This is a genomic window from Streptomyces sp. NPDC006384, assembly GCF_042870695.1.
Classification (GTDB): domain Bacteria; phylum Actinomycetota; class Actinomycetes; order Streptomycetales; family Streptomycetaceae; genus Streptomyces.
In genome coordinates this window covers 305,972-360,169 of the sequence record NZ_JBIAHR010000003.1, presented here as the reverse complement: position 1 = coordinate 360,169, position 54,198 = coordinate 305,972, and the positions used below count along the sequence as shown (strand labels likewise).

General features: G+C 73.2%; 56 protein-coding genes, 1 pseudogene and 1 riboswitch (2 of these 58 only partly in view). Of the genes and pseudogenes, 28 read left to right on the top strand and 29 right to left on the bottom strand.

Annotation, left to right across the window (positions count from 1 at the left end; all coding sequences use genetic code 11):
• Both nagA and ACFYOJ_RS05810 read right to left on the bottom strand, forming a co-directional pair.
• Nucleotides 1-923, bottom strand: partial view of an N-acetylglucosamine-6-phosphate deacetylase gene (nagA, locus tag ACFYOJ_RS05815; protein ID WP_356553322.1) — the 5' portion only. 223 nt of this gene lie to the left of the window's left edge; only the first 923 of its 1,146 coding nucleotides appear in the window; its start codon is at nt 921-923; its stop codon lies beyond the left edge, outside the window.
• Nucleotides 923-1,873, bottom strand: a complete 951-nt coding sequence (locus ACFYOJ_RS05810; protein WP_356553324.1) for an ROK family protein — start codon at nt 1,871-1,873, stop codon at nt 923-925. Before ACFYOJ_RS05810 ends, nagA begins: the two co-directional genes overlap by 1 nt.
• 134 nt (nt 1,874-2,007) lie before the next feature.
• Between ACFYOJ_RS05810 and ACFYOJ_RS05805 the strand changes: the two genes are divergently transcribed.
• The 4 genes from ACFYOJ_RS05805 to ACFYOJ_RS05790 all read left to right on the top strand — a co-directional run bounded on the left by ACFYOJ_RS05805 (nt 2,008) and on the right by ACFYOJ_RS05790 (nt 5,246).
• Nucleotides 2,008-3,273, top strand: a complete 1,266-nt coding sequence (locus tag ACFYOJ_RS05805; protein WP_356553326.1) for an extracellular solute-binding protein — start codon at nt 2,008-2,010, stop codon at nt 3,271-3,273.
• Between the two features lie 52 nt (nt 3,274-3,325).
• Complete coding sequence (locus ACFYOJ_RS05800) at nt 3,326-3,586, top strand: DUF3263 domain-containing protein (protein WP_356553328.1); 261 nt, start codon at nt 3,326-3,328, stop codon at nt 3,584-3,586.
• A 35-nt stretch (nt 3,587-3,621) separates the two neighbouring features.
• Nucleotides 3,622-4,500 (top strand): trehalose-phosphatase, encoded by an 879-nt coding sequence (otsB, locus tag ACFYOJ_RS05795; RefSeq protein WP_356553330.1) that lies wholly within the window; start codon nt 3,622-3,624, stop codon nt 4,498-4,500.
• A 137-nt stretch (nt 4,501-4,637) separates the two neighbouring features.
• Nucleotides 4,638-5,246: a hypothetical protein gene (locus tag ACFYOJ_RS05790; protein WP_356553331.1), complete on the top strand. Its 609-nt coding sequence runs from the start codon at nt 4,638-4,640 to the stop codon at nt 5,244-5,246.
• A gap of 14 nt (nt 5,247-5,260) precedes the next feature.
• Here the strand turns inward: ACFYOJ_RS05790 and ACFYOJ_RS05785 are convergent, their stop codons facing one another.
• Nucleotides 5,261-6,664: a trehalose-6-phosphate synthase gene (locus ACFYOJ_RS05785; protein ID WP_356553333.1), complete on the bottom strand. Its 1,404-nt coding sequence runs from the start codon at nt 6,662-6,664 to the stop codon at nt 5,261-5,263.
• A 112-nt stretch (nt 6,665-6,776) separates the two neighbouring features.
• Nucleotides 6,777-7,721 (bottom strand): glucosyl-3-phosphoglycerate synthase, encoded by a 945-nt coding sequence (locus ACFYOJ_RS05780; RefSeq protein WP_356553335.1) that lies wholly within the window; start codon nt 7,719-7,721, stop codon nt 6,777-6,779.
• A 140-nt stretch (nt 7,722-7,861) separates the two neighbouring features.
• Nucleotides 7,862-8,023: riboswitch (SAM riboswitch) on the top strand.
• Nucleotides 8,024-8,041: 18 nt separating this feature from the next.
• Between ACFYOJ_RS05780 and thrC the strand changes: the two genes are divergently transcribed.
• The 5 genes from thrC (at nt 8,042) to ACFYOJ_RS05755 (ending at nt 13,089) form a co-directional block, all read left to right on the top strand.
• A complete protein-coding gene (gene thrC, locus ACFYOJ_RS05775) occupies nt 8,042-9,343 on the top strand; it encodes a threonine synthase (RefSeq protein WP_356553337.1) in 1,302 nt (433 codons plus the stop codon).
• Nucleotides 9,340-9,615 (top strand): MoaD/ThiS family protein, encoded by a 276-nt coding sequence (locus tag ACFYOJ_RS05770; RefSeq protein WP_217236958.1) that lies wholly within the window; start codon nt 9,340-9,342, stop codon nt 9,613-9,615. Before thrC ends, ACFYOJ_RS05770 begins: the two co-directional genes overlap by 4 nt.
• 456 nt (nt 9,616-10,071) lie before the next feature.
• Complete coding sequence (locus ACFYOJ_RS05765; protein ID WP_004929928.1) at nt 10,072-10,275, top strand: cold-shock protein; 204 nt, start codon at nt 10,072-10,074, stop codon at nt 10,273-10,275.
• A 418-nt stretch (nt 10,276-10,693) separates the two neighbouring features.
• On the top strand, nt 10,694-12,316 hold the full coding sequence (groL, locus tag ACFYOJ_RS05760) for a chaperonin GroEL (RefSeq protein WP_356553340.1): 1,623 nt from the start codon (nt 10,694-10,696) through the stop codon (nt 12,314-12,316).
• A 200-nt stretch (nt 12,317-12,516) separates the two neighbouring features.
• A complete protein-coding gene (locus ACFYOJ_RS05755) occupies nt 12,517-13,089 on the top strand; it encodes a dihydrofolate reductase family protein (protein WP_356553341.1) in 573 nt (190 codons plus the stop codon).
• Between the two features lie 72 nt (nt 13,090-13,161).
• Here the strand turns inward: ACFYOJ_RS05755 and ACFYOJ_RS05750 are convergent, their stop codons facing one another.
• The 3 genes from ACFYOJ_RS05750 to ACFYOJ_RS05740 all read right to left on the bottom strand — a co-directional run bounded on the left by ACFYOJ_RS05750 (nt 13,162) and on the right by ACFYOJ_RS05740 (nt 15,668).
• A complete protein-coding gene (locus ACFYOJ_RS05750) occupies nt 13,162-13,752 on the bottom strand; it encodes a hypothetical protein (protein ID WP_356553343.1) in 591 nt (196 codons plus the stop codon).
• Between the two features lie 70 nt (nt 13,753-13,822).
• Nucleotides 13,823-14,758, bottom strand: coding sequence for an N-acetylmuramic acid 6-phosphate etherase (gene murQ, locus ACFYOJ_RS05745; RefSeq protein ID WP_356553345.1), 936 nt, complete (start codon nt 14,756-14,758; stop codon nt 13,823-13,825).
• 67 nt (nt 14,759-14,825) lie between these two features.
• Nucleotides 14,826-15,668, bottom strand: coding sequence for a MurR/RpiR family transcriptional regulator (locus ACFYOJ_RS05740; RefSeq protein WP_388596215.1), 843 nt, complete (start codon nt 15,666-15,668; stop codon nt 14,826-14,828).
• Between the two features lie 265 nt (nt 15,669-15,933).
• On the opposite strand from ACFYOJ_RS05740, the gene ACFYOJ_RS05735 reads away from it, so the two are divergent.
• Nucleotides 15,934-16,317, top strand: a complete 384-nt coding sequence (locus tag ACFYOJ_RS05735) for a hypothetical protein (RefSeq protein WP_356553348.1) — start codon at nt 15,934-15,936, stop codon at nt 16,315-16,317.
• A 9-nt stretch (nt 16,318-16,326) separates the two neighbouring features.
• Entirely contained in the window at nt 16,327-16,608 is a 282-nt protein-coding gene (locus tag ACFYOJ_RS05730; RefSeq protein ID WP_356553350.1) for a DUF4031 domain-containing protein, read from the top strand.
• A gap of 11 nt (nt 16,609-16,619) precedes the next feature.
• Here ACFYOJ_RS05730 and ACFYOJ_RS05725 read toward each other — a convergent pair.
• Nucleotides 16,620-16,820: pseudogene (locus tag ACFYOJ_RS05725) on the bottom strand (GNAT family N-acetyltransferase); the annotation flags it as partial.
• A gap of 10 nt (nt 16,821-16,830) precedes the next feature.
• Entirely contained in the window at nt 16,831-17,493 is a 663-nt protein-coding gene (locus ACFYOJ_RS05720; RefSeq protein ID WP_356553352.1) for a hypothetical protein, read from the bottom strand.
• A 92-nt stretch (nt 17,494-17,585) separates the two neighbouring features.
• Between ACFYOJ_RS05720 and ACFYOJ_RS05715 the strand changes: the two genes are divergently transcribed.
• From ACFYOJ_RS05715 to ACFYOJ_RS05705, 3 genes are all read left to right on the top strand, one after another.
• Nucleotides 17,586-18,074, top strand: a complete 489-nt coding sequence (locus tag ACFYOJ_RS05715; RefSeq protein WP_356553354.1) for a hypothetical protein — start codon at nt 17,586-17,588, stop codon at nt 18,072-18,074.
• Nucleotides 18,075-18,272: 198 nt separating this feature from the next.
• Nucleotides 18,273-18,956 carry a maleylpyruvate isomerase family mycothiol-dependent enzyme gene (locus ACFYOJ_RS05710; protein ID WP_356553356.1) on the top strand — a complete coding sequence of 228 codons (684 nt, stop codon included), beginning with the start codon at nt 18,273-18,275 and terminating at the stop codon, nt 18,954-18,956.
• A gap of 113 nt (nt 18,957-19,069) precedes the next feature.
• Nucleotides 19,070-19,759, top strand: coding sequence for a copper homeostasis protein CutC (locus ACFYOJ_RS05705; RefSeq protein ID WP_356553357.1), 690 nt, complete (start codon nt 19,070-19,072; stop codon nt 19,757-19,759).
• A gap of 6 nt (nt 19,760-19,765) precedes the next feature.
• On the opposite strand, the gene ACFYOJ_RS05700 is transcribed toward ACFYOJ_RS05705, so the two are convergent.
• Complete coding sequence (locus tag ACFYOJ_RS05700) at nt 19,766-21,847, bottom strand: AAA family ATPase (RefSeq protein WP_356553358.1); 2,082 nt, start codon at nt 21,845-21,847, stop codon at nt 19,766-19,768.
• Nucleotides 21,848-22,303: 456 nt separating this feature from the next.
• Between ACFYOJ_RS05700 and ACFYOJ_RS05695 the strand changes: the two genes are divergently transcribed.
• On the top strand, nt 22,304-22,687 hold the full coding sequence (locus ACFYOJ_RS05695; RefSeq protein WP_356553360.1) for a hypothetical protein: 384 nt from the start codon (nt 22,304-22,306) through the stop codon (nt 22,685-22,687).
• A gap of 39 nt (nt 22,688-22,726) precedes the next feature.
• Here the strand turns inward: ACFYOJ_RS05695 and ACFYOJ_RS05690 are convergent, their stop codons facing one another.
• From ACFYOJ_RS05690 to ACFYOJ_RS05680, 3 genes are all read right to left on the bottom strand, one after another.
• A complete protein-coding gene (locus ACFYOJ_RS05690; protein WP_356553362.1) occupies nt 22,727-24,370 on the bottom strand; it encodes a DNA repair helicase XPB in 1,644 nt (547 codons plus the stop codon).
• Nucleotides 24,371-24,446: 76 nt separating this feature from the next.
• Nucleotides 24,447-24,674, bottom strand: a complete 228-nt coding sequence (locus ACFYOJ_RS05685; protein WP_356553363.1) for a hypothetical protein — start codon at nt 24,672-24,674, stop codon at nt 24,447-24,449.
• A 384-nt stretch (nt 24,675-25,058) separates the two neighbouring features.
• Nucleotides 25,059-27,689: a helicase-associated domain-containing protein gene (locus tag ACFYOJ_RS05680; RefSeq protein ID WP_356553365.1), complete on the bottom strand. Its 2,631-nt coding sequence runs from the start codon at nt 27,687-27,689 to the stop codon at nt 25,059-25,061.
• 137 nt (nt 27,690-27,826) lie between these two features.
• Here ACFYOJ_RS05680 and ACFYOJ_RS05675 point away from each other — a divergent pair, with 137 nt between their 5' ends.
• Together ACFYOJ_RS05675 and ACFYOJ_RS05670 are read left to right on the top strand one after the other, a co-directional pair.
• Nucleotides 27,827-28,882, top strand: a complete 1,056-nt coding sequence (locus ACFYOJ_RS05675) for a hypothetical protein (protein ID WP_356553367.1) — start codon at nt 27,827-27,829, stop codon at nt 28,880-28,882.
• A 61-nt stretch (nt 28,883-28,943) separates the two neighbouring features.
• Nucleotides 28,944-29,606 carry an HAD family hydrolase gene (locus ACFYOJ_RS05670; RefSeq protein ID WP_356553369.1) on the top strand — a complete coding sequence of 221 codons (663 nt, stop codon included), beginning with the start codon at nt 28,944-28,946 and terminating at the stop codon, nt 29,604-29,606.
• Here the strand turns inward: ACFYOJ_RS05670 and ACFYOJ_RS05665 are convergent.
• Nucleotides 29,555-29,833, bottom strand: coding sequence for a hypothetical protein (locus ACFYOJ_RS05665; RefSeq protein WP_356553371.1), 279 nt, complete (start codon nt 29,831-29,833; stop codon nt 29,555-29,557). The genes ACFYOJ_RS05670 and ACFYOJ_RS05665 overlap by 52 nt on opposite strands.
• 151 nt (nt 29,834-29,984) lie before the next feature.
• Here ACFYOJ_RS05665 and ACFYOJ_RS05660 point away from each other — a divergent pair, with 151 nt between their 5' ends.
• Nucleotides 29,985-30,368 carry a cold-shock protein gene (locus ACFYOJ_RS05660; RefSeq protein WP_356553372.1) on the top strand — a complete coding sequence of 128 codons (384 nt, stop codon included), beginning with the start codon at nt 29,985-29,987 and terminating at the stop codon, nt 30,366-30,368.
• Between the two features lie 29 nt (nt 30,369-30,397).
• Here ACFYOJ_RS05660 and ACFYOJ_RS05655 read toward each other — a convergent pair whose 3' ends face one another.
• Genes ACFYOJ_RS05655 through ACFYOJ_RS05640 form a run of 4 tightly spaced genes read right to left on the bottom strand, consistent with a single transcriptional unit; the run spans nt 30,398 to nt 33,918 of the window.
• Complete coding sequence (locus ACFYOJ_RS05655) at nt 30,398-31,246, bottom strand: 1,4-dihydroxy-6-naphthoate synthase (protein ID WP_356553374.1); 849 nt, start codon at nt 31,244-31,246, stop codon at nt 30,398-30,400.
• Nucleotides 31,236-31,934, bottom strand: a complete 699-nt coding sequence (locus ACFYOJ_RS05650) for a futalosine hydrolase (RefSeq protein ID WP_356553542.1) — start codon at nt 31,932-31,934, stop codon at nt 31,236-31,238. Before ACFYOJ_RS05650 ends, ACFYOJ_RS05655 begins: the two co-directional genes overlap by 11 nt.
• Before the next feature lie 23 nt (nt 31,935-31,957).
• Nucleotides 31,958-32,470 carry a DUF2771 domain-containing protein gene (locus ACFYOJ_RS05645; protein ID WP_356553375.1) on the bottom strand — a complete coding sequence of 171 codons (513 nt, stop codon included), beginning with the start codon at nt 32,468-32,470 and terminating at the stop codon, nt 31,958-31,960.
• A 59-nt stretch (nt 32,471-32,529) separates the two neighbouring features.
• Entirely contained in the window at nt 32,530-33,918 is a 1,389-nt protein-coding gene (locus ACFYOJ_RS05640) for an MFS transporter (RefSeq protein WP_356553377.1), read from the bottom strand.
• A gap of 358 nt (nt 33,919-34,276) precedes the next feature.
• Between ACFYOJ_RS05640 and ACFYOJ_RS05635 the strand changes: the two genes are divergently transcribed.
• Nucleotides 34,277-35,203 carry a DUF3027 domain-containing protein gene (locus ACFYOJ_RS05635; RefSeq protein ID WP_356553379.1) on the top strand — a complete coding sequence of 309 codons (927 nt, stop codon included), beginning with the start codon at nt 34,277-34,279 and terminating at the stop codon, nt 35,201-35,203.
• A 49-nt stretch (nt 35,204-35,252) separates the two neighbouring features.
• On the opposite strand, the gene ACFYOJ_RS05630 is transcribed toward ACFYOJ_RS05635, so the two are convergent.
• From ACFYOJ_RS05630 to ACFYOJ_RS05620, 3 genes are all read right to left on the bottom strand, one after another.
• Nucleotides 35,253-36,125, bottom strand: a complete 873-nt coding sequence (locus ACFYOJ_RS05630; RefSeq protein WP_356553381.1) for a hypothetical protein — start codon at nt 36,123-36,125, stop codon at nt 35,253-35,255.
• A gap of 4 nt (nt 36,126-36,129) precedes the next feature.
• A complete protein-coding gene (locus ACFYOJ_RS05625; protein ID WP_356553383.1) occupies nt 36,130-36,711 on the bottom strand; it encodes a hypothetical protein in 582 nt (193 codons plus the stop codon).
• A 252-nt stretch (nt 36,712-36,963) separates the two neighbouring features.
• The gene (locus tag ACFYOJ_RS05620) at nt 36,964-37,395 is read right to left on the bottom strand and encodes an ATP-binding protein (protein ID WP_356553384.1); all 432 of its coding nucleotides are present in this window, start codon (nt 37,393-37,395) and stop codon (nt 36,964-36,966) included.
• 158 nt (nt 37,396-37,553) lie between these two features.
• Here ACFYOJ_RS05620 and ACFYOJ_RS05615 point away from each other — a divergent pair, with 158 nt between their 5' ends.
• The 4 genes from ACFYOJ_RS05615 (at nt 37,554) to ACFYOJ_RS05600 (ending at nt 42,209) form a co-directional block, all read left to right on the top strand.
• Nucleotides 37,554-38,432 carry a helix-turn-helix transcriptional regulator gene (locus ACFYOJ_RS05615; RefSeq protein ID WP_356553386.1) on the top strand — a complete coding sequence of 293 codons (879 nt, stop codon included), beginning with the start codon at nt 37,554-37,556 and terminating at the stop codon, nt 38,430-38,432.
• Complete coding sequence (locus ACFYOJ_RS05610) at nt 38,429-38,638, top strand: DUF397 domain-containing protein (protein ID WP_356553388.1); 210 nt, start codon at nt 38,429-38,431, stop codon at nt 38,636-38,638. Before ACFYOJ_RS05615 ends, ACFYOJ_RS05610 begins: the two co-directional genes overlap by 4 nt.
• A 74-nt stretch (nt 38,639-38,712) precedes the next feature.
• The gene (locus ACFYOJ_RS05605; protein ID WP_356553389.1) at nt 38,713-38,922 is read left to right on the top strand and encodes a DUF397 domain-containing protein; all 210 of its coding nucleotides are present in this window, start codon (nt 38,713-38,715) and stop codon (nt 38,920-38,922) included.
• Nucleotides 38,923-39,011: 89 nt separating this feature from the next.
• The gene (locus ACFYOJ_RS05600; RefSeq protein ID WP_356553391.1) at nt 39,012-42,209 is read left to right on the top strand and encodes a sacsin N-terminal ATP-binding-like domain-containing protein; all 3,198 of its coding nucleotides are present in this window, start codon (nt 39,012-39,014) and stop codon (nt 42,207-42,209) included.
• A gap of 165 nt (nt 42,210-42,374) precedes the next feature.
• Here ACFYOJ_RS05600 and ACFYOJ_RS05595 read toward each other — a convergent pair whose 3' ends face one another.
• The 3 genes from ACFYOJ_RS05595 to ACFYOJ_RS05585 are packed head-to-tail and all read right to left on the bottom strand — an operon-like array spanning nt 42,375 to nt 45,649.
• On the bottom strand, nt 42,375-44,777 hold the full coding sequence (locus ACFYOJ_RS05595; protein WP_356553392.1) for an HAD-IC family P-type ATPase: 2,403 nt from the start codon (nt 44,775-44,777) through the stop codon (nt 42,375-42,377).
• A gap of 30 nt (nt 44,778-44,807) precedes the next feature.
• Entirely contained in the window at nt 44,808-45,377 is a 570-nt protein-coding gene (locus tag ACFYOJ_RS05590; RefSeq protein ID WP_356553393.1) for a GNAT family protein, read from the bottom strand.
• 11 nt (nt 45,378-45,388) lie between these two features.
• Nucleotides 45,389-45,649, bottom strand: coding sequence for a DUF2530 domain-containing protein (locus ACFYOJ_RS05585; RefSeq protein ID WP_356553395.1), 261 nt, complete (start codon nt 45,647-45,649; stop codon nt 45,389-45,391).
• 246 nt (nt 45,650-45,895) lie between these two features.
• Here ACFYOJ_RS05585 and ACFYOJ_RS05580 point away from each other — a divergent pair, with 246 nt between their 5' ends.
• Nucleotides 45,896-47,353, top strand: coding sequence for an NCS2 family permease (locus tag ACFYOJ_RS05580; RefSeq protein ID WP_356553544.1), 1,458 nt, complete (start codon nt 45,896-45,898; stop codon nt 47,351-47,353).
• A 58-nt stretch (nt 47,354-47,411) separates the two neighbouring features.
• Here the strand turns inward: ACFYOJ_RS05580 and ACFYOJ_RS05575 are convergent, their stop codons facing one another.
• Nucleotides 47,412-47,594 carry a ribbon-helix-helix protein, CopG family gene (locus ACFYOJ_RS05575; RefSeq protein ID WP_356553397.1) on the bottom strand — a complete coding sequence of 61 codons (183 nt, stop codon included), beginning with the start codon at nt 47,592-47,594 and terminating at the stop codon, nt 47,412-47,414.
• A gap of 155 nt (nt 47,595-47,749) precedes the next feature.
• Here ACFYOJ_RS05575 and ACFYOJ_RS05570 point away from each other — a divergent pair, with 155 nt between their 5' ends.
• Together ACFYOJ_RS05570 and ACFYOJ_RS05565 are read left to right on the top strand one after the other, a co-directional pair.
• Nucleotides 47,750-48,187 (top strand): MarR family transcriptional regulator, encoded by a 438-nt coding sequence (locus ACFYOJ_RS05570; RefSeq protein WP_356553398.1) that lies wholly within the window; start codon nt 47,750-47,752, stop codon nt 48,185-48,187.
• A gap of 38 nt (nt 48,188-48,225) precedes the next feature.
• A complete protein-coding gene (locus tag ACFYOJ_RS05565; protein ID WP_356553400.1) occupies nt 48,226-49,599 on the top strand; it encodes an MFS transporter in 1,374 nt (457 codons plus the stop codon).
• Nucleotides 49,600-49,611: 12 nt separating this feature from the next.
• On the opposite strand, the gene ACFYOJ_RS05560 is transcribed toward ACFYOJ_RS05565, so the two are convergent.
• Nucleotides 49,612-50,199, bottom strand: coding sequence for a Uma2 family endonuclease (locus ACFYOJ_RS05560; protein ID WP_356553401.1), 588 nt, complete (start codon nt 50,197-50,199; stop codon nt 49,612-49,614).
• A 115-nt stretch (nt 50,200-50,314) separates the two neighbouring features.
• Here ACFYOJ_RS05560 and thpR point away from each other — a divergent pair, with 115 nt between their 5' ends.
• The gene (thpR, locus tag ACFYOJ_RS05555; protein ID WP_356553403.1) at nt 50,315-50,887 is read left to right on the top strand and encodes an RNA 2',3'-cyclic phosphodiesterase; all 573 of its coding nucleotides are present in this window, start codon (nt 50,315-50,317) and stop codon (nt 50,885-50,887) included.
• A gap of 133 nt (nt 50,888-51,020) precedes the next feature.
• On the opposite strand, the gene ACFYOJ_RS05550 is transcribed toward thpR, so the two are convergent.
• From ACFYOJ_RS05550 to ACFYOJ_RS05540, 3 genes are all read right to left on the bottom strand, one after another.
• Nucleotides 51,021-52,013: an aldo/keto reductase gene (locus ACFYOJ_RS05550; RefSeq protein WP_356553405.1), complete on the bottom strand. Its 993-nt coding sequence runs from the start codon at nt 52,011-52,013 to the stop codon at nt 51,021-51,023.
• Nucleotides 52,014-52,065: 52 nt separating this feature from the next.
• The gene (locus tag ACFYOJ_RS05545; RefSeq protein ID WP_356553406.1) at nt 52,066-52,653 is read right to left on the bottom strand and encodes a Uma2 family endonuclease; all 588 of its coding nucleotides are present in this window, start codon (nt 52,651-52,653) and stop codon (nt 52,066-52,068) included.
• A gap of 106 nt (nt 52,654-52,759) precedes the next feature.
• A complete protein-coding gene (locus ACFYOJ_RS05540) occupies nt 52,760-53,443 on the bottom strand; it encodes an SGNH/GDSL hydrolase family protein (protein WP_356553408.1) in 684 nt (227 codons plus the stop codon).
• 100 nt (nt 53,444-53,543) lie between these two features.
• Here ACFYOJ_RS05540 and ACFYOJ_RS05535 point away from each other — a divergent pair, with 100 nt between their 5' ends.
• On the top strand, nt 53,544-54,198 hold the 5' portion of the coding sequence (locus ACFYOJ_RS05535) for a WD40 repeat domain-containing protein (RefSeq protein ID WP_356553409.1). 326 nt of this gene lie beyond the right edge of the window; only the first 655 of its 981 coding nucleotides appear in the window; the start codon lies at nt 53,544-53,546; its stop codon lies beyond the right edge, outside the window.

The window sequence follows — 54,198 nt, the reverse complement described above, 5'->3', positions numbered from 1 at the left end:
GTGAGCGTGGAGCCGGCGATCGAGCCGCCCTCCGTCAGCCGGGCCACGCCGTCCGCGACCTCGACCTCCATCGGGCCGAGCATGTAGCGGCCGTCGCCGAAGCCGGCCGCGTCCATCGCGTCGGTGATGAAGGCGACCCGGGCGGCGCCCGCGTGGTGGAAGGCCAGCCGGAGGGCGGCCGGGTGCAGATGGGTGCCGTCGTTGATCAGCTCGACGGTGACCCGCTCGTCCTCCAGCAGGGCGGCGATGGGGCCGGGGGAGCGGTGGCCGAGCGGCGGCATGGCGTTGAACAGGTGCGTGGCGACGCTCGCGCCCGCGTCGACGGCCTGCAGCGTCTGCTCGTAGGTCGCGTCGGTGTGCCCGACGGCGGCGATCACGCCGTGCTCGACGAGCAGCCGTACGGAGTCCAGGCCGCCCGGCAGCTCGGTGGCGAGCGTCATCATCCTCGCGTGCCCGTGCGCGGCGTCGATCAGCTTGCGGACCTCGGCCGGGTCGGGGTCGCGCAGCAGCTGTTCGTCGTGCGCGCCCTTGCGGCACGGGGAGATGAACGGGCCCTCGAAGTGGATGCCGGCGATGTCGCCCTGCTGGGCCAGCTCGGCGAGCATCCCGGCGTGCCGGGCGAGGAAGTCCAGGTCGCCGGTGACGGCGGAGGCGACCAGCGTGGTGGTGCCGTGCAGGCGGTGGGTGCGGACGCCCCGGAGGATGTCCTCGGCGGTGCCGCCGGCGAAGGAGGCGCCGCCGCCGCCGTGGTTGTGGAGGTCGACGAAGCCGGGGACCACCCAGTGGCCCGACACGTCCAGGACCTCGGCCCCGGGCGGCGCGGTGTCCGCGATCCGCGTGCCGTCGACGACCACCCGGCCGCCGTCCACGGTGCCGGTGGGAAGCACCACCCGGGCTCCGGCGAGAACCTTGCTTGGGGCCATCAGGTGGTTACCTCCGGGGGAGTCGTGGGTGTGGTGTCGAGCAGGTTCCAGGCCAGGAGCCCGGCACCGAGACAGCCGGCGGTGTCCCCCAGGGCCGCGGGGACGATCTCGGGCGGCCGCTGGAAGGTGACGCGCCGCCGGACGGCGTCCCGCAGCGGTGTGAACAAGGTTTCCCCCGCCTCGGCGAGGCCGCCACCGATGACGAGGACGCGGGGGTCCAGCAGGGTGAGCGCGGTGACCAGCCCGTCGGCGAGGGCGTCCACGGCGTCCTGCCACACGGCGCGCGCCCGCGCGTCGCCCGACGCGACGGCCCCGGCACAGCCGGCGGCGTCCGCCTCCGGATCGCCCGTGGCCTCGGCCCAGGCCCGGCCGACGGCCGACGCGGACGCGTACCGCTCCAGGCAGCCGCGCTGCCCGCAGGGGCACGGCGTGCCGCCGGGGCGGACGACGACGTGGCCGATCTCGCCCGCGAAGCCGTGGGCGCCCGCCTCCACCCGGCCGTCGATGCCGATGGCGCCCGCGATGCCGGTGCCCAGCGCCACGAACAGGAACCGGTCGGCGCCCCGTCCGGCCCCGAGGAGTCCCTCGGCGAGCCCGCCGGTGCGCACGTCGTGGCCGAGGGCGACCGGGACGCCGCCGAGCCGCTCGGAGAGCAGCGCGCGCAGGGGTACGTCGCGCCAGCCGAGGTTGGCGGCGTACACGGCGGTGCCCCGCTCCTCGTCGATGATGCCGGGGACGGCGACCCCGGCGGCGACGGCGTCCTCGCCGAACCGGCCGGCGCCCAGGGCGCGCAGTTCGGCGGCGAAGCCGAGGATGCCCGCGACGACGGCCTCGGGGCCGCGCTCGCGTCCGGTGGCGCGGCGGGCCCGGTGCAGCAGCTCGCCCCCCGGCCCCGTCAGGGCGGCCTTCATCCCGGTTCCGCCCACGTCGAGGGCGATGACATGTCTCACGGGGACAGTGTGGCGCGTACACCCGGGAGAGGTCTAGTCCACTCGCGTGGTGTAGACCTTAGTCCGGTAAGCGGACACACGGGCCGGTGATCGGCGACGACCGACCGGCACACGGGCAGGGCGGGGCAGGAACGATGCAGCGGCACAGGACAGGAACGGTCGCGGTGATGTGCGCCCTGGGCATGACGGCGGTCCTCGGCGGCTGCGGGATCACCGGCGGATCCGACGAGGTCACCCTGCGGCTGGTCGCCGCCGACTACGGCGACAGCAAGGCCAACAGCTCCCAGCACTACTGGAACGACCTCGCCAGGGCCTACGAGGCCGACCACCCCGACGTGCACGTCGAGGTCACCGTCCACTCCTGGAACGACGTCGACCGCGAGGTCCGCGAGATGGTCGACGCCGGCGAGGCCCCCGACATGGCGCAGATCGGCGCCTACTCCGATTACGCCGCCGAGGGCCTGCTCTACCGGGCCGACGACGTCCTCTCCATCCCGGTCCAGGCCGACTTCGTCTCCCAGCTGGCGACGGCCGGCCAGGTCGACGGCGTGCAGTACGGCATGCCGTTCGCGGCCTCCACCCGCGTGCTCTTCTACAACAAGACCCTCTTCGCGAAGGCCGGCGTCACCCCGCCCAAGACCTGGGACGACCTCGCCGAGGCCGCCGAAGCGCTCAAGTCGAAGGGCGTGAAGTACCCGTACGCGCTGCCGCTCGGCGCCGAGGAGGCACAGGCCGAGACGATGCAGTGGATGCTCAGCGGCGGTGGCGGCTACACCGACGACGTCGGCATCTACTCCATCGACTCGCCGCAGAACGTCACCACCTTCACCTGGCTCAAGGACGAACTGGTCGGCAAGGGCCTCACCGGCCCCGTCGCCCCCGGCAAGCTCGACCGCGCCGACGCCTTCGCCGCCTTCGCCAACGGCGACGTCGGCATGCTCAACGGCCACCCCTCGCTGATGAAGGCGGCATCGGCCAAGGGCGTGGAGTACGGCATGGTCACCACCCCCGGCATCGACGGCGCGAGCAGGAGCACGCTCGGCGTCACCGACTGGATGACGGCCTTCAAGAAGAACGGCCACCAGGAGGAGATCGGCGACTTCCTCGACTTCGTCTACAGCGAGGAGAACGTCCTCGGCTTCTCCCGCGAGTACGACCTGCTGCCGGTCACCAGCTCCGCGTCCGAGGTGATGAGCACGGCGGCCGAGGACAAGGACCTCAAGCCCTTCCTGGACGAGCTGCTGCTCTCCGAGCTCTACCCCGTCGGCAAGACCTCCTGGGCCTCGGTCAGCGCGGAGGTGAAGAAGAGCATCGGCCGGGCGGTCGCCCCCGGCGCCAGTACCTCGGAGGTGCTGAGCCGGGTCCAGGCGACCGCGATGCGGGCCGACAACGGCGAGTAGCGGCCCCCGCCGGCGGCTGCCGCTGTCGGTGGCGGGCGTTACGGTGCCCTGCATGGAACCGAGGGAACCGGAAGAAGTGGGAGAACCGGGAGAGCTGGGGGAGAGGGAGCGCGCCGTCCTCGCGCTGGAACGCCGCGGCTTTCCGGGCCCCGGCGCGAAGGAACGCGCGATCCGGGAGGAGCTGGGCCTGGCCCCCGTGCGCTACTACCAGCTCCTCAACGCCCTCCTGGACGACCCCCGCGCCCTGGCCCTCGACCCGGTGACGGTCAACCGGCTGCGCCGGGTGCGCCGGTCGCGGCGCGCCGAGCGCTGAGGTTCCCTTCCGCGGCCACGGGATAGGTTCGCCGTATGGGCAGCCACAAGGAATCCACCGACCCCCGGGTCCCCGCGGACCACCTGCCGACGCCCGCGACCGAGGCCGGCCGCGAAGGGCTCGACGCCCTCCTCGCCCGCCCCGGCCGCGCGGTGATCGCACTCGACTTCGACGGCACGCTCGCCCCGATCGTGCCCGACCCCGACCAGGCGCGCGCCCACCCGGACGCTGTCCCGGCCCTCGCCGCGCTCGCCCCGAAGGTCGCCTCCGTCGCGGTGATCACCGGCCGGCCGGCCGAGGTCGCCGTCCACCACGGAGGCTTCGCGGGCGTCCCCGGCCTCGACCACCTCGTCGTCCTCGGCCACTACGGCGCCGAGCGCTGGGACGCCGCCACCGGCCGCGTCACCGCCCCGCCGCCCCACCCGGGGGTGGCCGCCGTCCGCGCCGAACTGCCGGGACTGCTGGACGCCGCCGGTGCCGGCGCCGGGCAGGGCGTCCGGATCGAGGAGAAGGGGCGGGCGGTCGCCGTGCACACCCGCCGCGCGGCCGATCCGCAGGGCGCCTTCGACACCCTGCGCGGCCCCCTGGCCGACCTGGCCGCCCGCCACGGCCTCGTCGTCGAACCGGGCCGCCTGGTACTGGAGCTGCGCCCGCCCGGCATGGACAAGGGCGTCGCGCTGCGCGAGTACGCCCGCGAGAGGGGCGCCGCGTCCGTCCTCTTCGCCGGCGACGACCTCGGCGACCTCCCCGCCTTCGCGGCCGTCGGCACCCTGCGCGCCGAGGGCATCCCGGGACTCCTGGTGTGCAGCGGCAGCGACGAGGTGACGGAACTGCGGGAACGCGCGGACCTGGAGGTGGACGGCCCGGCCGGGGTGGTGGCCCTCCTGAGGACCCTCGCGGAACGCCTGGCCTGACGCCGATGTCACGAGGATGTCTGCGAGTGTCACAGACCTGTCCGGACGCCACGGGCGAGGCAACCGGGTCGTGTGCCGGGCGCTCCTCCGAACCGTAAGGCCGGTCGATACGGCCCCCAACCGTGGAGGACAACGTCATGCCCGCTCGCAAGTTCTCGGTGCTCGCCCTCGCCGTCCTGGCCGCCGGTCTGACGCTCACCGCCTGCGACGGCGGCGGCACCGCCGACGGCGCCGCGTCCTCCCCCTCGGCGACGACCGCCGCGCAGTCCCCCACCGCCGCGCAGTCCCCCACCACCACGACGGGCGCTTCCGCCGGCGGCTCGGCGTCCGCCGGTGGCGCGGCGTCCGCCGCCCCCGGCAAGGAGGGGGCGAAGTGCACGGACCAGAAGGACTACGCGGGTGACCCCCGGTCGAACGCGGAGATCAACTCGATCGGCGCGGACACCGGCACCTGCCCGCAGCCGCAGAAGGGCGCCGGCGCCCCCTCGAAGGCTCTCGCGCTGGACCTGAAGTGCACCAACCAGCTGGACTACGCGAACGACCCGCGGTCGAACGCGGAGATCAACTCGATCGGCGCGGAAACCGGCACCTGCCCCGCGCCGAAGGGAGACAAAGCCTCGTCGGGCGACCTCGCGCTGGACCTGAAGTGCACCAACCAGCTCGACTACGCGAACGACCCGCGGTCGAACGCCGAGATCAACTCCATCGGCGCGGACACCGGCACCTGCCCCGTGCCGCAGCAGTAGGCGGCCGACGCGGCTCAGCCCCGCAGCGCCTCCAGCTGGTCCAGGAACCACCGCGCCGGAGGCAACGCCGTCCCCGCCGCCGCCAGCCGCTTCGACCGTTCCGCCCGCTCCCCGGGCGGAACGGACAGCGCCTCGTGCAGCGCCTTTGCCGTCCCGGCGACGTCGTACGGGTTCACCACCACCGCGTCGTCGCCCAGCTCCTCGTACGCCCCCGCCTCCCGCGACAGCACCAGCACGCACCCCTCGTCGGAGACGACCGGCACCTCCTTCGCCACCAGGTTCATCCCGTCCCGGATCGGGTTGACCAGCGCCACGTCCGCCAGCCGGTACGCCGCCAGGGACCGCGCGAAGTCGTCCTTCACGTGCAGCACGACCGGCTTCCACCCGGCCGTCCCGAACTCCGCGTTGATCTGCTCCGCGACCCGCTGCACCTCGGCCGTGTACTCCCGGTACACGGCGAGGTCCTGCCGTGACGGGTAGGCGAACGCGACGTGCACGACCCGCTCCCGCCACTCGGGCCGGTCGACGAGCAGCTGCCGGTAGGCCAGCAGCCCCCGCACGATGTTCTTGGACAGCTCGGTCCGGTCCACCCGCACGACCGTCCGGCGCGCACCGCCGTCCGGCGCCCGGCCGATCTCCTCCCGCAGCGCGGCCATCCGCTCGTCCACATCGGCCTCGTGCGACCGCTTCCGCAGGAACTCCCCGTCCGCGCCCAGCCCGTGCACGCCGATCTCCGTGCCGCCGAGCCCGCCCACCAGCGCGTCGCAGCAGGCGGTGAACGCGTCGGCCCACCGCCGGGTGAGGAACCCGAGCCGGTCGGCGCCGAGCATGCCGCGCAGCACCTGCCCGGCGATGTCGTCCGGCAGCATCCGGAAGTACTCCACCGGCGCCCACGGCGTGTGCGAGAAGTGGCCGATCCTGAGGTCGGGCCGCAGTTCGCGCAGCATCCCCGGCACCAGCGTCAGGTGGTAGTCCTGCACCATCGCGACCGCGCCCTCGGCGGCCTCCTCGGCCAGCGCCTCGGCGAAGGCCCGGTTGAAGGCCTCGTAGGAGGCCCACTGCCGCCGGAACTCCGCGTCGAAGACGGGCTCCAGCGGCGTCTGGTACAGCATGTGGTGCACGAACCACAGCACCGAGTTGGCGATCCCGTTGTACGCGTCCGCGTGCACGTCGGCCGGCACGTCCAGCATCCGCACGCCGTCCTCGCCCACCCCGCGCCGCACCGCCTCGCGGTCGCCGTCGCCCAGCGCGGAGCACACCCACAGCGCGCCCGCGTCCGGGCCGATGGCCGACAGACCGGAGACGAGACCGCCGCCGCCGCGTCTGGCACGCAGCGAACCGTCCTCCCCCACCTCGTACGAGACAGGCCCCCTGTTGGAGGCGACGAGCACCTGAGCTGCACCGAAGCTTGAAGCCATAAGCCTCAACGTAGCCCGGCCCCGAGAACCTCAAACGTTCCCCCCGTCACCCCGGTGAAGGGGCACCGGGGATCCGGCGCCCACGGACGGCGCGCCCCGCACTCCGGCCGGCTCACGCCACCCGGCGGGCCGCGTACTCCGCGATCTGGGTCATCGGGGGCCGTTCCTCCGTGTCCACCGGGTAGGTGCGCGGCTCGAAACCGGCCTCGCCCCGCTCGAACTGGGTCAGGGCCGGCCGGACCAGGTGGCCGCGGGCCAGCCGGAGCTGGGCGGTGCGGTAGATCGCGGCGGACATGCGGCCCAGGGCCTGCCCGTCCTGGTGCCGGTGCCGGCGGACGCCGACGTCGACCTGCGCGAGGGCGTCCAGGCCCACCAGGTGCAGGGCGTCGACCAGCATGCCCAGCTCCACCCCGTAGCCGACGGGGAAGGGGAGACGCTCCAGGAGGGAGCGGCGGGCCGCGTACTCGCCGCCGAGCGGCTGGACGAAGCCGGCCAGCAGCGGCCAGTGCAGGTTGAGCAGCGGGCGGGCCATCAGCTCGGTGACCCGGCCGCCCTGCCCGGCCGCGGTGCCGAGCGGGCGGTCGTACATCGCCTTGACGAGGTGCACCTCCGGGTCGGTGAGCAGCGGGCCCACGATGCCGGAGACGAAGTCCGCCGAGAAGTCGCGCAGGTCCGCGTCGACGAAGCAGACGATGTCGCCGCCGGTGACCAGCAGCGACCGCCACAGCACCTCGCCCTTGCCGGGAACGGCCGGTATGCGGGGGAGTATCCCGTCGCGGTGGACGACGCGCGCCCCCGCAGCCGCGGCCACCGCCGCCGTGCGGTCCGTCGAGCCGGAGTCCACGACCACGAGCTCGTCGACGAGGGGGACGCGCTCCATCAGCTCGCGGCGGATCACCGCGACGATGTCGCCGACGGTCGCCTCCTCGTCGAGCGCGGGCAGCACCACGCTGACCGTCTGACCCGTGGCGCGCTTGGCGGCCATGATCCGGCCGAGCGGGCGGTCCGCCACGGACCAGGAGCGTGCGTCCAGCCAGCGCTCGACTTCTTCCAGCACGGTCGGTGGGCTCCTCTGTGATCCATCTCGCGGTTCGGACGACTATCTCAACTGTCGTGGCCTTCGGTTACAGTCTTGAACAACGCGGGCGGCCGGTGCATGCCGGGGCCCCACGTGACATGCGAAAAACAACCACATACCGCTCATCCAGAGGGGCAGAGGGACACGGCCCGATGAAGCCCCGGCAACCCTCCAGCCGGTTCTCGCAGACCTGAGTCACGGTCGATCGCAGCGCGAGGCTCCCGGCTAGGGAAGGTGCCAAATCCGTCTCACGGCGAGATGCGTCGTGAGGAAGATGAGGAGAAAGGGCCTCGCCTCACATGGCTGTGCAGACTGTCGCAAGCAACGCCGACGACACCGCTTCCCCCGCCCCCTCCGTGGACCTGGGTCCCGCCGTGGCGCTCTCCTGCCGCGAATGCGGTCACCGCGTGCCGCTCGGCCCGGTCTTCGCCTGCGAGGAGTGTTTCGGCCCGCTGGAGATCGCCTACGACTTCTCGGCCTACGACACCGAGGAGTTGCGGAGGCGCATCGAAGCGGGCCCCGCGAACATCTGGCGCTACGCCCCCCTGCTGCCCGTCCCCGCCGACGTGGCCGACAAGCCGAACATCAACCCCGGCTGGACCAAGCTGGTCAAGGCCGACAACCTCGCCCGCGAACTCGGCGTCACCGGCGGCCTGTTCGTCAAGGACGACTCCGGCAACCCGACGCACTCCTTCAAGGACCGCGTCGTCGCCCAGGCCCTGGAGGCCGCCCGCGCCTTCGGCTTCACCACCCTGTCCTGCTCCTCCACCGGCAACCTCGCCGGCGCCGTCGGCGCCGCCGCCGCCCGCGCCGGCCTGCGCTCCTGCGTGTTCATCCCGCACGACCTGGAACAGGGCAAGGTCGTCATGGCCGCCGTCTACGGCGGTGAACTCGTCGGCATCGAGGGCAACTACGACGACGTCAACCGCTTCTGCTCCGAGCTGATCGGCGACCCGGCCGGCGAGGGCTGGGGCTTCGTCAACGTCAACCTGCGCCCGTACTACGCCGAGGGGTCCAAGACCCTCGCGTACGAGATCTGCGAGCAGCTCGGCTGGCGGCTGCCCGACCAGATCGTCGTCCCGATCGCCTCCGGCTCCCAGCTCACGAAGATCGACAAGGGCCTGCGGGAGCTGATCGCGCTCGGTCTGGTCGAGGACCGGCCGTACAAGATCTTCGGTGCCCAGGCCGAGGGCTGCTCGCCGGTGTCCACCGCGTACAAGGCCGGGCACGACGTCGTACGCCCGCAGAAGCCGAACACCATCGCCAAGTCGCTGGCGATCGGCAACCCGGCCGACGGCCCCTACGTCCTGGACATCGCCCGCCGCACCGGCGGCGCGGTGGAGGACGTGACCGACGAGCAGGTCGTCGACGCCATCAAGCTGCTCGCCCGCACGGAGGGCATCTTCGCGGAGACCGCGGGCGGTGTGACGGTCGGCGTCACGAAGAAGCTGATCGAGGACGGCGTCCTGGACCCGTCGCTCACCACGGTCGTCCTCAACACCGGCGACGGCCTCAAGACCCTCGACGCGGTGGCCGGCACCGGCCTGACCGCGACGATCCGCCCCGACCTGGACTCCTTCCGAGAGGCTGGCCTCGCATGAGCGTGACCGTTCGCATCCCCACCATCCTGCGCACCTACACCGGCGGGAAGGCCGAGGTCGCCGCCGAGGGCGCCACCCTCGCCGAGGTCATCTCCGACCTGGAGAAGAACCACACCGGCATCGCCGCCCGCGTCCTGGACGACCAGGGCAAGCTGCGCCGCTTCGTCAACGTCTACGTCAACGACGACGACGTCCGCTTCGAGCAGGGGCTGGAGACCGCGACGCCGGACGGCGCGGGCGTCTCCATCATCCCGGCGGTCGCCGGCGGCTGACCGCCGCCCGGCCCCCCGGCCGGCCCGCCGTCACCTTCGGTGAACGGCGTCACGCAGAGTTCCCCGGATTACCCCCTCCGCAAGAGAAGCGGAGGGGGTAATTCCATGTGATTGGGCGCGGTAGAGTTGGGGAACGCGCCCCCGGTCACCGGGCCGGCGCCTTCGCTTTCTCTCCGCGCGCCCGACAAGATGCAGCCAAAATGTGGCGCATTTCGCGGCCTTTGTTCACTTTGCGCGGCCCGACTTGACCCGTCATCAGGTGAAACTTCGCCATTTTCCGGACCGGGTGCGTCCAGATTTCTCGTCCGAGTGACCTGTTGCAGACGGCAGTTGGGCAGATACATTCAGCCGCGGTCGACGCGTTCCGGCGCACGCCCCCGCCCATTGGGGGGTGAGGTCTGACCCGGATCCGCGAAGTGTGGATCTGCGCAAGGGCCAGTAATAGGGGAGTTAGGCATGGCTCAGGGCACCGTCAAGTGGTTCAACGCGGAGAAGGGGTACGGCTTCATCGCGGTCGACGGTGGTGCGGATGTTTTCGTCCACTACAGCGCGATCCAGATGGACGGCTACCGCACCCTCGAAGAAGGCCAGCGGGTCGAGTTCGAGATCTCGCAGGGTCAGAAGGGCCCGCAGGCCGACATGGTCCGCCTCAGCGCCTGAGACGCGCGGCCACCGCAAGTCAACGGTCTTCCCCGAAGGGCCCGCACCCGTACCTGGGTGCGGGCCCTTCGGCCTGCCCGGACCCGGAGGACCCTGCCCCGGCTCCGGTCCCGGGCCCGTGTCCGGCCGGTGTTCGCGGGCGGCGGACCCGCCCCCCGATCCCCATAGGCGCTTGCGCCCGCCCGTCACCCGACCACCACCCCTCGACGAGCCCGCTACGCGGGCGCACCTTGCACTCGGGCGGGTCGAGTGCTAATCATTGGCGTTAGCACTCTGAAGGTGAGAGTGACAACGAAGGACCGGGTCGGTGAGGCCCGCGGGCCGACGTGGGAAGGAACCACGGGGCCGGCGAGCCGTCCGTCGCGGGCGCGGGCGCGGTCCGAAGGAATCACCCCCAGTCCTGGAGGGACCACTTCACATGGCCAAGATCATCGCGTTCGACGAGGAGGCGCGGCGCGGCCTCGAGCGCGGCATGAACCAGCTCGCGGACGCCGTCAAGGTGACGCTCGGCCCCAAGGGCCGCAACGTCGTCCTCGAGAAGAAGTGGGGCGCGCCCACGATCACCAACGACGGTGTCTCCATCGCCAAGGAGATCGAGCTCGAGGACCCGTACGAGAAGATCGGCGCCGAGCTGGTCAAGGAAGTCGCCAAGAAGACGGACGACGTCGCCGGTGACGGTACGACCACCGCGACCGTTCTGGCCCAGGCCCTGGTGCGCGAGGGTCTGCGCAACGTGGCCGCCGGCGCCAACCCGATGGCCCTGAAGCGCGGCATCGAGAAGGCCGTCGAGGCCGTCTCCGCCGCCCTGCTGGAGCAGGCGAAGGACGTCGAGACCAAGGAGCAGATCGCCTCCACGGCCTCCATCTCCGCCGCCGACACCCAGATCGGCGAGCTGATCGCCGAGGCCATGGACAAGGTCGGCAAGGAAGGCGTCATCACCGTCGAGGAGTCCCAGACCTTCGGTCTGGAGCTGGAGCTCACCGAGGGTATGCGCTTCGACAAGGGCTACATCTCGGCGTACTTCGCCACCGACATGGAGCGTATGGAGGCCGTCCTCGACGACCCGTACATCCTGATCGCCAACTCCAAGATCTCCAACGTCAAGGACCTGCTCCCGCTCCTGGAGAAGGTCATGCAGTCGGGCAAGCCGCTGCTGATCATCGCCGAGGACGTCGAGGGCGAGGCCCTGTCGACCCTGGTCGTCAACAAGATCCGCGGCACCTTCAAGTCCGTCGCCGTCAAGGCCCCGGGCTTCGGCGACCGCCGCAAGGCCATGCTCGGCGACATCGCCATCCTCACGGGCGGCGAGGTCATCTCCGAGGAGGTCGGCCTCAAGCTGGAGAACGCCACGCTCGACCTGCTGGGCAAGGCGCGCAAGGTCGTCATCACCAAGGACGAGACCACGATCGTGGACGGCGCCGGCTCCGCCGAGCAGGTCCAGGGCCGGGTCAACCAGATCCGCGCCGAGATCGAGAACAGCGACTCGGACTACGACCGCGAGAAGCTCCAGGAGCGCCTGGCGAAGCTGGCCGGCGGCGTGGCCGTCATCAAGGCCGGTGCCGCCACCGAGGTCGAGCTCAAGGAGCGCAAGCACCGCATCGAGGACGCCGTGCGCAACGCGAAGGCGGCCGTCGAGGAGGGCATCGTCGCCGGTGGTGGCGTGGCCCTGCTGCAGGCCTCCCAGGTCTTCGAGAAGCTGGAGCTCGACGGTGACGAGGCGACCGGCGCCAACGCCGTGAAGCTCGCGCTGGAGGCCCCGCTGAAGCAGATCGCCGTCAACGGTGGTCTCGAGGGCGGCGTCGTCGTGGAGAAGGTCCGCAACCTCCAGGTCGGCCACGGCCTGAACGCCGCGACCGGTGAGTACGTCGACATGATCGCCGAGGGCATCATCGACCCGGCGAAGGTGACCCGTTCCGCGCTGCAGAACGCCGCCTCCATCGCCGCGCTGTTCCTCACCACCGAGGCCGTCATCGCCGACAAGCCGGAGAAGGCCGCCGCGCCCGCCGGCGGCGGCATGCCGGGCGGTGACATGGACTTCTGATCGACCGGTTCCGGTTGATCGACCGTCCTTCGGTACCGAGGGCGGCACTCCTGGCCACAGGCCGGGGGTGCCGCCCTCGGGCGCGTTCCCGGGAAGATCCGCCGCGGCCGATGAGTTTTCGCGGTCGCCACGGTCGTAGTCGTACAAGATGAACGCACCGCGGGATGCCCCGTGCCACCGCACACCCAGGAGACGACCAGATGCGCACCCTGATCAGCACCGCCTTCGTCTCGCTCGACGGAGTCATGGAGGCTCCCGGCGGCGAGCCCGGCTACCGGAACTCGGGCTGGACCTTCAAGGACGTGGAGTTCCTCCCCGAGGCGTTCGAGATCAAGGGCCGGGAACAGAAGGAGGCCGGTGCCCTGCTGCTCGGCCGGGTCAGCTACCAGGCGTTCAGCACGGTCTGGCCGGACATGGAGGAGTTCGCCGACTACAGGACGATGCCGAAGTACGTCGTCTCCACCACCCTCACCGACGGCGATCTGGTGGACGACTGGGGCGAGACCACGATCCTGCGCTCGCTCGACGACGTCGCCGCGCTGAAGGAGACGGAGGGCGCCCCGCTCATCGTCCACGGCAGCGCCGCCCTCAACCGGGCCCTGTCGGACGCCGGTCTGATCGACCGCTACCACCTGCTGGTCTTCCCGCTGCTCCTCGGAGCGGGGAAGCGGCTGTTCAGCGACACGGACAAGGACACCCAGCGGCTGAGGCTCGTCGAGCACGAGACCTACGCCAACGGCATCCAGAAGAACGTCTTCGACGTCGTCCGCTGACCCCTCCCGCGGCCCCGTCCACCGGCGCGGTGCCCGGCCGAAGGGCTCAGCCGAAAGCCTCGGCCGAAGGGCTCAGCCGAAGGCGCCGCCGCCCATCGGCTCGATGTCCACCCGCACCGGCGTCCCCCACACGCGCAGCACCTCGTAGTCCGTGAACTCGTGCACCAGCCGGTACGCCATGGCCGCGCGCGGGGCGCGCAGCTGGGCGGCGATGTACAGCTCGGCCTCGCGGCGGTCGCGGCGCGGGGTGCCGCACAGCTGCCACGCCTGCCCGTTCCACAGCTCGGGCAGCCAGCGCTGCTGGGGCTGCGGGCGGTCGCCGCGCACCCCGTACCGGGACTGCACCGGCTCGGTGTGCCGGGCCGGGAGGGGGCCGCCGCCGTACTCGGCGTCGTACTCGGCGCGGCGGGCGGTGCGGCGGCGGGTCTCGCACAGCAGGCACAGGTCGGGGGCGGCCTCGTCGACCGGCCCGTTCGGGTGCTCGGGGCAGCGGGTGCTCGGGGCGGCCGCCGTGACGCCCTCCTCCAGCCGGTCCAGCGCGCGCTTCAGGTCGGCGCGGATCTCGTGCAGCTTGGCGTCGGGGGTGTCGGCGGTCAGGGCCTCGCCGTGCTCACCGAGGAGACGCAGGGCGCGGCCCAGGGCGGTCAGCTGGGCGTGGTTCATGTTCCTCAGGGTCGCACACGGGGCCGGTGGGGCGGACCGCCCGTGCGCACGCCGCCCGCGTGCCCGGGGCTCAGGTGGCCGCCGCGGCCAGCGCGGCGCGCAGCCGGCCGCCGGAGTCCTCCAGGAGGCGGGCGGCCGTGGGGCCGTCCACGTCGGCCAGCAGCGCCAGGATGGCGTGCTTGACCTCGCCGCCGGTGGCGGTCAGGGCGCGCTCGACCTCGTCGTCGGCGGCACCGGTGGCGAGCGCGACGATACGGCGGGAGCGGGCGCGCAGCTTCTCGTTGGAGGCGCGGACGTCGACCATCAGGTTCCCGTACGTCTTGCCGAGCCGGATCATGGTGATCGTCGACAGCATGTTGAGGACCAGCTTCTGCGCCGTGCCGGCCTTCAGCCGGGTGGAGCCGGTGAGCAGCTCGGGGCCGGTGACGACCTCGATGCCGTGCTCGGCGGCGGCGGCCAGCGCGCTGCCCGCGTTGCAGGCCAGGCCGACGGTCAGCGCGCCGAGCGCCCGCGCGTGCTCGACGGCGCCGACGGCGTACGGGGTGCGGCCGGAGGCGGAGACGCCGACCACCGTGTCGTCGGGGGTGAGGGCGAGCGCGTCGAGGTCGGCGCGGGCGAGCCCGGCGGAGTCCTCGGCGCCCTCGACGGAGGTCGTCATGGCCTCGGCGCCACCCGCGATCAGGCCGACGACCTGCCCGGGGGCCGTGTTGAAGGTGGGCGGGCACTCCGAGGCGTCCAGCACGCCGAGCCGGCCGGCCGTACCGGCGCCCGCGTAGACCAGCCGTCCGCCCCGGGCCATCCGGGCGGCGACGGCGTCGACGGCGGCGGCGATCTCGGGCAGCCGCGCGGCGACGGCGGCGGGCACGGTGGCGTCCTCGCCGTTCATCAGCCGCGCGATGTCGAGCGTGGACATCCGGTCGATCCCGGCCAGCTCGGGCCGGAACGCCTCGGTGGTCAGCGTCTCCAACTGGGAACGGAGATCGGGGTGTCGGGGGGTCTCAGTCATGAACCAGCCGCTCTTTTCGCCTTCGGTGCCAGTCTTGGCCAGTCTTGTCCCGGGGCGCGGGAAGGTCCTACGGTCTCCCGCGGTGCCCGTGCCGGTGCGCCAGCGCCTCGTACGAAGCGGCCAGCGCCGGCGCGGCCGACTCGTACGTCCGCTGCGCCACCCCCACGAACAGGCAGTCCACCACCAGCAGCTGACTGGTCCGCGAGGACATCGCCGCCGGCCGCAGCTCGCTCTCCCGCGCCGTGGACGTGGTCAGCACGTGGTCGGCGTACTGCGTGACGGGGCTGTCGGGGCGGCCGGTGATCGCGACGGTCGTCGCGCCGCGTTCGAAGGCGGCCCGCAGCGGCTCGATGACGTCCCCCGTCGACCCGGAGTGCGTGATGGCGACGGCGACGTCCCCGGCGCGCAGCTGCACCGCGTTGGTGACGGCGAGGTGGGGGTCGTTCGGCGCGTGGGCTATGAGCCCTATGCGCAGCAGTTTCTGCGTGAGGTCCTGGGCGACCAGGCCCGAGGCGCCGATGCCGTACACGTCGGTGCGCCGGGCGGCGGCGAGCGCGGCGACGGCCGCGCCGAGCTGCACGGTGTCCAGGCCGGCGGCGGTGTCGGCGAGGGTCTGCCGCTCGTCGTGGGCCAGCTTGGCGACGACGTCCGCGATCGGGTCGTCGACCGCGATGTCGGTCGTGATGGCGGGCGTCCGTCCCGACTGCTGCTGCGCGGCGAGCCCGGCCAGCGCGAGGCGCAGGTCGCGGTAGCCGGGGTAGCCGAGCAGACGGGCGGTGCGTACGACGGTCGCCTCGCTGGTGCCGGTGAGCTCGGCGAGTCCGGTCACCGTGAGCGCCGCGCAGCCGGCCGGGTCGTCCGCGACGGCCTCGGCGACCCGCTGCATGGAACGCGTCATCGACGGCCCCAGCGTGCGGACCTTGGCCGCGAGGGCGGCGGGCGCGGGCGGCGCGCTCCCGCCCGCGCCGGCACGGCGGCCACGGGAGGCGCTCGCGGCGCTCGCGGCGTTCGCGGCGTTCGCGGCGTTCGCGGTGCCGGGGGCACTCACCGCACTCGGCGCGCTCGCCGTACTCTCCGTACTCTCCGCACTCGCGAAAGTTTCCTTCACTTCATCGGGCACTCGTGAAAGATATTTTCGTTTCGGTCCGCGGGTCAAGAGTGCGCACAATGGGTGCATGGACCCCATCAGCCCCCTGGAACAGGCCCTGCACGCGGCGCGCGCCCTGGTGCTCGCCGACCTCGTGACGGGCCAGGTGGCCGAGGCGGACGTCGTCTCGCTCGTCGAGGAGTCGGTCGTGCAGCGGCGCTGGTGGGTCGAGCAGTGGCCCGAGGGCGTGGAGTTCGTGGCCGGGCTGGTCGCGCAGGACGTGCAGGACGCCCTGCTGGAGCGGTACGGCCGCTGGCCGCTGTGCCCGGTGTGCGGCTCCGGCGACCCGCACGCCCTGGACGTCGAGCCGGAACTCGGCCCGGACCCGCACTGGGTGTGCGGCAAGGCCGGCGTGAAGGTCGCGCCGGTCGGTTCGCTGGGCGCCGTCACCGGCGGCACGCAGACCTCGTAGGGAGCCCCGGTGGCCGTCTACATCGACCCGCCCGCCTGGCCGGGACACGGCCGGATGTGGTCGCACCTCGTCAGCGACGACTCCTACGCCGAACTGCACGCGTTCGCCGAGCGGCTGGGCGTGCCGCGCCGCGCCTTCGAGCGCGACCACTACGACATCCCCGCCCACCGGTACGCGGACGTCGTCGCCGCCGGCGCGCGGGAGGTCAGCAGCCGCGAGGTGGTGCGGCTGCTGCACGCGGCGGGACTGCGCCGCCGCAAGGGCGGCGGCCGTCAGCGGCGCAGCCCGTAGGCGAACCGCGTCTCCTCCCCGCGACCCGGGTGAAAGGTGAGGCGGCCGGCGTAGGCGATCAGATCATCGGCGACATGCTCCGCCGTGTACCGGCAGCTCCACTCCAGCCGCCCGGCCCGCACCGCCTCCCAGTCCCGGTCCGTCGCCGTCCGCAGCAGTGCCACGGCGCTCGCGACGGCCTCCTCCACCTGATCCCCGCCCATGCTCAGCATGCCGGGCAGGCTACGGGGCCGGGCTGTCCCCGGACGAGAGCATTTCCAGCTCCCCGGCGATGTTGTAGCGCGCCGTCGCCTCCCACTCCCGCTGCCCGTACGGGGTGCGGAACAGCCGCGGCAGGCCGAGCAGCCGGCGGAGCACCGCGGACCGTCCCTCGCGGAAGGCGTCGTTCGGCACGAAGTGGTACTCCTCGCGGACAGCGGCCGTGTACACGGCGTACGCGCTCGGCGGCGAGGCGAGGACCGCCAGATCGGCGTCGCACAGCACCTGTCCGTTGCGGTCGTCGTCGGCGGGGTCGTGGGAGACGGTGAGCCGCACCAGCCGGGCCACCTCGGCGGTCCTCCCCGCCGGGACCCCGGCCTCGGGCAGCGCCCGCTCTGCGAGGCGGGCGGAGCGCTCTTCGTTCTCGGACCGCTCGGGCAGATACACGGCGTCGTGGAACCACGCGGCCAGCCGGACCGCGTCCGGATCGTCGGCGTACTCCTCCAGCACGTCGACGCGGTCCAGGACGGCGGTCAGGTGGGCGACCGTGTGATAGCGCCGCTGCGGCTCCTGCCAGCGGTCGAGCAGATTGTCGGCGTACGGCGCCGGGTCCGGGCCGGAGCCGGGGCGCCGGGCTCCCTCCAGAGCACGGGCGAAACGGGCACGGAGGACGTCGAGATCGGCCATGCGCCCATTGTCGCCCGGGGCCCGCCCCCCCGACTGCCGACGATTGCTGTGCGGGTTGGCGACGACCGCACTTCTGAAGTGACTTTGAAGTCATGACCATCACGCCTGTCGAAGCGAACTTCTCGGAGCTGCTCCAGAAGCCCGAGGACACGGTGGCCCGTATGCAGGACAGTGCCGGCCACGGCATCCGCCTGCACCGGCGTGACGCCGAAGACCTGTACCTGACCACGGCGGCCCGCGCCGAAGAGGCCGTTCAGGTGGTCGACTCCACGACCCGGATCTTCGTCGCGATGATGAGGAGCGACCCGCAGGCCGTGAAGATCCTCACGCACGTCTTCCCCGAGGCGTTCCCGTGGGTGCGCTTCCTGCCCGACGCCGCGGTCCGCGAGTTCCTGGTCGAGTTCATCGAGACCGCCCGCGCCGCCGTCGACCTGGACAACGTGAACCTGCTCGCCCCCGTGATCGCGGCCTGGAAGTCGACGGCTCTCGTCCACGCGGACAGCAAGCTGCACGGTGAGCTCACCAGTCCCGCGGGGGAAGATCTCGGCCCGGTCGAGTTGCCGGAGGGCCTTGGCGAGTGAGTCCGAAGCAGGGGGACCCGGTGGCGCCGCCGCCGGGCCGAGACGACTATGACGTCCGTTGTGGGAAGACGGCGGCCGTCGCCGGCCGGCGAGAGGCCGGCGAGCCTTTGCGAGCGGGGCGGTCTCACGCGGGACGCACACGGACGTGCCCGTGCTTCGTACGGACACCGGGGCCGGGCCGGACCTACCGTGGTGGCCATGACGACTCCTGCCGATGTGCACGACGTACGTGATCCCGAGCTGCCCGGGCGGTTGCTGGCCGGTGAGCGGGACGAGCTGGTGCCGCTGTTGCGGGCGCGGGCGGACGGGGACTTCGCGCTGCCGGTGGCGGCGTGTCCGGGGTGGACCGTGCGGGACGTGCTGGCGCACTGTTCGTCCGCGCTGATGCGGGTGGTGGAGGGACGGTTCGAGAAGGGCGTCTTCTCGCCCGCGTCCAACGAGCGCGACATCGCCGAGCGGGCGGACTGGCCGAACGCCCGGATCGTCGACGAGCTGGAACGCGGCATGACCGAGGCGGGGCCGGTGATCGGCCGCGCGGGCGGTGCGCTGGACCGGGTCGCGCTGGGGGAGTGGGTGCACGCCGGTGACGTACGGGTGGCCTTCGGCGAGCCGGGGGCGTACGCGGGGCGCGGGCTGCCGGACGCGCTGGCGCTGCTGGCCGCGGTCACCCGGGACCTCGGGCACGTGCCGCTCCACGCCGACCTGGACGACGTGGACGAGCCGCTGAAACTGGGCGAGGCGAGCGGGGAGCGGCCGCCGGGGCGGTTCATCGGCGACGCGGCGACGCTGGTGCGGCTGTACGCGGGGCGGCCGCCGGCCGACGGGGCCGGGTACGAGCTGGCCGGGGTCGAGGCGGCGGAGCTGAACATCTTCGGGGACTGAGCACGGGGCGAGGGGGGTCTCGCGGTGGCGTCGGGCGTAGGCTTGGATTGGACTAGACCTGTAGCGGTCCGGACAGCAGAGCAAGCCCGACCAAGCCCGACGAATGGGGTCCCATGAGCAAGCGTGCAGTCCTGGAGGTGATCGCCCTCGACGTCGAGGACGCGGTCGCCGCCCAGGCCGGAGGCGCGGATCGCCTCGAACTGGTCACCGACATGGCGGCCGACGGACTCACCCCGCCGGCCTCGGCCGTCGCCGCGATCCGCGCCGCCGTCGACATCGACGTACGGGTGATGCTGCGGCTCGCGGACGGCTTCGCCGCCGGGGACGTCGAACGGCTGGTGGGGGTCGCCGGGGAGATGCGGGAAGCCGGGGCGGAGCAGTTCGTGCTCGGGTTCCTCGACGCGGACGGGGATGTGGACCTGCGCGCGGTGGAGCGGGTCGCCGGGGCGCTGGAGGGCTGCCGGTGGACGTTCCACCGGGCCATCGACCGGGCCGCGGACCGGGACGCGGTGCGCAAGCGGCTGGCCGGCTTCCCCGGGCTGGACACGTATCTGACGGCCGGGTCGGCCGGGGGAGTCGACGAGGGACTGCCCACGCTGCTCGCGGAGGCGCGGCGGCGGGGGGAGCCGGGGTACGAGCAGCAGCTCCTGGTGGGGGGCGGACTGCGGCTGGACCATGTGCCGACGCTGCTGGACGCGGGGATCGACGGTTTCCACATCGGCGGCGCGGCGCGGCCCGCCGGGTGGGGCGGGCCGGTGTCGGCGGAGGCCGTCGCGGAGTGGCGGCGGGTGCTGGGGGCGTAGCCGCGGTCAGGACAGCTGTGGGGGCAGTCCCGTCGCGTGGGTCACCAACAGGCCCGAGACCGCGCGGGTCAGGCAGACGTACAGGCGGCGCAGGCCCGTCCGTTCGTCGGGTTCGCCGTCGACCACGGCCTGCGGCTCGTCCAGGACCACGTAGTCGTACTCCAGACCCTTGGCCAGGGAGGCCGGGACGAGGGTGAGGCGGGTGTCCCGGGTCGTCTCCTCGCCGGGGGCGAGGTGGGGGATGCCGTCGGCGGTGAGCGCCTCCGCCAGCTCCGGTACGCGCGCGTCGGCGGCGATCAGACCGACCGAGCCCTCCCGGGTCAGCAGCTCCCGGCACGCCGCCACCACGTCGGCCGTGCCGTCCGTGGCCGCGCGGACCTCGCGGATCTCGAAGAAGCCCGGGTTCTCACGGATCGACGCCACCGGTGTCAGCCCGGGCGCGATGTGCGGCAGCAGCCGGGAGGCGTACGCGATGACGTCCGTCGGCACGCGGAAACCGGCCGTCAGCTCCTCGATCACCGCGTCGCCCTTGCCCAGGTGGCCCAGCGCCTCCTCCCAGCTGCGCGTCGCCCAGGGCGTGGTGCCCTGCGCCAGGTCGCCGAGGACGGTCGCCGAACCGGTGCTGCAGCGCCGGCCCACCGCGCGGTACTGCATCGGGGACAGGTCCTGCGCCTCGTCGAGGACGACGTGCCCGAGGGAGGGGGTGCGCTCGACCAGGTCGGTCGCCTCGTCGATCAGCACGGCGTCCGCGGGCGACCACCTGGCGGACTTCACCGAGCGGGCCGGCCTCACCCACAGGATCGCCTTCTGCTCGTCGCCGGTGAGGACGCCCTCGGCGTGCGCGGCGAGGAAGTCCGCGTCCGTGAGGAGCCGCAGGACCAGCTTGGCCGGATCCACCTGCGGCCAGACGGCCTTCACCGCCGCCTTCACCGCGGCGTTGCGCGCCACCGCGTTCTGCACCCGGTCGTCCGGAGCCTCGCCCGCCCGCTCCATCTGCACCAGCACCGCGTGCGCGATCCGCTGCGGAAGGGCCTCGCGGGCGGCGCCGTAGCGGATGTCGCGGGCGAGCAGCTCGCGGACGATCTCCTCCAGCTCGTACGCCGCCACCCGCCAGCGGCGCGAGCCGCGTACGACCACGATCCCCTCGGTGGGCATCGTGACGTGCGAGTACAGCGCCCTGCGCAGCACCTCGGCCATCCGCGCGTCGCCCTTGATCACCGCCGCGGCGGCGTCGTCCGCGCCGCGCACCTCGACGTGCGCGACCAGGTCGTCGACGGTGGTCTGCCGGACCGCCAGCTCCCCCAGTGCGGGCAGGACCTGCTCGATGTAGTGCAGGAAGGACCTGTTCGGCCCGATGACGAGGGTGCCGGTGCGGGCGAGCCGCTCGCGGTGGGCGTAGAGGAGGTAGGCGACCCGGTGCAGGCCGACGGCGGTCTTGCCGGTGCCGGGACCGCCCTGCACGCAGACCGACCCGGCGAGCCCGGCGCGCACGATCTCGTCCTGCTCGGGCTGGATCGTCGCCACGATGTCGCGCATCGGGCCGACACGGGGCCGCTCGATCTCCTGCTGGAGCAGCCTGCTGGTCCTCGCGGCCTCGGCCGGGTCGGACAGGTGCTCGTCCTCGTACGCCGTGAGCTCCCCGCCGGTGTATCCGAAGCGGCGGCGCAGCCCGACGTCCAGCGGGTCCTTCTTCGACGCCCGGTAGAACGGCTGCGACACCGGCGCACGCCAGTCGATCACCATCGGGTCGCCGTCCGCGTCGTGCACGTGCCGGCGCCCGATGTAGAAGCGTTCCCCCTCCGCCCCCTCCGCCTGCTCGGCACCGGGCGCGTGCAGGTAGTCGAGGCGGCCGAAGAACAGCGGGGTGTCGCTGAGGTCGGCGAGCGCCTTGATGCGGTCCTCGATCTGGGCCTCCAGGACGGCGGCGTTGACCCAGTTCGCGGTGACGTCGGTGATGTCGAGGGACTCCACGTCCTCCCGCATGGCCCGCAACGCGGCACGGGAGGCGGCGAGATGGGCACGCTCGCGGGCCAGGGGGCCGTCGGACGCGGAACCGGACAGGGGGTCGTCGTGCACGGGCGTGGACAAGGGGGTGCCTCCGGGATGACCTGCTGCGTGGTGGGCGCGGGCTTCGCGCGGGGGACCGACCGGTTTCCGTCCGGACGGCGGCACTCCGTGAGGGAGGCGGGCAAGAGCGGAGATTGTAGGGGAACGGACACGGCACGGGCCAACCGTTTTTCTCCGCCCCGCCCCGGCCCCGGCTCGCCCCGCCCCGGCCCCGGCTCGCCCCGCCCCGGCCCCGGCTCGCCCCGCCCCGGCCCCGGCCCGCCCCGCCCCGGCCCCGGCTCGGTGACGCCCTGCGCGCCGTCAGGGTGTTCGCGGGCGCCGCCTTCGACGTGGTCGTCCCCGGCGAGTACGAGGAGGCGGCCGGCGTCCGCCGCCGGTGACTTCCGTACGGGCACGGGCGGCCTGAGTACCCGGCGCCCGGCGTTCTGAGTACGTCCGCCGGTGCGCGGGCACCGGACACACGGCTTCACTGGTCGTATGACCACACAGCACATGTCGGCGTGGCCGCCGGCGGACCCGGCGTGGCGGACCGCCCGGGACCGGTTCGCCTGGGCCGCCCCCACCGTCGCGACCGCGCTCCTGGTCGTCCTGGTGCCGGCGGCGCTGCTCTTCGGCGGGCTGTCGGCAATGGCGACCGACAGCTGCGGCCCGGACGACTGCTCGCAGGCCCTGACGACCGCCCTGTCGCTGATCTACGGGACCCTCTTCTTCGGCGGCTTCCTCACCTTCGGCGCGCTGGTCGCCGCCTGGGCGATCCCGTGGACCCTCCGCTGGAGCGCCCTGCGCCTGTGCCTGGCGCTCGTCTCGCTGCTGCCACCGCTGTTCGTCCTGCTGCTGGTGTTCAACCTGCCCGAGCCGTAGACCGGGCAGGCCCCCGGCCGGGGTCCGCGAACGGGGCGCTCAGCCCTCCGCCAGCAGCTCGTCGGCGTCCATGATCCGGTAGGCGTAGCCCTGTTCCGCCAGGAAGCGCTGGCGGTGGGCGGCGAAGTCCTGGTCGAGGGTGTCGCGGGCGACGACCGAGTAGAAGTGCGCCTGGTGGCCGTCGGCCTTGGGCCGCAGCACCCGGCCCAGGCGCTGGGCCTCCTCCTGCCGCGAACCGAAGGTGCCGGACACCTGGATGGCGACCGTCGCCTCCGGCAGGTCGATGGAGAAGTTCGCGACCTTGGAGACCACCAGGACGCTGATCTCGCCCTGCCGGAAGGACTCGAAGAGCTTCTCCCGCTGTGCGTTGGACGTCTCGCCCTTGATGACCGGCGCGCCCAGGTGCTCGCCCAGCTCGTCGAGCTGGTCGATGTACTGGCCGATGACGAGGATCTGCTGACCGGCGAAGCGGCGCACGATCGCCTCCGTCACCTTCCGCTTGGTCGCGGTCGTCGCGCAGAAGCGGTACTTCTCCTCCGCCTCGGCGGTGGCGTACGCGAGCCGCTCGGAGTCGGTGAGGTTGACCCGGACCTCCACGCAGTCGGCGGGCGCGATGTAGCCCTGCGCCTCGATCTCCTTCCACGGCGCGTCGAAGCGCTTGGGGCCGATGAGGGAGAACACGTCCGACTCGCGGCCGTCCTCGCGCACCAGGGTCGCGGTCAGACCGAGGCGGCGCCGCGCCTGCAGGTCGGCGGTGAACTTGAAGACCGGCGCCGGCAGCAGGTGCACCTCGTCGTAGACGATCAGGCCCCAGTCCCGGGAGTCGAACAGCTCCAGGTGCGGGTAGACGCCCTTCCGCCGCGTCGTCAGCACCTGGTACGTGGCGATGGTGACGGGCCGGATCTCCTTGCGCGTCCCGCTGTACTCGCCGATCTCGTCCTCGGTCAGACTCGTCCGCTTCACCAGCTCGTGCTTCCACTGCCGGGCCGAGACGGTGTTGGTGACCAGGATCAGCGTCGTCGACCTGGCCTGCGCCATCGCCCCGGCGCCGACCAGCGTCTTGCCCGCGCCGCAGGGGAGGACGACGACACCGCTGCCGCCGTGCCAGAAGTTCTCCACGGCCTGCTTCTGGTACGGGCGCAGCGCCCAGCCGTCCTCGGCCAGCTCGATCGGGTGCGCCTCGCCGTCGACGTACCCGGCGAGGTCCTCGGCGGGCCAGCCGAGCTTCAGCAGCGTCTGCTTGATCTGGCCGCGCTCGGAGGGGTGCACGGCCACCGTGTCCGGGTCGATGCGGGCGCCGACCAGCGGCGCGATCCGCTTCGACTTCAGGACCTCCTCCAGCACCGGCCGGTCGGTGGTCGTCAGGACCAGTCCGTGCGCGGGGTGCTTGGAGAGGGTGAGGCGGCCGTAGCGGTCCATCGTCTCGGCGATGTCGACGAGCAGCGCGTGCGGCACCGGGTAGCGGCTGTACTGCACGAGCGCGTCCACGACCTGCTCGGCGTCGTGCCCGGCCGCCCGCGCGTTCCACAGGCCGAGCGGCGTCAGCCGGTAGGTGTGGATGTGCTCCGGCGCCCGCTCCAGTTCGGCGAAGGGCGCGATGGCACGGCGGCAGTCGTCGGCCTGCTCGTGGTCGACCTCGAGGAGCAGGGTCTTGTCGGACTGGACGATGAGCGGACCATTCACGGGCGGCACCCCTTCACATGCGGACGGCCGGACGACGCTCGGCCAATCGTCCAGTGTGCCTGATGCCCGTGCGGTGCTACTTGAGGGCGATGTTGTTGATCAGCGGCCCCTCGACCGTGATCCCCTCGGTGAGCAGCGGCACCGGGCCCGTGCCGGGCAGCGGGATCGGCAGCGCGGGGGCCGCCGTGGCGGGGGCGGCGCCGGCCTCCGGTGCGAGCGCGCCGAGCGGGGCGCCGACGGCGATCAGGGCGACCAGTGAGACGGCGACGGCGGAACGGACGGCACCGGGAACCGTGATGTGCATGGCAATGGCCTTTCCTCGGCGGGGGACGGGGGCTGTCACGGGGAACGGGCCGGCCCCGGTCGGGCGGGGCCGGCCCGTCCGTCCGCGGCGGGATCAGAAGGTCAGGCCACCTCCGAGGTCGATGCCGATCGCGGCGGCCTCCGCGGCGAACAGGCCCATCAGGGCGGCGGTGGAGGTCAGGACGGTGGTGACTCGACGGACGACGCGCATCGGGGTTCTCCCCTTTCGCTCGGGTTCAGGACACCCGGTGGCTGCCCGGCCCCCGACGGCTGGATGCCCTTTATGAAAAAAGCTCCCTCGGGGGTGGGAAACACCCGGCGTGGCGTGCATGAACCCGCGCGTACGCCCGAAAGTGGACAGGCCCCGCGGCCCCTGCGGGGGACGTCAGACCGCGTCGTCGGCGAGTTCCGCCACGCCCGTGATCCGGTGGAGCGGGAAGGTGCGCACCTCGTCCGCCGTGTGGTCGTACGCCGTCATGAAGCCGCCCTCCACCCGGACCGGGGCGACGACGCGCTGGCTGGCGGCGCCCTCGGCGTTCACGAAGCCGATCCACAGGGCCTCGCCGGTCATCACGGCGGCCTGCACGGTGGCCAGGGTCTCGGCCGCGCTCGTGCGGGGCAGCTCACCGGGCGCGGCCGGCGCGCCCTCGCCGGTCTCCGCTCCCGCGACCGGCTTGCGCGGGGCGGTGGAGGCCAGGTCACCGGCCCGGACGGCACGGACCGCGGCCGCGAGCAGGGTGTCGTCAGGGACCGGGGGCCCGTCCGGGACCGGCTCCGGCGCGGTGCGCGGCGGCGTGCGGTGGGCGTCGGCGCGGGCGATCAGCACATCGCCGCCCGCGGACTCGGCGGCCGGCGCGAACCCCAGCGCCCGCAGCCCCTCCAGCAGCGCCGCCGGACCGGCCTGCGCGGCCAGTACGGTCGGCGCGAGACGGCGCAGGCCCAGCCCGGCCGCCCGCTTGTCGGCGAGGATCTCGTCCAGCGTCGCGTCGTCGTCGCACCGCACGTACGCAGAGGCCGTCCCGACCCGCAGCTGCCCGTGCCGGCGGGCCACGTCGTCGATCAGGTACGTGAGCGGCTGCGGCACCGGTGTACGGGAGTGCCGGGCGAGGAAGGCGTGCAGGTCGGCGGCGGTCCGGCCGGCGTCCAGCGCACGGCGCACCGAGCCGGGGGTGAACCGGTAGACGGTCGCCCCGCCCCTCGACTCGACGTCGGCGAGGACACCCAGCATGTCCGCCAGCGGACGCTCCAGCGGCCCCGGCGCCACCGCCGTCAGGTCGGCCTGGAGCAGCACGTGGTCCAGCGGCTCGGGCAGCAGCGGCGCGAGCAGCCGGGCGGCGGCCTCGGTCGCGGCGGCCTGCTCGGCCGGCGGCAACGGCTGCGGCAGGGGCGGAAGCGCGGGCGCGGGGACGGGGACGGGGACGGGAGCGGGGGCGCGGTGGTGGACGGGGAGCTTGGCACCGGGCCCGCCGGACCCCTCCGGCTCTTCACCCGCCGACGGTGCCGGTCGAGGCGCCTCGGGTGCGCCGATCAGGGCCCGTCCGGGCGCCGCCAGCGCGCCGCGCCCGGTGACGCCGAGCAGCTCCGCCTCGGACAGCGTCCAGCGGGCGAGCCGGGTGCGCAGGTCGTCCTCCTGGCCGTCCCGCCCGTCCCGGCGCGGCCCGCGCAGCGGGCGCTCCCAGCGCAGCCGGGCCAGCACCGACTCCTCGGTGGGCGCCGAGCCCTCCGGCAGCCCCGCCAGCAGGGTCAGCACCCGGTACCGCACCTCCGGCGCGGCCGAACGGTCCAGATTCGGGCCCAGGGCCGAGAGCGTGCGGTCCTTGGAGTCCCGCCCGCCGACCAGCCCCGGCGTCCGGGTGGCCGTCAGCCACGCCCCGGCGAGGCGCGCCCAGCGCTCGGCGGGCGGCCGCTCCCGCCACTCGTCGTACGCCGGGGTCGCCGCGTACCGCTCGTCTGCCTCACCGTCGGAGGCCAGCAGCCCGGCCGCATAGGCCAGTTCGACCCAGAAGGCGGCCACCGGCTCGGACACGTCCAGGGCGACGGCGGTCCGCTTCAGGTCGCGCACGCTCAGCCCGCCCGCGCGCAGCACCGCCGGGCCGCCCTCGTGCCAGTCCTTCAGCAGCTCCTCGACGGTCGCCAGCGCCGTGAGAGCCTGCCCGGCCGCGGTGGCGTCCACCACCCGCGGCTGGTGCGCGGCGGCGGCCTCCACCGGCGGCGGCAACGGCTCCGTCGTACGGTGCGCCCGGCCGGCGCGCAGATGCAGGGCGACCTCGCGGGGCAGGACGACCGTGCCGGGCGCGGTCGGCAGCAGCAGACCGCGGTCCAGCAGCTGCCGCAGATGCGGCGCCGGGTCGTGGGTGACCTGGCCGTACGGCGGCCCCCAGACCAGGCGGTCCAGCACCTCGAGCGACCCCGCCGGAAGGCCGGCGAGCAGGTCGGACATCCGCTCCCGGTCGGTGAACAGGGCGCCGAGCGCGGCCACGGCGGTGACGGAGTCGTGGGTCGAGGGCAGACCGAGCGTGGCCAGGACGTCCTGGATCCTGCCCGGCGACATCCCCGCCGTCGCCTCCCGCACGGTGGGCCCCAGACCGGTCGGGGACGGATGCTGCGGGGAGGGCGCGAGCAGCTCACGGGCGGTGCGCACCAGCCGCAGCCGGTCGTCGTCGCCCCACACCAGGGCCTGCTCGCGCAGCAGGGCGACGGCCCGCGGCAGGGCGGCGGCCACCACCGGGTCGGTCTCGTCACCGGCCATGAGACCGAGCAGCTCGCCGTAGGGCGCCGGGTCCGCGGCCACGGCCAGCGCCTCCGCCGTCTGCAGCGTGAACCGGTCCAGCCGCTCCAGCGCCCGCACCACCGAGGCGCGGGTGCCGGCGCGGGTCGCGAGCTGGGTGAGGTCCGTGGGCACGGGGGCGAGCAGATCGGGGCGGCTGCGCAGGAGGGCGGCGAGACTGGCGTCGTCCCTCGCGCGAAGCGCCTCCGCGAGGGACCGGGGGGCCGCGGGCTTCTCCTCGGTGCTCATCCGGCCAACGGTAGCGGGTGGGTCCGACAGCGGGGCGACGCCCGCACGGCGCGGTGCGCGGGCGTCCGCCGCACCGGAACATTCGGTACCGTCGTCCGACGGGGCGTCACCACCCGACCGCTCCGGAGGGGTTGTCCGTGGGGATCGAGAGCGACCAGGTCGTCTACGAGTATCTGAGCCGCGTCGGCGACGTGGCCCAGCAGCGTCAGCTGCCGTCGGCCACGCGCATGCGGCTCGTCTCCGAGCTGCGCGACGAGATCGACCGGCACCGCGCGAAGACCGTCGTCGACAGTCCGGCCGCCGTCCGCCGCATCCTGGACCGGCTCGGCAGCCCGGACGACGTCGTCGACGCGGCGGGCGGAACCTCCCCCGGGGCACCGCCGGCGCCGTCCGCCGCCGTGCCCGTACAGCGGGACGACGGACCGGAGCGGCGGGGGAGAACGGACGGACCCGGGAAGCCGCAGAGGCGCAAGGGCCTGCGGCGCGCCGTCCCACGGCCCCGCCCCGCCGACCCGCCGCCCGCTCCCGGACCCGCCGCCGCGCCGCCCCACCTGGCGAGCGCGCAGGAGCTCGGGGACAGCGCCGTACAGCCCGACTGGTGGCGGGTGGACGACGGGCCCTTCGGGGGCGGCGGCGACAGCGTGCCGGGCTTCGTCGGCGGAGTGGAGATCCCGGACCTGCTCAAGCCCCCGCCGCGGGAGGAACCCGCCGGGAAGACCCCTGCGACAGGCAGGAACCCCGCGGCCGGCAAGGCACCGGCGGACACGGCGGAGGAGGAGACGGCCCCCGCCGCCGACGCACCGGGCAGGGGCGGGCGCCCGGTCCGCGCCGCGCGCCGCCGGCTGTGGCCCGAGGGCCGCTGGAACAACCCCCTCCTGCTGCTCGCCGCCGCGCTGCTGATCGCCGGCGCCGTCCTCGGCAGCCTCGTCCCGCTCGGCCTGGGCTGGCTGATCGCCTACCTCTCCCGCCGGCTGACCCCCGCGCAGGCGAAGTGGGCGGTGCTGGGCCTGCCCGGCACCGTCGCCGCGGCCGGGATCGTCTGGCTCTGGGGCCGCCGGGAGGGCCGCTGGGGCGACCCGGTCACCGAGGGACAGATGGCCGACGCCGTCGCCGAGACCTGGCCCTGGGTCCTGCGCGCCGCCGCCGTCGCCACCGCCCTCTACCTCCTCTGGCGCTCCCGCCCCCGCCCCTGACCACCCCGACCGCCCGGACCACCCCGGTACCGGCGGGGCACGTCCCGGCACAATGGAACCCATGGCCTCCACCACCCGCCCCGCGCCCACCGTCGGCTTCGATCTCGACATGACGCTGATCGACTCCCGCCCCGGCATCCGCGCCTGCTACCTGGCGCTGACCGAGCGGACCGGCACGTACGTCGACGCCGACCTGGCCGTCAGCCGGCTCGGCCCGCCGCTGACGGAGGAGCTGGCGCACTGGTTCCCGGCGGAGGAGATACCGGCCGTCGCCGACCTGTACCGGGAGATGTACCCGACGTACGCGATCGCCGCCACGCCCGCGCTGCCCGGCGCCCGCGAGTCGGTCGAGGCGGTGCGCGCGGCCGGCGGACGGGCGGTCGTCGTCACCGCCAAGCACGAGCCGAACGCCAAGCTGCACCTGGCCCACCTCGGCATCGAACCGGACGCGGTGGCCGGCGACCTGTGGGCCGAGCAGAAGGCCGTGGCACTGCGCGAGCACGGCGCGGACGTCTACGTCGGCGACCACCTCGGCGACGTACGCGGCGCGCGGGCGGCGGGCGCCCTGTCCGTGGCCGTGGCCAGCGGACCGTGCGACGCGGACGAACTGCGCGCGGCCGGCGCCGACGTCGTCCTCGCCGACCTGACGGAGTTCCCGCGGTGGCTCGCGGCCTACCGGGAGGGCGACGGCGACGCCGCCGGGCGCGACGCGGCACGCGCCTGACGCCGCCCCGCCGCGATGGACCGCAGCACCCCCGCCCCGGCGACGAGGAAGCCCAGTCCCATGAACATGCTCAGTCCGAACATGTAGGTGGGAAAGGGCGTCGTCCCCAGAAACAGCGGGGCCACCGTGACCAGTGTGGCCACGGCGCCGATGAAGAAGACGATCGCACCGGCGCGGATCAGCCGGTCGCCGGGCTCGGCGGAGTTCGTTCGGGTTTTGTCACGCACCCGGCCAGGGTAGTTCCCTGCCCGAAGGAACGACCGGGGGACGTCTTGTCACCGGCTCACAGACCATTAATCTGAGGACCGGCGGGTCCCACGACCCGCCTGAGTGCTATCAGAAGCAGTTTTCCGACGAGTACGAGGACGAGGACAGACGGTGCCGACTGGCAAGGTCAAGTGGTTCAACAGTGAGAAGGGCTTCGGCTTTCTCTCCCGTGACGACGGCGGTGACGTCTTCGTCCATTCCTCGGTCCTCCCCGCCGGAGTCGAGGCGCTGAAGCCCGGCCAGCGTGTGGAGTTCGGTGTCGTCGCCGGGCAGCGCGGCGACCAGGCGCTGTCGCTGACCCTGCTGGAGCCGGCCCCGTCGGTGGCCGCCGCCCAGCGCAGGAAGCCGGACGAGCTGGCCTCCATCGTGCAGGACCTGACGACCCTCCTCGAGAACATCACGCCGATGCTGGAGCGGGGCCGCTACCCCGAGAAGGCCGCCGGCAAGAAGATCGCCGGCCTGCTCCGCGCGGTCGCCGACCAGCTCGACGTCTGACCTCCCGGCCCCCGGGCCTCCCGGGGGCCTTACGGGAACGCCAGCGCGTCCGGGCCGAGGGGCGGTACGAGTCCCTCGGCCGCGGCGCGGGTCAGCAGGCCCCGGACCGCCGCGTAGCCGTCCTCGCCGAGGTCGGCCGTGAACTCGTTGACGTACAGCCCGATGTGCTGGTCGGCGACGGCCGGGTCCATCTCCTGGGCGTGCTCCATGACGTACGGGCGGGAGGCCTCCGGGTCGTCCCAGGCGGCGCGGACGGAGGCGCGGACGGCGTCGGCGAGCCGGGTCAGCGTCTCGGCGCCCAGCGACCGCCTGGCGATGATCGCGCCGAGCGGGATCGGCAGCCCGGTGGTGTCCTCCCAGTGCTCGCCCATGTCGGCGAGCTTGTGCAGCCCGTAGTTCCGGTACGTGAAGCGGGCCTCGTGGATGACGAGTCCGGCGTCCACCTTCCCGTCCCGCACGGCCGGCATGATCTCGTGGAACGGCATGACGACGATCTCACCGACCCCGCCGGGCACGGTGTCCGCCGCCCACAGCCGGAACAGCAGATACGCCGTCGACGTCTCGCTCGGCACCGCGACCGTGCGCCCGGTGAGGTCGGCGCCGGCCTCCCGGGTCAGCACCAGCGGCCCGCAGCCCCGGCCCAGCGCACCCCCGCACGGCAGCAGCGCGTACTCGCCGAGGACGTACGGCAGCACCGCGTACGACACCTTCAGCACGTCGTACTCGCCGCGCTCGGCCATGCCGTTGGTGACGTCGATGTCGGCGAACGTCACGTCGAGGGCGGGGGCGCCGGGGACGCGGCCGTGGGCCAGGGCGTCGAAGACGAAGGTGTCGTTGGGGCAGGGCGAGTACGCGATCCGCAGGGGCTCAGTCGTCATGGGGGTTCCAACTCTCGAGAACGGGGGCGAGCTTCCCGAAGGCGTCCGTCAGGGCGGCGAGCGCGTCGCCGATGCGCCAGGCGGCGCGGTCGCGCGGGCCGACCGGGTTGGAGACCGCGCGCAGCTCCAGCACGGGCACCCCGTGCGCGGCGGCGGCCTCGGCGACGCCGAAGCCCTCCATGGCCTCGGCGAGGGCACGCGGGTGGCGGGCGCGCAGCAGCCCGGCGCGTGCGGCGGTGCCGGTGACGGTGGATCCGGTCAGGACGGTGCCGGTGCGGGCGCCGGTCGCGGCGGCCACGGCGCGCACGAGCGGGGCGGGCGGGCGGTGGGTGACGGTGCCGAAGCCCAGGCCGGTGACGGGCAGGAAGCCGTCGGCGGTCTCGGCGCCCAGGTCGGCGGCGGTGATCTCGTCGGCGACGACGAGGGAGCCGACGGGCGCGTCGGGTGCGAAGCCGCCGCCGATGCCGGCCGAGACGACCAGGCCGTACGGGGCGCCCTCCAGGGCCGCGGCGGTCAGGGCGGCGGCGGTGGAGGCGGCGGCGAGGGCGGGGCCGACGCCGGCCGCCAGGAGGTCCGGGCCGCCGCCGGGAAGCTGATACAGGGTCACCCCGGGACGGGACACGGATGTTCCCGGTGCCGGGAACGCCTGGGCCACCGCGTCCCGTTCGACGGGGACCGCGGTGGCCACGAGGACGCGTACGGGGGACGTGGTCAGTCGTCCTTCTCCAGCTTGAAGACCCACACGGCGGTGACCTTCTCGCTGCCGTCCTTGCCGTCGCGGGCGGCGACGGCGACGTTGGTCGAGTCGCCCTGGGCGCCGTACTGGGCGTTGAAGAAGACGCTGCCGGGGATGGTGCGGTAGGTCTTCTTGCTGTCGTCGACCAGCTGCTGCCCGTTCATCAGGATCGTCCAGTGGTCGTCGCCGACCTCCGGGTCGACGCCGAAGCGGACGGTCTCGTCCTGGCCGACCTTGATGGACTTCGCGTCCTTGTCCTTCAGGCACTTGTTGATCTCGGCGTCGGAGAGGGCCTTGCCCTCCCCGCCGCAGGTGGCCTCGGAGCTGACCGAGTCACTGCCGACCGTGATCGTGGACATGGCGGTCGGCTCGTCACAGGCGGACAGCAGGAGCAGTCCGGCGGAAACGGCACCGGCGGCGGCGACGGCACGGCGGCGTCGCACAACGCGGTGTCCGATGGCGGCTGCGCCGCGGGGCAACGTGGTCATGGAAGAAAGGCTATATTGCGCCTCCCGCCGACCCCCCACCTGGGGGCGGCGCGGCGTGGTCACGCCACCCTGGCCCGCGCCGCGCCCCCGTGCCGGGCCGAGTCGACCAGCCCCCGCACGGTGGTCAGCCATCCGGCGGCGACGATGGCGGCGGCCACCGACAGGCCCAGCGTGCCGTTCAGCGGCAGCGCGATGCCGACGGCGCCGCCGAGCACCCAGGCGACCTGCAGCAGCGTCTCCGAGCGGGCGAACGCCGAGGTGCGGACCGCCTCCGGCACGTCCCGCTGGATCAGCGCGTCCAGCGACAGCTTGGCCAGCGCCTGCGCGAAACCGGCCACCGCGGCCAGGCACGCCACCAGCACCGCCCCGAAGAACACCGCCGCCGTCAGCGCGGCGCCGAGCACGATCGCGACGACCGTCACGATGATGATCTCCGGCGCCCGCGACCGCAGCCACGCCCCGACCGCCGTGCCCAGCGCGTTGCCCGTGCCGGCCGCGACGCCCACGATGCCGAGCGACACGGCGGCGCTCTGACCCGTCATCGGATGGACGCGCAGCAGGAAGGCGAGGAAGAAGATCAGGAAGCCGGTCAGGCAGCGGATGGCGGCGTTGGCGGCCAGCGCGTGGGTGACCGCCGGGCCCACCGTGCGCAGTCCGGGCCGCTTGCCGGGCCCGCGGCGCGGCCCGTGCAGGTGCCGCTCGTCGGCGGCGAGCAGCGCCCGGTCCTCGCCCCGCGCCGAGTCCACCTTCCGCGGCAGCGTGAACGACAGCACGGTCCCCGCGACGAAGATCACAAAGGCGCCGTACAGCGGATAGCGCGGCCCGAGCTGCTGCAGCCCGGCCGCGACGGGCGCGGCGACGCCGGTGGCGAGCAGCCCGCACAGCGTGACCCGGGAGTTGGCCTTCACCAGGGAGAACCGGGGCGGCAGCAGCCGCGGCACCACGGCGCTCCTGACCACGCCGTACGCCTTGGAGGCGACCAGCACACCGAGCGCGGCCGGGTACATCTCGATGCTGCCGGTGATCACCGCACCCGACAGCACCAGCGCGAGCAGCGCGCGGGCCCCCATCGCCGTCGCCATGGCGGCGCGCCGGCCGTGCGGGACGCGGTCCAGGACCGGCCCGATGACGGGGGCGAGGAGGGTGAACGGGGCCATGGTGATGGCGAGGTAGAGCGCGACCCGGCCGCGCGCCTCGTCCGTCGGCACGGAGAAGAAGACGGTGGAGGCGAGGGCGACGGTGATCATGACGTCGCCGGCGCCGTTCACCCCGTGCAGTTCGATGAGTTTGCCGAGGCCGGACTCGCCGGCGCCGTGCGCGTGCGTCGCCCGGCGGATGCCGCGCGCGGTCCCGGTCACCGGCAGGCGCAGGGCGCGGCCCACTGCGCGCAGGCGTCCGGGACCGTGTCCCCGGCTTCCGTTCCTGAACTCCGTTCGTGCGGCTGCCACCCCGTCATAGTGCCCCGGCAGCCGGTGTTCCAGCACCGTTACGGCACGGATGGCGCCGATCGGCCGGGTGCCGGGCCCGGTGTCACCGACGCCGCCGGGGGCCGCCCGGCGCGGGATCGTGCCCGGGCCGAAACTCCCGTCGGTGTAGGCCCAGCGCACGGGAACAGGTAGCGTGCCTAGCGCGCCGTGGCGAACGTTCTCGGCCGCGCGCCTCACGGCCATCCCGCAGAATGGATGACGTAGGTGTGCCCGAGCGCGATCGGGCGCGGACGTCGACGCGGTCCACGGGTCCGCTCCGTCCGCCCCCTCGCAGGCAGCGGCGCACTCGTGAGACGGCGTATGGAGAGAAGCGATACCTGTGAGCGCAGCGACAACGCGAAGCCGCACCCCTGACCGCCTGTGCGCAGAGGCCGTCGACCTCGCCCGCGCCGCAGCCGAGGATGTCGCCGCCCCCGGCGTCGTCGGCGAGCACGAGGGGATGGTGTCGGAGGGCGACCGGGTCGTCACGCACCACTTCGCCGCCAAGGAGCCCGGCTACCGCGGCTGGCGCTGGGCCGTCACCGTCGCGCGCGCCTCCCGCGCCAGGATCGTCACCGTCGACGAGGCGGTGCTGCTGCCCGGGCCCGACGCCCTCCTCGCGCCCGAGTGGGTGCCGTGGAGCGAGCGGCTGCGCCCCGGTGACATGGGGCCGGGCGATCTGCTGCCCACCGACGCGGAGGACCTGCGGCTGGAGCCGGGCTGGACCGGCGAGGACGAGCCGCCGCCGAACTCCGTCGTCTCCCACGAGATGGCCGACCTGGTCGAGGCCGAGGACGCCGAGGTCACGGGCGGGTCCCCGGCCGGGCTGCCGACGGTCCCGGCCCGCGGCACGATCGCGGCGGTCGCCGACGAGCTGGGTCTGCGCCGCGCGCGGGTGCTCTCCCGCTACGGCCTGCGCATCGCCGCCGAGCGCTGGGAGGAGGCCTTCGGCCCGCAGACCCCGATGGCGCAGGCGGCCCCCGCCTCCTGTGTCTCCTGCGGCTTCCTCGCCCGCATCGGCGGTTCGCTCGGCCAGGCCTTCGGGGTGTGCGCCAACGAGTTCTCCCCGGCGGACGGCCGCGTCGTCTCCCTGGCCTACGGCTGCGGCGGTCACTCCGAGGCCGCGGTCATGCCGAAGACCCCGCAGCCGGCGCCGCCGGTGATCGACGAGACGCGGATCGACCCGTTCCCGTTGCGGCCCGCGCCGGACTCCGGGTCGGTGCCGGTGTCCGTGGACGAGACGTCGGCGGAGCTCGGGCATTCGTGACGGGCGGTGAGCGGGAGGCCCGGCTTGCGTGCCGGGCGTCCCGCCGCGGTCAGTCGTCTTCGAAGATCGTCTCGGCGGTCGGCGCGGTGACGGCGCGGGCGAGCCAGTGGCGGAGGACCTCCGGGTCGGCGCATTGCGTGATACGCGTGCGGACGTCGTCGGGGACGGGCAGACCGCGCTGCTCCAGCACCAGGATGATGTCCTCCGCCCGGCCCTGTGCCCGGCCTTCGTCACGGATTTCTTCGGAGATGTAGGACTTGTAGAAGGAGAGGTCCACGGCCACCAGGTTCCTCCAGAGGTGCTTGGCCGGGCGGTTGCCCAGTCCGTGTGCGGTGAATTCGACGAGGGGACCAGCGATGTCTTCCGGCGTGTCCCGCAGCGCGGTGGACAGAGCTTTCAGTATCGCATCGACGGCCGGTCCGGCAGCGTGCGTGATGGCCGCGAGGCTGGCGAGGACGAGGTCGGCGCGGGCCTCGTCCGGGTCGGTGATCACCGGCATGTTGTGCGGGCCGGCGACCAGGGGCCGCAGGGTGAGGGTGGGCAGTTGGGGCGGTCCGCTGCTGGTCGCCTTCTGGGCCCATGCGGCGGTGGCGTGGTCCTGGCAGACGACGAGGAGTGTCGTGGGCAGCCGGTACTTCGTCCACAGGTAGGAGACGTAGTACGCCCAGCTCGCGGGCTTGTCCGGGTCCCTCTTGCCCTGGGCCTCGACGGCCAGGAGGAAGGGGCCCTGTTCCGCGGTTTCGAGGCGCAGGAGTGTGTCGACGCGGCGTTCTACGGGACTGGCCTCGGTGAGGTCGGTGGGCAGGGCGGTGGCCCCGGTGGGCTGGGGGATGTCGACGCCGAGGAAGCGTGAGACGCGGCTGAAGAGGCCGGGGTCGTGCTGGAAGATGCGGTGCATCGCCTCGTGGGGCGGGCTGACCATGGGATTACTCGCCTGCTTCATGGATGGGGGCGGCTGTGGTGAGGCAGTCACGGCAGTGGGTCCGGGTGTCGGGGGCGCGGAAGGCCCGGTCGCAGCCGTCGCAGGTGCGGAGCCCGTAGCGGGGCGGGGGCGGGGTGGCGGGTGCGCGGAAGGGCGGCGGGGGCGGCAGCTGGGCGGTGAGGCGGTGGGCGAGGAGCGCGGCGGGGCGGCGCAGGGGCTCGTCGGGCAGGCCGGTGGTCAGGGCGTCGCGTACGGCGGTGGGGGTGAGGTCGCGTTCGAGCCAGGCGGCGACGCCGGGGGCGAGGTGGGCGGCGGCGATGCGGGTGGCGCCTTCGGGGAAGCGGGCGGTGAGCGTCTTGATGTCGGCGCTGGCTCCGGTGGGCAGCGACTGGAGGTGGCAGCCGAGGCCGATCGCCAGCAGGGACAGTTCCTTGTGCTGGACGAGGTGATTGCCGATCACCACGAAGCGGGTGGTGTGGCGGGTGTTGTCGTGGACGAGTCCGCCGCCGTGGTGACGCGTACGGGTCGGATCGGCGGCGAGGGCTGACTGGGCGCGCGTGGGCGCGCTAAGGTTTCGGGTACCCATCGGGAAGGTTCCTTTTCCTTGCTTCCTTGGTGGTAGGCCCTCGCGCCGGGATTGCAGTCCCAGCGGGGGCCGAAGTCTTTTCAGGAGTTCTTGCCTGCGCTGAGAGTGGGGCGTCGGAGACCCGGAAATCCAGCCGAGCCGGTGATGTTCACCCGGCCGAGTGATCGCCGGCCTCGGGCGGAAAGGCGGGGCTCGGCGGGGTGCTTTTCCCCGGGTTCTTGTTCTTGGCAGGGCACCGGAACCACCGGAGCTTCAGAACCCGGGTCGCGGTGGCGTACAGCGCAGTTCGGCCCAGACGGTCTTGCGCGGGAAGCGGCCCTCGGTCACTCCCCAGCGGTGGGCCAGCGCCTCCACGAGCAGCAGTCCGCGGCCCGATTCCGCGTCCGGGGCGGGTGCCCGCAGTTCGGGGATCCGTTCGCCCCGGGTGTCCGTGACCTCGATGCGCAGGGTGTCGCCGACGACGTGGAGGGCGAGCCGGAAGTCGCGGCCGGGGACGCGTCCGTGGGCGCTCGCGTTGTTGGCCAGTTCGGCGATCACGAGGCGGGCCGGGTCCAGCGGCAGCCCCCAGGAACGGAGTTGCTCGGTCGCGAGCAGACGGGCCAGGCGGGCGCCGCGCGGTGTGGGGGAGAGCTGCACGCTGAAGTCGCGGACGGGCGTCGTGGGTTCGGCGGATTTCTGGTTCACGTCACTCAGCGTGGTGGTGTGTGCGTACCGTGAGAAGTGACTCGGCGGGTGCGTACGGTCACTGTCCGGAGCTTGTCCGGTGCTGTCGGGGCTGTCGGAGCGGGGCGTACGGGTAGAGCGCCGGGAGTCATACGGCCAGGACGACGAAGGGGCGCGGGATGACGGCGGTCGAGGCGGAGCCGGGACGGCTCGGGGACGAGGCGGACGAGCCGGGGTGGGAGGTGGACCCGGACGACGAGTGGGGCGTCGCCGTCATCGCCACCGTGGGACGGCAGTTGAAACTGCGGCGGGAGGCCGTGGGGATGCGGGCCGCCGAGTTCGGGGCGGCGGTCGGGTACGGGGAGGACCTCGTCTACAAGGTCGAGGGCGGCAAGCGGATCCCCCGGCAGGAGTACCTGGACAGGGCCGACGAGGTCCTGGACGCGGGCGGGCTCATCGCGGCGACCTGGGAGGACGTGAAGAAGGTCCGGTACCCGAAGAAGGTTCGGGAGCTGGGCAAGCTGGAGGCCAAGGCGGTAGAGATCGGGGTGTACGAGTGCAACATCATCGCCGGGCTGTTGCAGACGCCCGAGCACGCACGGGCCCTGATCGGGGCGGCCCAGCCGCCCTATTCCCCGGACGATGTGGAACGCATGGTGGGCGCTCGTCTGGCCCGACAGTCGGTCTTCGAGCGTGACCCCGCCCCGTCGATCCACTTCGTCCTCGAAGAGGCTCCGCTGCACCGAGTGGTAGGGGGCACAATGGCCTGGCGGCGGCAGCTCGAACGCCTGTTGGAGGTAGGGCGGTTGCGTAACGTCACGCTTCAGGTGATGCCGACGAACACCGAGCCGCACCCGGGGCTGGACGGCAGGATCGAGCTGCTGAAGTTCCCGGACGGTACGGCGGTGGGACGCGCCGATGGCCTGTTCAACGGACGGCCGGTCTCCGACCCCAAACAGCTCCGCATCCTGGAGCTGCAATATGGCACCATCCGAGCGCAGGCCCTCCCGCCTCGGGAGTCATCTGCCTTCATCGAGAAACTGCTGGGAGAGACATGATGCGCAAGGCATTCGCCGGAGACGCCTCCGACCTGGCGTGGTTCAAGAGCAGCTACAGCGGTGGCACCAACGGTGAGTCCTGCGTCGAACTGGCTCTCACCCCCGGCACCGTCCACGTTCGTGACTCCAAGGACGCCGCGGGTCCCCGGATCGTCTTCGCCCCGGAGGCGTGGGCACGCTTCGTCCCGTACGCGTCCGGCGACTGAACGGCCCGATCCGGGTGCAGGCGCTCTCTCCACACGAGTCGCCGGCCTTCATCGAAACAACTGCTGGGAGAGACATGATGCGCAAGGTCTCCGCCGGAGACGCCTCCGAGCTGGCGTGGTTCAAGAGCAGTTACAGCGGTGGAAACGACGGCAACTCCTGTGTCGAGCTGGCTCTCACTCCCGGCGCCGTCCACGTTCGTGACTCCAAGGACGTCGCGGGTCCCCGGATCGTCTTCGCCCCGGGCGCGTGGGCGCGTTTCGTCCCGTACGTGTCCGGCGGCTGAGGCGGAACACGGCGCCGTGCGTGCCGTCGGCGGGCGGAGGGGTACCTTCGACCTCACGCAGATCAGGGCCCCGATGAGGAGAGATCACCGTGAGCATGTTCGTGCGGCCCGCCGCCGAGGGCGCCGACCCCTTCGCTACGGCACGTCTGCGGCGCGGGGTGCTGGACGCCTGGGCGACGAGCCCCGCCCGGTTCCGTGAGGACGCCAACGCCGAGGAGGACCTCGTCCTCGGCGGCTACCGCGACCGGCTGGTCGTCGAGCTGGCCCAGAACGCCGCCGACGCCGCTGCCCGCGCGGGCGTGCCCGGCCGGCTCCGGCTGACCCTGCGCGGCGGCGTCCTCGTCGCCGCCAACACCGGTGCCCCGCTGGACGCGGCCGGCGCCGAGTCGCTGTCCACGCTGCGCGCCTCCGCCAAGCGCGAGGGCGGTGAGGGCGCCGTCGGCCGGTTCGGGGTCGGTTTCGCCGCCGTCCTCGCCGTCACCGACGAGCCCGCCGTCGTCGGCCGGCACGGCGGTGTGCGCTGGTCCCTGGCCGAGGCGCGGGAACTGGCCGCCGACACCGCGCGGCACAGCCCCGGCCTCGGCGACGAGATCCGGCGGCGCGACGGCCATGTGCCGCTGCTGCGGCTGCCGTTCCCTGCCGAGGGCAGCGCCCCCGACCCGTACGACACGGCCGTCATCCTGCCGCTGCGCGACACGGCCGCCGCCGACCTCGCCGAACGGCTCCTGCGCGCCGTCGACGACGCCCTGCTGCTCGCCCTGCCGGGGCTGGAGGAGGTAGTCATCGAGGCCGGCGACGAGGTGCGCACCCTGCGCCGCCGTGCCGAGGGGGCCCTCACCGTCGTCGAGGACTCGCGGGAGGGCACCACCCGGTGGCGCACCGCCGCCGCGCACGGGCCGCTCACGCCCGAACTGCTCGCCGACCGGCCGGTGGAGGAGCGACTGCGTCCCCACTGGTCCGTGACCTGGGCGGTGCCCGTGGACGCCTACGGCGGTCCCGTCCGGCCCCGCACCAGCCCCGTCGTGCACGCCCCCACGCCGAGCGACGAGCCCCTCGGCGTGCCCGCCCTGCTCATCGCCTCCTTCCCGCTGGACTCCACCCGCCGGCACGCCGCGCCGGGGCCGCTGACCGACTTCCTGACGCAGCGCGCGGCGGACGCCTACGCCGGGCTGCTCGCCGACTGGCGCCCGGTCACCGCCGGGATCATCGGCCTCGTGCCCGGACCGCTGGGCAAGGGGGAACTGGACGGGGCGCTGCGGCAGGCGATCCTCGACCGGCTGCCGCGCACCTCCTTCCTGCCGCCGGCCGCCGAACCGCATGCCGCCGAACCGCATGCCGCCGAGCCGCACGCCGCCGAGCCGCACGGTGCGGACGCCGAGGGGCCGGCCGGGGTGCCGGACCTCGGGGAGCTGCCCGAGTCGCTGCGGCCCCGGGACGCCGAGGTGGTCGAGGGTGCGGGCGCCGAGACGGTGCGGGTGCTCGCCGAGGTGCTGCCGACCCTGCTGCCCGCGGGGCTGGAGCGCCGGGCCGAGCTGCGCACCCTGGGCGTGGCCCGGGTGCCGCTGACCGACGCGATCGACCGGCTGGCCGGACTGGAGAAGCCCCCCGCCTGGTGGCGGCGGCTCTACGACAGCCTCGCCGGTGTCGACCCCGACCGGCTGACCGGACTGCCGGTGCCCCTGGCCGACGGCCGGACCACCCTCGGCCCCCGCCAGGTGCTGCTGCCCTCCCCGGACGCCGCCTCCCCCGCCCCCGAGGTCCTCACCCGCCTCGGTCTCAAGGTCGCCCACCCGGACGCCGCCCACCCGCTGCTGGAGAAGCTCGGCGCCCTCCCGGCCACCCCGCGCGCCGTGCTCACCACCCCGCAGGTCCGGGCCGCCGTCGCCGCCTCCCTGGACGACGAGGGCGGCGCGAACTGGGAGGAGGACACCCTCGACGCGGAGGAGCTCGCCGACACGGTCCTCGCCCTGGTCCGCGACGCCGGGCTCGAACCGGGCGACGAGCCGTGGCTCGGCGCGCTCGCGCTGCCCGACGAGGACGGCGAACTCTCCCCGGCCGGCGAACTCGTCTTCCCCGGCGGCCCCTTCGCCCAGGTCATGCGCGAGGACGAACTCGCCTCCGTAGACGCGGAGTTCGCCGAGAAGTGGGGGCCCGGGACGCTCGCCGCCTGCGGTGTCCTCGTCACCTTCGCCCTCGTCCGCGCCACCGACGTCGTCCTGGACCCGGACGAACTGGAGCCCCGCGAGGGCGACTTCGCCGAGCCCGACGACGCGGGCCTGCTGGACGCCGTGGACGTGTGGAGCGAGGACGTCCTCGACCGCTTCCCGGACAGCCCCGTGCCGCCGGTCGCCACCGAGATCGTCGCCGTGCGCGACCTCGACCTCGTCGACGACGACCGCTGGCCCGAGGCCCTCGCCCTGCTGGCCCAGCCCCCGCTGCGGGACGCCCTGGTCCAGCCGGTGCGCGTCCTGCTGCACGACGGCACCCACGAGACCGTACGGCCCTACACCGCGTGGTGGCTGCGCGGGCACCCGGTGCTCGGCGGGCGCCGCCCGGCCGGACTGCGCGCCGCCGGGAGCGACCCGCTGCTGCGCGGCCTGTACGACGAGGCCGACGCGTCCGGCTTCGAGGACGAGCAGGTGCTGCGGGCGCTCGGCGTGCGCACCTCCGTCGCCGCCCTCCTCGACGAGCCCGGCGGCGCGGCCGAGCTGCTGGACCGGCTCGCCGACCCGGACCGCCCGGTCACGGCCGCCCAGCTGCACGCCCTGTACGGCGCGCTGGCCGGGCTGGACCCGGAACAGGTCACCCTCCCGGACGAGGTACGGGCCGTGCGCGACGGCCGGGTCGAGGTGGTGGACGCCGCCGACGCCGTCGTGGCCGACTCGCCCGACCTGCTGCCCTTCACCTCCGGCGTCCCGCTGCTGCCGGTCGGCCCGGCGCTCGCCGCCGCACTGGCCGAGCTGTTCCAGGTGCGGCGGCTGAGCGAGACCGTCACCGGCGAGGTCCACTCCGAGGGCACCGAGCACGACGTGCCGGAGCCGGTGCGGGTGCTGCTCGGCGCGCGGACCCCGGCGTCGTACCTGGAGCACGAGGAGCTGGTCGTCGACGGTGTGGAGATCGACTGGCGGCTCACGCCCGACGGCGTGCTGCACGCCGCGACGCTGGAGGGCGTCGCCGCGGGCCTCGCCTGGTCGGCCGGCCAGTGGCCCCGCCGCTTCGAGGTCGCGGCGCTCCTGGAGGACCCGTCCCGCACGGAGGAACTGGCCCGGGACCGCTGGTTCGACTAGGGACCTCTCCCTTTTTCCGTGAGCAGTCGGCGTGAAAGTGTCCTCGGCCCGCTCGGATGAGCGCACCGAGGACACTACGGGCCTGAACGCTCACGGTTTTCGGGAGGGGTGCCTCCCCCCACGAGCCACGAGCATCGGTGCGCGAGGTCCCGGTCCGGGGCCCGGTCAGGCCGGGAAGCGCCGGGCCACCCACCGCCACGCCAGCTCCAGCAGGACCGCGGCGGCGACCGCCACGCCGACGGCGGCCCACGGCATCGTGTGGCCCACCAGCCTCAGCGCGAAGAAGTCCTGCAGCCACGGCACCGCCAGCACCACCAGGAAGGCCAGGCCCATCACCGCGACCAGCAGCACCCGCCACCAGGTGTAGGGCCGGGCGACGATCGCCAGCACCCACATCGAGATCAGGAACAGCGTCAGCGTCGCCACGCTGGTCTCCGCGGCCAGGGCGTCCGGCCCGCTGTAGTGCCGCCGGGCCAGGAGGTACGTCAGGAAGGTCGCCGCGCCGGCCACCACGCCGCCGGGGACCGCGTACCGCATCACCCGGCGGACGAAGTGCGGCCTGGCCCGCTCCTTGTTCGGGGCGAGGGCCAGGAAGAAGGCCGGGACGCCGATGGTGAGGGTGGACAGCAGGGTCAGGTGGCGGGGCAGGAAGGGATACTCGACCCGCGAGCACACCACCAGGACCGCCAGCAGCACCGAGTACACCGTCTTGACCAGGAACAGGGTCGCGACGCGGGTGATGTTGCCGATGACCCGGCGGCCCTCGGCCACCACCGACGGCAGCGTGGCGAAGCTGTTGTTCAGCAGCACGATCTGCGCGACCGCCCGCGTGGCCTCCGACCCGGAGCCCATCGCCACGCCGATGTCGGCGTCCTTCAGCGCCAGGACGTCGTTGACGCCGTCGCCGGTCATCGCGACCGTGTGCCCGCGCGACTGGAGGGCGCCGACCATGTCCCGTTTCTGCTGCGGGGTGACCCGCCCGAACACCGTGCCCGCCTCCAGCTCCCCGGCCATGCCGTCCCGGTCGGCGGGCAGCCGGCGCGCGTCGACGGTGGTGCCGGACAGCCCCAGCTTGGCGGCGACCGCGCCGACGGAGACCGCGTTGTCCCCGGAGATGACCTTGGCGCGCACGTCCTGGTCGGCGAAGTAGCGCAGGGTGTCGGCGGCGTCCGGGCGCAGCCGCTGCTCCAGGACGACCAGGGCGGTGGGTGTGACGTCGTCGGCGACCTCGGGATCGTCGAGGTCCCGCGCGGCGCGGGCCAGCAGCAGGACCCGCATGCCCTGCTCGTTGAGCCGCGCCGTCTCGGCGAGGGCGGGGTCGTTCTCGGCCAGCAGCACGTCGGGGGCGCCCAGCAGCCAGGTGCTGGAGGCGCCGTCGCTCTCGTCGAAGGTGGCGCCCGCGTACTTGCGGGCGGAGGAGAAGGGCAGGGACTCGGTGCAGCGCCAGTCGTCGGCGACCCGGGCGACGGGATAGGCGTCGATGATCGCCTGCAGGGAGGCGTTCGGACGCGGGTCGGACTCGCCGAGGGCACCGAGCACCGCGCGGACGTACTCCTCGTCGGCGTCACCGAGCGGACGCAGCCCGGTGACGTCCATGCCGCCCTCGGTGAGGGTGCCGGTCTTGTCCAGGCAGACGGTGTCGACGCGGGCGAGGCCCTCGATGGCGGGCAGTTCCTGGACGAGGCACTGCTTGCGGCCCAGCCGTACGACGCCGATCGCGAAGGCGACGGAGGTCAGCAGGACCAGGCCCTCCGGGACCATGGGCACGATGCCGCCGACCGCGCGCGCGATCGAGTCGTCCAGCTCGTCGTTCTCGGCGAGCAGCTGGCTGAGGACCAGACCGATCGCGGTCGGCACCATCATCCAGGTGACGTACTTGAGGATCGTGGAGATGCCGGAGCGCAGCTCGGACTGGACGAGGGTGAAGCGGGACGCCTCCTCGGCGAGCTGTGCGGCGTAGGCCTCGCGCCCCACCTTCGAGGCGCGGAAGGCGCCGCCGCCCGCGACCACGAAGCTGCCCGACATGATCTCGTCGCCGGGCCGTTTGACGACGGGGTCGGCCTCGCCGGTCAGCAGCGACTCGTCGATCTCCAGCCCGTCCGCCTCGACGCACACCCCGTCGACGACGGCCTTGTCGCCGGGGCCGATCTCGATGACGTCGTCCAGCACGATCTGTCCCGTGCTGATCTCGGCCGTCCGGCCGTCCCGGCGCACGGCCGGTCTGGCCTCGCCGATCAGGGCCAGGGAGTCCAGGGTCTTCTTCGCCCGCCACTCCTGGACGATGCCGATGCCGGTGTTGGCGAGGATCACGAAGCCGAACAGGCTGTCCTGGATCGGCGCCACGACCAGCATGATCACCCACAGCACGCCGATGATCGCGTTGAACCGGGTGAAGACGTTGCCGCGGACGATCTCGCCGAGCGAGCGGCTGCTGCGCACCGGCACGTCGTTGACCTGTCCGCGCGCCACCCGCTCGGCGACCTCGGCCGCGGTCAGCCCCGTCTCCGGCGACGACGGAGGCGGCGGATGCGCGGGACCGCGTGCGGCGTCGGCGTCGATATGCGTCATGCGTCCGACGTTACGTGCGGGTTTGCGGCTTCACCCACCGAGTGGGCGAAAGATCCGACCGGGGAAGGAGGGTGCGGCCCGCCCGGTGGTGCCGTGGTACCAGAGGGTGCGCAGATACGTCAGACCGGGGAACCCGTCGAGCCGCGTCCCGCCGGTGCGGACGGACCCGGTGCGGGCCGGCACGGCCTGCGACGCCGCGTTGTCGAGAGTGGTCACGGCCCGCGGCGCGGTCGGCCCGTACGCGCGGGCGGCGAGTCCGCAGACCTCCCGCACGGCCCGTGGGGCCGGTCCCCGTCCGGCGGCCCGCTCCGCGATCCGGCGGCCGAGATCGGCGACGCCCTGCTCCGCGTCCACGAGGTCGACCCGTCCGAGCACCTCGCCGCCGGGGCCGGTCGGCACGGGGAAGAAGGAGATCCCGGCCTCCTGCTCGGCCGGCAGCGCGCGGTGCCGCTCGTCGAACCGGGCGAAGCAGTCGTCGCCGCGGTCGGGGACGGAGGCGGCGGAGCAGGCCCGGTTCTCCCGCTCGAAGGCGAGGAACGCGGGGGCGTTATCCGGCCGGAGCAGGTGCGGCCCGACCGGGGTGCCCGTGCCGGCCGGCACGGGCGCGGGTATCAGACGCCGCCCCGTTCCGCGCGGGAACGCCTGATCGCGGCGTCGCGCCTGCGGACGTACCAGATGCCGATCAGGCCGAGTCCGCCGCCGGCCAGGCAGGTCCACACCCACCAGGTGTGCCCGTGGTCGTCGAACCAGCCGTAGAAGGGCAGCTGGGCCAGGAAGAGGACGAACCAGAGGACGGTGCCGCCGGTGATGGTCGCGACCACGGGGCCCTCCAGGGGCTCCGGCGCCTCATGCGTAGGTGTCCACTTCGCCATGCGTACAGCTTACGAGGGCGGCGCGCGCCTCTTTCCGGCGCGCCGCCCGGCCTCCTCCGCGCCGCTGCACGGGCCCGCACGCCGTGGCGGCAGGGGCCCGCGGGGCCACTTCCCGCACGGGTCTACGCGCGGAGATAGCCATCCGGAGCTCATACGTTCATACTGAATCCGTTTGTTTCTGACCGCTTTCATTCGTAGAAAACACCAACAAGGCCGTGGGGGAACCTGTTGGTGATGAGGATTCGCATGCCCACCTCGGCCAGTGCCAAGGCCCCTCTGTCCCCCGAGCCGCCCCAGGACCGGCGGCCTCCGCAGAACGCCCTCGACCGCTACTTCAAGATCTCCGAGCGCGGCAGCACGCTGCCCCGTGAGATCCGGGGCGGTTTCGCCACCTTCTTCGCGATGGCCTACATCATCGTGCTGAACCCGATCATCCTGGGCAGCGCGAAGGACATGTACGGCCACCAGCTGGACAACGGCCAGCTGGTCACCGCGACCGCGCTGACGGCGGCGTTCGGAACGCTGCTGATGGGCGTCATCGGCAACGTCCCGATCGCGCTCGCCGCCGGTCTCGGCGTGAACTCGGTCGTCGCCCTCCAGCTCGCCCCGCGGATGTCCTGGGCGGACGCCATGGGCATGGTGGTGCTGGCCGGTTTCGTCGTGATGCTGCTGGTCGCCACCGGCCTGCGCGAGCGCGTGATGAACGCCGTGCCCTACGGCCTGCGCAAGGCCATCTCCATCGGCATCGGCCTGTTCGTCATGATCGTCGGCCTGGTCGACTCCGGGTTCGTCACCCGGATGCCGGACGCCGCCCACACCACCGTCCCGCTCCAGCTGGGCACGGGCGGCCACCTGCACGGCTGGCCGGTGCTGGTCTTCGTCCTCGGCGTGCTGCTGACCCTCGCGCTGATCGTCCGCAAGACCCCGGGCGCGATCCTGATCTCCATCGTCGTGATGACCGCCCTCGCGGTGATCATCAACGCCGTCGCCGACATCCCCTCCTGGGGTCTGACCACCCCCGAGTGGCCCGGCAACCCCGTCTCCGCGCCCGACCTCGGGCTGATCGGCGAGGTCAGCCTGTTCGGCGGCTTCGAGAAGGTCGGCGTGCTGACCGGCGTGCTGTTCGTCTTCACCGTGCTGCTGTCGTGCTTCTTCGACGCGATGGGCACGATCATGGGCGTCAGCGACGAGGCGAAGCTGACCGACGGCGAGGGCCAGATGCCGGGCATCAACAAGGTCCTGTTCGTCGACGGCATCGCGGTCGCGGCCGGCGGCGCCGGCTCCGCCTCGGCGACGACCTGCTTCGTGGAGTCCACCGCCGGCGTCGGCGAGGGCGCCCGCACCGGCTTCGCCAGCGTCGTCACCGGCGGACTGTTCGCCATGGCGCTCTTCCTCACGCCGGTCGCCACGATGGTCCCGTCCCAGGCGGCCACCCCGGCGCTGATCGCGGTCGGCTTCCTGATCCTGGCCGGCTCGATCCGGGAGATCGACTGGTCCGACTTCACCATCGCCATCCCGGCCTTCGTGACGATGCTGATGATGCCGTTCACCTACTCGATCACCAACGGCATCGGCATGGGCTTCGTCACCTTCTCGGTGCTGCGCCTGGCGTCCGGGCGGGGCCGTGAGGTGCCGGTGGCGATGTACGTGGTGTCGGCGGTCTTCGCCTTCTACTACCTGATGCCGGCCCTGGGCCTGACCTGATCCGTCCGGAACGGTTCCACGGGGTCACGGTTCTGCGGAGTCCCGTCGCGGGTCTACGTCACGGGACCCCGTAGAACCGTTCCGTCTCCTCGACGGCGGACCGGAACCGCTCGTCGAAGTCGTTGCGCATGAGCGTCCGCAGGACATAGTCCTGGACGCTCATTCCTCTTTTCGCCGCATGGTGCCGGAGCCGCTCGAGCAGCTCCCCGTCCATCCGCAGGCTGAGCACGCTGGTCCCCATGCGCACGAGGGTCGCCGGGCCGGCCGGCCGACGCTCCGGTTTCCGGAAACAGCTCACTCGTTCGGGTGAATCCCGGGTTTCGGTGGCGTGGGTCACGGGCACACGGCCGGGAACGCATTAGTACTTCGCGAGACTAATGAGTTACGCTAAGAAACATGCCGGACCTCAACCATGGCGACGACGTTGCCGCCGTGAACTCCCTGCGCTCCGCCGTGATGCGGCTGTCCCGTCGGCTCAAGCACCAGCGGGTCGACGAGTCGCTCAGCCCCACCGAGATGTCGGTGCTCGGCACCCTGGCGAACTGCGGCAGGGCCACCCCGGGTGAGCTCGCCCGCAAGGAACACGTCCAGCCGCCGTCGATGACCCGCATCGTGGCGCTGCTGGAGGCCAAGGGGCTGGTCCGGCTGGAGCCGCACCCCGAGGACCGGCGCCAGAAGGTCGTGACGCAGACCGAGCAGGCCGTGGTGATGCTCGAGGAGAGCCGCCGCAAACGGAACGCGTTCCTGGCCGCGCTGGCCGAGGAACTCGACGAGGACGAGTGGGCCAGGCTGCGCGCGGCGGCCCCCGTGCTGGAGAAGCTCGCACACCTGTAGACAGCCCTGTGGGCGGCGACGGCGAGGAGGCGAACCTTTTGAGTACGGGACCCGGAGCAGCTTCCGCCCCCGCACCCGACCACGACGACTCCCCGCCGAAGGCCGCCGGGGCCTGCGGGGCCCCGCGCCGGACGTCCATGTTCGCCTCCCTGAAGGTCAGGAACTACCGCCTGTTCTTCCTGGGCCAGGTCGTCTCCAACATCGGCACCTGGATGCAGCGCATCGCCCAGGACTGGCTGGTGCTCAGCCTCACCGGCTCCTCCGCGGCCGTCGGCATCACCACCGCCCTGCAGTTCCTGCCGATGCTGCTCTTCGGCCTCTACGGCGGCGTCCTCGTCGACCGGCTGCGCAAGCGGCCCGCGCTGCTGGTCACCCAGTCCGCGATGGCGCTGACCGCGCTCGCCCTCGCCGCCCTCACCCTGACCGGGCACGTCCAGGTCTGGCACGTCTACGTCGCCGCCTTCGCGATGGGCCTGGCCACCGTCGTCGACAACCCGGCCCGCCAGTCCTTCGTCGCCGAGCTGGTCGGCCGCGACCAGCTGCAGAACGCGGTCAGTCTGAATTCGGCCAACTTCCAGTCCGCCCGCCTGGTCGGCCCCGCCGTCGCCGGCCTCATGATCACCGGGGTGGGCACCGGCTGGGCGTTCCTCGCCAACGGCCTGTCCTTCGTCGCGCCGCTGAGCTGCCTGCTGCTGATGCGCGCCCGCGAGCTGCACCCCGTCCGGCGCGCCCCGCGCGGCAAGGGCCAGCTGCGGGAGGGCCTGCGCTACGTCGCCGGGCGCCCCGAGCTGCTCTGGACCGTCGTCCTGGTCGGTTTCATCGGCACCTTCGGCTTCAACTTCCCGGTCTTCCTGTCCGCCTTCGCCGACGACGTCTTCGACGCGGGCGCCGGCGAGTACAGCCTCTTCAACACCCTGATGGCCGTCGGCTCCCTGGCCGGCGCGCTGCTCGCCGCCCGGCGCGGCACGGCCCGGCTGCGCGTCCTGATCGCGGCGGCCCTCGCCTTCGGCGTCCTGGAGATCGTCGCGGCGGCGGCCCCGACGCTGTGGCTGTTCGCGCTGCTGATGGTCCCGATCGGCGTCTTCAGCATGACGGTCAACGTCACCGCCAACACCAGCATCCAGATGTCCACCGACCCGGCCATGCGGGGCCGCGTGATGGCCCTGTACATGATGGTGTTCCTCGGCGGCTCCCCGGTCGGCGCCCCCGTCGTCGGCTGGGTCACCGACACCTACGGCGCCCGGGCCGGTTTCGCCGCGGGCGGCGCCGTCGCGGCCACGGCCGCGGTCGTCATCGGCCTGATCCTGGCCCGCGCCGGCGACCTGCGCCTGACGGTCGCCTGGCACCGAGGCCACCCCCGGGTGCGCCTCGTCCCGCGCGGACGCCGGAAGGAACCGGCGCGGGTGGGGTGAGCGGGGCCCGGATCAGTCGCGGGGGAAGTCTCCGGTCCTGAGGGTGAGGCCGACGACGGTGCCGGTGAGGTCGATGTCCTCGCCGAAGCCGAAGCTGACGGAGCTGTGGTACGTGCCGTCCTTGGGGAGGGTGTGGAGGTGCCACTCGCCGGTGTACGGATCGACGATCAGGTACACCGGGACGCCTGCGGTGGCGTAGGTGTCCTTCTTGGGGCCGTAGTCGTTGCCGGCGGTGCTCCTGGAGACGACCTCGGCGACGAACTCGACGTCCGCGGGGCGCCAGTGCCCCTTGTCGTCCCGCTCGGCGCCCTCGGCCAGGGCGACGACGTCGGAGGCGAAGCCGTTGAGATGCCCCGGGTAGTCCATGCGGGCGTCGGACTTGACGCGCTTGCGCGGGTATTTGGTGCGCAGCTGGTCGTAGATGTCCGCGATGATGTCCCAGTGGGTGTCCCGCTGCGGCGTCATGAAGATGTGACCCCCGACGATCTCGGTCTTGTATCCCTCGGGGACGGGCATCTTCTCGAGCCACTCGAACATGACGTCCAGAGTCAGCTCGGCGCTCTCCTCGGCCATCTCGATCCTGTCGTCAAGGACGGTCATCGTGGCGCTCCTCCCCGGTCGCCCCCGACACGGGTACAGCCGCGCAGTACAACGATACGCACGGTGCCCAGGACACGGAGGAACGCACGCGTGTTCCCCGGAGGAGACTGACGGCATGAGACTCTTCGCCGCCGTGCTGCCGCCCGAGGACGTCGTCGCCGCCCTGGCCGCCGAGGTGGCCGCGCTGAAGAGGCTGCCCGGTGCGGACGGGCTGCGGTGGACCGGGCGCCCCGGGTGGCACCTCACGCTCGCCTTCTACGGGGAGGTCGACGACGACCTGGTGCCGGACCTGTCGGCACGGCTGGCGCGGGCCGCGCACCGCACCGCGCCCTTCGGGCTGGCGCTGCGCGGCGGCGGGCACTTCGGGCACGGGCGGGCCCTGTGGGTGGGGGCGGAGGGCGACCTGGCGGCGCTGCGGCTGCTCGCGGGCCGCGCGGAGTCGGCGGGGCGCAGGGCGGGCGTGGAGAGGGGCGAGCACCGGAGCTACAAGGCCCACCTGACGGTGGCCCGCAGCCGGGCGGCGTACGACGTGGGGCCGTACGTCGACGCGCTGGCCGGCTTCACCGGCCGCGCCTGGACCGTGACGGACCTGGCGCTGGTGCGCAGCGACCTGCCGAGGTCCGGGGTGCCGGGCGAGCAGCCCCGTTACGAGACGGTCGCCCGCAGCCCGCTGGGCGGGTCCGGTTAGGCTCGGGGGCGTGGACCCGAAGACCCGTAACCGGATCATGGCCGGTGTGCTCGTGCTGATGCTCGTCGTGGTGGCGGTGGCGGCGGCGGTCGGTTAGCCCTCCGGAGGGGCGGCCGCCGCCCCGCTCACCCCGTCACCAGGCGAACGCCTCCGGCGAGGGACCCGGACCCGGGAAGATCTCGTCCAGCCCGGCCAGCAGCTCGTCCGACAGCTCCAGCTCCACCGCGCGCAGCGCCGACGTGAGCTGTTCGGCGGTGCGCGGGCCGACGATCGGGCCGGTCACGCCGGGCCGGGTCAGCAGCCAGGCCAGCGCGGCCTCGCCGGGCTCGACGCCGTGCTTGTCGAGCAGGTCCTCGTACGCCTGGATCTGCGCCCGCTTCGCCGGGTCGGCGAGGGTCTCGGCCGCCCGGCCGGAGGCGCGGCGGACGCCCTGGGCCTCCTTGCGGAGGACGCCGCCGAGCAGGCCGCCGTGCAGCGGCGACCAGGGGATGACGCCGAGGCCGTAGTCCTGCGCGGCCGGGATGACCTCCATCTCGGCGCGGCGCTCGGCCAGGTTGTAGAGGCACTGCTCGCTGACCAGGCCGATGGTGCCGCCGCGGCGGGCGGCGGCCTCGTTGGCCTGGGCGATCTTGTAGCCGGGGAAGTTGGACGAGCCGGCGTACAGGATCTTGCCCTGCTGGACCAGGACGTCGATCGCCTGCCAGATCTCGTCGAAGCCGGTGGCGCGGTCGATGTGGTGGAACTGGTACAGGTCGATGCGGTCGGTCCGCAGCCGCTTCAGGCTGGCGTCGACGGCCCGGCGGATGTTCACGGCGGAGAGCTTGTCGTGGTTGGGCCACGCCTCGCCGTCGGCGCCCATGTTGCCGTACACCTTGGTGGCGATGACGGTCCTGTCGCGCCGGTCGCCGCCCTTGGCGAACCAGTTGCCGATGATCTCCTCGGTGCGGCCCTTGTTCTCGCCCCAGCCGTACACGTTGGCGGTGTCGAAGAAGTTGATGCCGGCGTCCAGCGCCGCGTCCATGATCGCGTGGCTGTCGGCCTCGTCGGTCTGCGGACCGAAGTTCATGGTGCCGAGGACGAGCCGGCTGACCTTGAGTCCCGTGCGTCCGAGCTGCGTGTACTCCATGGGACCCAAGCCAACGTCCTGGAGTGGGCTCCAGGCAAGAGGGTCCGGTCGGTCAGTCGCGGGGGAAGCCGGCGGTGGGGAGCGTCAGGCCGAGGACGGTGTCGGTGAGGTCCAGGTCCTGACCGAAGGCGACCCGGGTCTCGGTGGTGTAGTCGCCGTCCTTCGGGTGCGAGAAGACGTGGCAGCGGCCCTGGTAGGGGTCGGCGATGAGGTAGAGGGGGACCTCGGCCGCGGCGTAGGCGAGCTTCTTGGGGCCGTAGTCGTTGGCGGCGGTGCCCTGGGAGATGACCTCGGCGACGAACTCGACGTCTTGGTGACGCCAGTGGCCCGTGTCGTCCTGCACCGCTCCGTCGCGGAGCTTGGCGATGTCCGGACAGAAGCCGTTCTCATGGCCGGGGAAGTCGATGCGGACGTCCGAGAAGATCTTGGCGTCCTCACCGAACCGGTCGGCGACGGCTCGTGCGATGCGGAAGATGATCGCCCAATGCGTGTCGCGCTGCGGTGTCATGTGGACGTTGCCCCCGACGATCTCGACCCTGAAGCCTTCGGGGACGGGCATCCGCTCCAGCCGCTCGAACCACTCGTCCAAGCGCTTGGTGTTGGCGTCGGCCATGGCGGTCCTGTCGTCAAGGACGGTCATCGTGGCGCTCCTCCCCGGCCGTCCCACGGGCGGGAGCAGCCGCGCGGTACAACGATACGCACGGCGACCAGGACACGGGAGAACGCGCATATGCCAGAGGCGTCGCCTACGAGGCGGCCGCTGCGTAGGGCCCGCCCAGTCCCCACTCCTCGTGCAGCGTCTTCGCGAACGCGCCCGCGATCCTGTGCTCGCCGCTCGCGTTGGGGTGCGTGCCGTCGTAGGTGTCGACGTGGAAGTCGTACGACGCCGGTGGCGGGACGAGGAGGAGGGGGGAGCCCGGTTCGTCGAGGTCGGTGATCGTCTTCGCCAGGAGGTCGTTGAAGCGGGCGACCTGTCCGGCGAACGCCGGGTCCTCCTCGGCCCGTATGTTGGTGAGCACCGGCATGACGGCCGTGCGGATGCGCGGGTTCGCCGAGCGGGCCCCGGCGACGAAGGTCCGGACGTTGTCCGCGGTCTGCTCCGGGTTGGTGTAGAAGCCGAGGTCTATCAGGCCGAGGGAGACCAGGAGCACGTCGGCGCGGTGGGCGCGGACCGCCTCGCCGATCAGCGGCGTCATGTGGTGCCAGCCCTCGCCCCAGCCGGCCAGGTGGGCGCGGGGGAAGTCCGGGTCGGCGTAGGCGTACGAGGCGGACTCGTCCGTCGACGGGTCGTGCAGCGCCTCACGCGGGCCGACGAAGGTGAAGGAGCGGCCGTACGTGTCGCGCAGGTGCCGCCACAGCCGGTAGCGCCACGTGTGTTCGCCGGCGCTTCCGATCGTCATGGAGTCACCGACGAACATGAACCTGAGCATCCGCTCATCATGGTCGATCGCCCTGGCCGCCGCGATGTGAGTCCGGCCACGCAGGGTGACCGGCGACGTGAACGCCCGCGCGGGATGGCAGGCTTGGCGCATGCGCCGACCCTTCGCCCTCCTCGCCGCTGCCCTCCTCACGGGCGCGTTCGCCGTGCCCGCCCACGCCGCCGGCGGGAGCGACGGGTTCACGGTCAAGGACCCGCGCATCACCGAGTCCAGCGGCCTCGCCGCCTCCCGCCTCCACCCCGGCGTCCACTGGACGCACAACGACCAGGACACCGGCCCCTACCTGTACGCCGTGGACGGTGCCACCGGCGAGACCGTCGCCCGGATCTCCCTGGCCGGCGTCGGCACCCCCCGGGACGTCGAGGCGGTCTCCGTCGGGCCGGACGGCCGGATCTACGTCGGCGACATCGGGGACAACCTCGGCGGCACCTGGCCCCACGTGTGGATCTACGCGCTGCCCGAGCCGAAGGAGCTGAAGGACCAGACGGTCAGGGCCACGCAGTACGTGGTGAAGTACGCGGACGGCGCCCGCGACGCCGAGTCGCTGGCCGTCCACCCGAAGACCGGGCGCGTCTACATCATCGACAAGAACGAGGACGGCGGGCACCTGTACGAGGGCCCGGCGAAGCTGTCCGCCTCCGGCACCAACGTCTTCCGGCCGACCGTCCCCGTCGACCTGTGGGCCACGGACGCCGCCTTCTCCCCGGACGGCGAGCAGCTCGCCGTCCGCGGCTATCTGGGCGGCA

Coding starts and splice junctions, on each gene's coding strand:
- ACFYOJ_RS05755 (WP_356553341.1), top strand. CDS start 12,517: ATGCGCACCCTGATCAGCACCGCCTTCGTCTCGCTCGACGGAGTCATG.
- ACFYOJ_RS05695 (WP_356553360.1), top strand. CDS start 22,304: ATGACCACACAGCACATGTCGGCGTGGCCGCCGGCGGACCCGGCGTGG.
- ACFYOJ_RS05570 (WP_356553398.1), top strand. CDS start 47,750: ATGCCGGACCTCAACCATGGCGACGACGTTGCCGCCGTGAACTCCCTG.
- ACFYOJ_RS05670 (WP_356553369.1), top strand. CDS start 28,944: ATGGCCTCCACCACCCGCCCCGCGCCCACCGTCGGCTTCGATCTCGAC.
- ACFYOJ_RS05585 (WP_356553395.1), bottom strand. CDS start 45,649: ATGGCGAAGTGGACACCTACGCATGAGGCGCCGGAGCCCCTGGAGGGC.
- ACFYOJ_RS05630 (WP_356553381.1), bottom strand. CDS start 36,125: ATGGTCAGCCCGCCCCACGAGGCGATGCACCGCATCTTCCAGCACGAC.
- thrC (WP_356553337.1), top strand. CDS start 8,042: ATGGCTGTGCAGACTGTCGCAAGCAACGCCGACGACACCGCTTCCCCC.
- ACFYOJ_RS05765 (WP_004929928.1), top strand. CDS start 10,072: ATGGCTCAGGGCACCGTCAAGTGGTTCAACGCGGAGAAGGGGTACGGC.
- ACFYOJ_RS05655 (WP_356553374.1), bottom strand. CDS start 31,246: ATGACGACTGAGCCCCTGCGGATCGCGTACTCGCCCTGCCCCAACGAC.
- thpR (WP_356553403.1), top strand. CDS start 50,315: ATGAGACTCTTCGCCGCCGTGCTGCCGCCCGAGGACGTCGTCGCCGCC.
- ACFYOJ_RS05575 (WP_356553397.1), bottom strand. CDS start 47,594: ATGGGGACCAGCGTGCTCAGCCTGCGGATGGACGGGGAGCTGCTCGAG.
- otsB (WP_356553330.1), top strand. CDS start 3,622: ATGGGCAGCCACAAGGAATCCACCGACCCCCGGGTCCCCGCGGACCAC.
- groL (WP_356553340.1), top strand. CDS start 10,694: ATGGCCAAGATCATCGCGTTCGACGAGGAGGCGCGGCGCGGCCTCGAG.
- ACFYOJ_RS05680 (WP_356553365.1), bottom strand. CDS start 27,689: ATGAGCACCGAGGAGAAGCCCGCGGCCCCCCGGTCCCTCGCGGAGGCG.
- ACFYOJ_RS05805 (WP_356553326.1), top strand. CDS start 2,008: ATGCAGCGGCACAGGACAGGAACGGTCGCGGTGATGTGCGCCCTGGGC.
- ACFYOJ_RS05545 (WP_356553406.1), bottom strand. CDS start 52,653: ATGACCGTCCTTGACGACAGGACCGCCATGGCCGACGCCAACACCAAG.
- ACFYOJ_RS05610 (WP_356553388.1), top strand. CDS start 38,429: ATGATGCGCAAGGCATTCGCCGGAGACGCCTCCGACCTGGCGTGGTTC.
- ACFYOJ_RS05595 (WP_356553392.1), bottom strand. CDS start 44,777: ATGACGCATATCGACGCCGACGCCGCACGCGGTCCCGCGCATCCGCCG.
- ACFYOJ_RS05580 (WP_356553544.1), top strand. CDS start 45,896: ATGCCCACCTCGGCCAGTGCCAAGGCCCCTCTGTCCCCCGAGCCGCCC.
- ACFYOJ_RS05715 (WP_356553354.1), top strand. CDS start 17,586: ATGACCATCACGCCTGTCGAAGCGAACTTCTCGGAGCTGCTCCAGAAG.
- ACFYOJ_RS05645 (WP_356553375.1), bottom strand. CDS start 32,470: ATGACCACGTTGCCCCGCGGCGCAGCCGCCATCGGACACCGCGTTGTG.
- ACFYOJ_RS05790 (WP_356553331.1), top strand. CDS start 4,638: ATGCCCGCTCGCAAGTTCTCGGTGCTCGCCCTCGCCGTCCTGGCCGCC.
- ACFYOJ_RS05560 (WP_356553401.1), bottom strand. CDS start 50,199: ATGACCGTCCTTGACGACAGGATCGAGATGGCCGAGGAGAGCGCCGAG.
- ACFYOJ_RS05685 (WP_356553363.1), bottom strand. CDS start 24,674: ATGCACATCACGGTTCCCGGTGCCGTCCGTTCCGCCGTCGCCGTCTCA.
- ACFYOJ_RS05710 (WP_356553356.1), top strand. CDS start 18,273: ATGACGACTCCTGCCGATGTGCACGACGTACGTGATCCCGAGCTGCCC.
- ACFYOJ_RS05615 (WP_356553386.1), top strand. CDS start 37,554: ATGACGGCGGTCGAGGCGGAGCCGGGACGGCTCGGGGACGAGGCGGAC.
- ACFYOJ_RS05750 (WP_356553343.1), bottom strand. CDS start 13,752: ATGAACCACGCCCAGCTGACCGCCCTGGGCCGCGCCCTGCGTCTCCTC.
- ACFYOJ_RS05540 (WP_356553408.1), bottom strand. CDS start 53,443: ATGCTCAGGTTCATGTTCGTCGGTGACTCCATGACGATCGGAAGCGCC.
- ACFYOJ_RS05770 (WP_217236958.1), top strand. CDS start 9,340: ATGAGCGTGACCGTTCGCATCCCCACCATCCTGCGCACCTACACCGGC.
- ACFYOJ_RS05735 (WP_356553348.1), top strand. CDS start 15,934: ATGGACCCCATCAGCCCCCTGGAACAGGCCCTGCACGCGGCGCGCGCC.
- ACFYOJ_RS05705 (WP_356553357.1), top strand. CDS start 19,070: ATGAGCAAGCGTGCAGTCCTGGAGGTGATCGCCCTCGACGTCGAGGAC.
- ACFYOJ_RS05550 (WP_356553405.1), bottom strand. CDS start 52,013: ATGGAGTACACGCAGCTCGGACGCACGGGACTCAAGGTCAGCCGGCTC.
- ACFYOJ_RS05800 (WP_356553328.1), top strand. CDS start 3,326: ATGGAACCGAGGGAACCGGAAGAAGTGGGAGAACCGGGAGAGCTGGGG.
- ACFYOJ_RS05785 (WP_356553333.1), bottom strand. CDS start 6,664: ATGGCTTCAAGCTTCGGTGCAGCTCAGGTGCTCGTCGCCTCCAACAGG.
- ACFYOJ_RS05720 (WP_356553352.1), bottom strand. CDS start 17,493: ATGGCCGATCTCGACGTCCTCCGTGCCCGTTTCGCCCGTGCTCTGGAG.
- ACFYOJ_RS05605 (WP_356553389.1), top strand. CDS start 38,713: ATGATGCGCAAGGTCTCCGCCGGAGACGCCTCCGAGCTGGCGTGGTTC.
- murQ (WP_356553345.1), bottom strand. CDS start 14,758: ATGACTGAGACCCCCCGACACCCCGATCTCCGTTCCCAGTTGGAGACG.
- ACFYOJ_RS05625 (WP_356553383.1), bottom strand. CDS start 36,711: ATGGGTACCCGAAACCTTAGCGCGCCCACGCGCGCCCAGTCAGCCCTC.